The organism is Synechococcus sp. R55.4 (assembly GCF_047461935.1).
Taxonomy (GTDB): domain Bacteria; phylum Cyanobacteriota; class Cyanobacteriia; order Thermostichales; family Thermostichaceae; genus Thermostichus.
On sequence record NZ_JANSIF010000021.1, the window covers coordinates 1 to 44,052 of the forward strand.

The following is a 44,052-nucleotide window of genomic DNA, read 5'->3' on the forward strand; positions in this document are numbered from 1 at the left end:
TCCTGCTCAGAGATAGGCAGGATGCGATCGCTTCTTTCCTGAACCATGTTCAGGAGAGTTCAGCGTGAATGTATCAGCTCCATCAAGACAATCCAGACGAGCAAGACGGGCCTGCACAGAGTACCCTCTGCAGGCTTTTTTGTGGGCCTGGGCCGCGCGGCTGTACGTCCCCAGCAGGGATCCCTCCCCATCACGTAGCTTTTTTTGCTTTTTTGGGCAACTCAGCGGAGGGCAAAGCAGGCTAAAGTGTCGGCATCCTGGCGTCTTGTGGAGAATCCTCGATGTTGTCCACTCAACTCCTCCTCCCCGGAGTGGCAGCTCTGCTCGGCTTCGGGTTTGCTCCAGCCGTCCTAGCTCAGACTTCCCACACCCAGCAGATGGCGATCCTGAACGGCAACGCCACCACCCTGCAAAGCAACGTCCTGCAAAACACCGTCCTGATCCTGCCCAACGTTCCCCCACAACAGTACGCCGACAGTTGGGGCTGGAGGAGCAGCCGCTCTTTGCCTCCCACTCCTGCTCCCATCACCGTCGTCATCCTCAACTCCCAAGTCAACCTAGCTGCCGAGGAAGTCGAGCCGAGGTCTTGCGGCCAGCGCTGTAGGGGATCCCTGCGCCTGCCTTGAGCGGGGGAGGCTGCTTTTTGCACTCCAGACTGCCCAAGTCCGCAATCCGGTTCGCGGCCACGCTCGGATCTGGGTGGATGGGGATTGATATAATCCAGGGCAATTGTCCGCTGCTGGGCGGCAGAGGGTTTTAACGCAAGCTTGGCCCGGCTTTGCAATCTTGCTTTTTGGTGTGCGAGGGATCCCCATGAATCGTTCCAGGCAACTTCGCCCTTGGCTAACTTCAGCGCTCACCCGCGGGATGGTGCTCTGCACCGCTTTTGCGTTTGCTGAAGCGTCCCGTAGCGCTCTGCTGATGGGATCCCCGGCTTGGGCGCAATCGGTTCCTCAGCCCGGCACCCTCGACCTGCGCACCGGTGGCGACACCCCCGCCCAGCCCTCCCCCACCCCACCCCCCACTGCCGGCGAGCCAGAAGTGTTGGTAGCGGAGGTAGTGGTTGAGGGCACTGAAGATCCGGAGCTGATCAACCGGGTTTACAGCGTCATCCGCACCCGCGCCGGCGAGGTTTCCACCCGATCCCAGTTGCGGGAAGACATCAATGCCGTGTTTGCCACCGGATTGTTTGCCGATGTGCGGGCAGTGCCTTCCGATACGCCTTTGGGGGTGCGGGTCACCTTTGAGGTCAAGCCCAACCCAATCCTGAAAGCCGTGCGCACGGAAGGGGCGAAAGTTCTGGATCCGGAAGTGCTGCGGGCCGCCTTTGCCGACCAGGAAGGGCGGGTGCTCAACTTCGGCGAGCTGCAACTGGCTGTGGCCGAGATCGAGCAGTGGTACGCCGATAAGGGTTACGTGCTGGCCAAAGTGACGGATGTGCGCTCCTCTGAAGACGGCACCATCACCCTGGAAATCGCCGAAGGGGTGATCGAGGATATTCGCGTTCAGGGCAACACCAAAACCCGTGACTTCATCATCACCCGCGAGTTGAAGTCCAAGCCGGGGGATGTGTTTAACCGCAACCAAATCCAGGAAGACCTGCAGGCGGTTTTTAATCTCAACCTGTTTCAAGATGTGAATGTGGGGCTCAACCCCGGCCAGGATCCCGACAAGGTGGTGGTGGTGGTGAACGTGGAAGAACGTCGCACCGGCACTTTGGGAGGCACCATCGGCGTCAGCTCCGCCACAGGGGTCTTCGCCGGCCTCAACGTCTCCGAACAAAACTTGGGCGGCAACAACCAAAGTGCCAGCTTCAACGTGCAGGTGGGCACCAACGAAACCCTCTTCGACTTAAACTTCACCGACCCGCGGATTGCCACGCTGGACATTCCCACCTCCTACAACGTCAACATCTCCAACCAGCAGAGCTCCAGCTTTGTCTTTAATGAGGGATTCACCCTGCCCAATGGGGATCCCGTGCGCATCAACCGTCTTGGCGGCGGGGTGACTTTCTCTCGCCCGATTGGGGGCAATTGGCGGGCCAGCTTGGGCACCCGCATCCAATTTGTAGAAGCTCGCAACAGCAACGGGGAGCAGCAGCGCTTCGATGTGCTGGGCAACCCGATTACCTTCAGCGAGAGCGGCCAAGACAGCTACACCACCCTGCGCCTCGGCCTTGTCAACGACGCCCGCGACAACCCCAACAGCCCCAGCCAGGGCTCGGTCTTTCGCATCTCCACAGAACAGTCGGTACGTCTGTTTCAAAATGGCTTGAATGCCAACCGCCTCGAGGCCGGCTACAGCCAGTTCATTCCCGTCAACCTGTTTGAAACCCGCAGCGAGCGACCGCAGGTATTGGCCTTTGATGTGCGAGCAGGCACGACCATCGGCGACTTGGCTCCCTACGATGCTTTTGCCATTGGTGGGGGCAACTCGGTGCGGGGCTTTTTCGAGGGGGGTATCGGTTCCGGTCGCAGCTTTGCCACCGCAACCGCCGAGTTGCGTTTCCCCCTTTTTGACCCGGTGGGAGCCGTGGTTTTCGCCGACTACGGCACTGATCTGGGCAGTGGAGCTGCCGTGGCCGGCAATCCCGCAGCGGTGCGCAACAAGCCGGGCAGTGGTTTGGGGCTGGGGGTCGGCATTCGCATCCAATCTCCCTTGGGGCCGTTGCGCATCGACTACGCGGTTGGGCAAGGCGGAGCCGGCCAAGGTCAACTGCACTTCGGCATTGGCGAGAAGTTCTGACTTGGCCGTGGATTTCCCTGCCGGCTTGCTATCTTGGGAGCAGGTGCTCGTAATGGAAGCAACCCATGAAACAGCGACTCGGCCTACCTTTCCCCAAGGGATCCCTGGTGTTCTTGCTGTGTTTGAGCCTGGCCCTAGCCGGGTGTGGGCCACTGGCGCGTCTGGGCATCGGCACAACTCCCATCGCCACCGTAGAGCAAAATCCCTCCCGCTACACCGATGTGTATGTCCGCGGTCGCGTGGTGAACCAGATAGGGGTGTTCGGCCAGGGTGTGTATGAGCTCCAAGACAACAGCGGTTCCCTTTGGGTCATCACCGACAAGGGGCTGCCGGCCATGAACAGCACAGTGACCGTGCGCGGTAAAGCCCAAGAGGGGATTGTGGTGGGAGGACGCAGCTTCGGGGTCTCGTTGGTGGAAGCAGAGCGCTTCTAGCCTGCCCCCAAAGCCAGCATCGAAACACGGCCTGCCAAGGTTTTGGCAATTTGCCGCAGCGCCTGGGCCGAGGCTGACTCAGGCTGGCTGATGACGATGGGCTGGCCCGCATCCCCCCCTTGGCGCAGGGCAATCTCCAACGGGATCCGCCCCAGCAGCGGGACACCAAGCTCGCGGGCCGTGGTCTCTCCCCCTTCTGAGCCGAAAATATCGTACTGGCGATCCGGCAGGTCGGGCGGGATGAAGTAGCTCATGTTTTCCACAATACCCAGGATGGGCACCCCCAACTGCCGAAACATGTTCAAGCCCTTGCGACTGTCCAGCAGGGCCACCGATTGGGGCGTGGTGACGATCACAGCTCCTGCCAGCGGCACTGCCTGCACTAGGGTCAATTGGGCATCGCCGGTGCCGGGGGGCATATCCACAACCAAGTAGTCCAACTCTCCCCACTGCACCTGATAGAGGAATTGCCGGATCACCCCGTTTAACATTGGCCCCCGCCAGATCACCGGCTGATCCCGTCCCACCAAGAGGCCCATCGACACCATCTTGACGCCGTAATTTTCCAGGGGGAAGATATCCTCGCCGCCGTCCTCCCGTTTTTGCACAACCAGAGACCGATCCTGCAGGCCCAGCATCAGCGGCACATTGGGACCGTAAATATCGGCATCCAGCAGCCCCACCCGCGCTCCACTTTGGGCCAGCGCCACGGCCACATTTACCGACACCGAAGTTTTGCCCACTCCCCCCTTGCCGCTGGAAATGGCGATGATGTTGCGCACACCGGGGATGGACTGGCGATTCGGCAGGGAAGGGGAACGGGGGGTTTCTGCCGTTACCGTAACATCAATGGCTTCGATGGGGGCCAGCTGGCGGATGGCAGCTTTGCACTCCTCGACAATGAATTCTCGCAAAGGGCAGGCCGGCGTGGTCAGCACCAGGGTAAAGGCCACTCGCCCAGGCTCGACGCGAATATCCCGGATCATGTTCAGTTCCACCAGGCTGCGGCGCAGCTCCGGATCTTGAACAGGGCGCAACGCTTCAAGGATGGCAGCAGCATCAAGGGTGGAGGTGGTCATGGAATCGGAAGGCTCAGCGGGTCAGTCCATATTTCACTCTAATCGGTTTTTCTCGGGTTCTTGCCGGCAGGGAAGGACAGCTCCAAAACGGGCTGCCACGCTAGTCCTGGGCAAGCAGGCTGGCCGAGGCTGATTCTGGTTGGAAGACAACGCTGTTGGCCGACGGGGGAGGGCAATTGTGCAAGCGCTGAGTGGGAGTTGGCTTGTGGTTGGGGCTAACGTTCTGGGCTCAGTTGATCCCTCTGCTGGAAAAGAGGGGATCCCGCCGCCTCTCAATCGGGGACGAGCGCCGGGCCATGCCAACTCTCTTTTCTGACTCGGCCTGGGATCCCTTCTGCCGTTACTTTTCTCGGTCACCCTACCTGCCTTGTGCGGTGAGTCCTCTGGGCCCCTGCCGCTGCCCCCACCACGCTGCGCGTCCAAAAGATGCTGCCTGGGCGTTCTGTCCACAACAAGAATAAACTGTGGTCTGTTCTCGTGCCGGTATCTCAGGAAATTCAAGGAATTGGTTGTGAAGCCAGGCAAAAGTATGGAAATCCGTCCTGCCACCGCTTTAGATGTGCCCGTTTTGTTTGACCTCATCTGCGCCTTGGCCGAGTACGAGAAGCTGAGCCACCTGGTAACGGGATCCGCTGATCTGTTGCGCCACTATTTGTTTGGCCCAGAGGCTTTGGCCTCGGCGTTGTTGGCAGAAGTGGAGGGGCAAGCGGTGGGATTTGCCCTCTACTTCCGCAATTTTTCCACGTTCCTGACCCGACCAGGGATTTACCTTGAGGATCTGTTCGTGTTGCCGGAGTTTCGCGGCAGAGGCATTGGCAAAGCGCTCTTGGCGCGGGTGGCTCAGGAGGCGGTGGCCAAAGGATATGGGCGGCTGGAGTGGATGGTTTTGGATTGGAACCAGCCGGCGATTGAGTTCTATCGACGCATGGGTGCCCAGCAACATCCCGAATGGATTCTCAACCGCGTGGTGGGTGCTGATTTGGAAGCTTTGGCTCGGCTGGCTGAGGATCCCTGTCGAGCTTGAGTGTGCCTTCTGTGGGGTAGTCGGCGCGGAAATTTTCTCAGAGCGGGAGAGGGAAGTGAAAACCCGCCGGCTGTCTCACCGCAATTGGGAATGGCCGACGACCAGCCGGAAATCTGGGGGCCGAGACCTCTTGTATACTTTTCTTGCGGCTGAGCTGAGCTCGAGGCCAAGCATGATCCCACCGCAAACTGCTATTCCCCAAGGGGCTGAGATCCTCTGCATCGGCACAGAATTGCTTTTGGGAGAGATCACCAATACCAATGCCCAGTACTTGGCAGCCGAGTTGGCGCAACTGGGGATCCCCCACTATTACCAAACGGTGGTGGGGGATAACGAGGCCCGCATTCACCACGCGCTGGAGGTGGCCTGTGGTCGTTCCAGCTTGATTCTGATCACCGGGGGTTTGGGGCCGACGCCGGACGATCTCACCCATGAGGCGCTGGCTTCCTTTTTTGGGGCGGAGATGGTGGAGCACCCCCAAGTGTGGGAAGAGATCCTGCAAAAGTACGGGCAGCGGGGCCTTGTGCCCTCGCCGAGCAATCGCAAGCAGGCTTTTCTGCCCCGGGGAGCGAGGGTGTTGCCCAACCCGCTTGGCAGCGCCTGTGGCCTCATCTGGCAGCCCCGGCCCGACCTGCACATTCTCACCTTCCCTGGGGTGCCGCGGGAGATGCAACACATGTGGCGGGAGACCGCCGTGCCTTATCTACGCTCCATCGGCTGGGGAAAAGAGGTGTTCTACAGCCGGGTACTGCGCTATTGGGGCATTCCCGAATCGACGCTGGCCGAACGGCTGGGATCCCTGTTGGCGGGGGAAAACCCTACGGTGGCTCCCTACGCCAGCCAGGGGGAGGTACGCCTGCGGGTTACCGGACGTGCTCCCAGTCGTGAAGAGGCCCAAGCCTTGATCGCCCCGGTGGTGGAGCAGATTTTACAGATTTCTGGAGAAGACTACTTCGGCAGCGATGACGCCACCTTGGCCGGTGTGGTGGGGGAGCTGTTGCTGCAACGGGGTCAAACTCTGGCGGTGGCAGAATCCTGCACCGGCGGGCTGCTGGGGCAGTTGGTGACCGGGATCCCGGGCAGCTCCCGCTATTTTGTGGGGGGGATCGTGGCCTACGACAACCGCATCAAGGAGCAGCTTTTACAGGTGAATCCGGAAACCCTGCGACAGCACGGGGCCGTGAGCGAGGCGGTGGCCGCCCAAATGGCGCTGGGGGCCAAGCAAGTCCTGGGCTCCAACTGGGCCTTGAGCATCACCGGCATTGCCGGGCCGGATGGGGGGACACCCACCAAGCCGGTTGGCCTTGTGTATCTGGGTTTGGCGGATCCGCAAGGGAAGGTGGAAGTACACGAGTACCGGTTTGGCAGCCTGCGCGGCAGAGAGGGGGTGCGTTGGTGGAGCGCCCAGACGGCTCTGGATCGCTTGCGGCGGCGCTTGCTCTGCTACCCCCTTTAGGGGGGATCCAGTCTCTCGGGGTTGGATCCCTGAGTAAGCTAGGGGAGCAGATGGATCCAACCGATCTCCAGAAGCAGACCCTACCAGGCAAGGAGCAAGCCGATGATCCCCGATGCCGTCCAGGCGGGCAAGGAAGCCCTGCGGCAGGGCCGCCTTCAAGAGGCCATCCAACTTTTTGAAGGCTACCTGGCCCAATCCCGTCAGCAGGACAAAGCATTAGGGATCCCGGCAGACTCATCTGACGGCGAAGCCCTGGAAGCCCAAATGAACCTGGTGCGGGCCTACCACCAGTTGGGCCAGACGGAGAAGGCACGGTCCCTCTGCCTAGAGCTGCTGCAACACCCCAACCCCCAGGCGCAAGGCTGGGCCAAGAAGATCTTGCTTCGCCTGCCCACTGCAACAGAGTCCCTGGCTGCTCCGTCCGCCAAACCTGTCGAACCGCGTTCTGCTCCCCCAGAGGAGCCGTCTCCTGGAGCGGGATCCCTGTCCACCCGTCAACGGGCCGCCCAACTGGGTATGAAGATCCCCCTGCCGGAGCGGGCCGGCCCCCTGCATTGGGCCAAGTGGGGATCCCTGGGGGTGGGCATTGTCTTCCTTTGGTGGCTGAGCTTTGTGTTGGTAGGCAGCCATCTGGATTTTGGCCGGCTGAGTTTTCCGCGGCAGCTTTGGTTTTTGCAGGGGTTGCTGCCCTGGCTGCGCAATGGCCTGCGGTGGTTGGTGGCCGGCAGCCTGGCGGTCAACTTTGGAGTAGGCCTTCTCTTTTTTGCCCCCTGGCTGATGGATCAGCTCCACCAACGGCTGCACAAGTTGCGTTGGGCCAGGCTTGGCGAAATCGAACGCCACAGCCCCGAAACGGCGCGCCTGCTGCAGCGCATCTGTGCCCAAAACCAGCTAAAACAGCCCCGACTGGGGGTGATCCCGGATGCTGGGCCGCTGGCCTTTGTTTACGGCACTTTTTCTGATGGCTGCCGCATTGTGGTCACCCAAGCCCTGTTGCAGCAGCTTTCTGAGGATGAGATTGCCGCCGTCTACGCCCAGGCCCTGGGGCGAATTGTTAATGGAGATATCCTGGTCATGACCCTGCTGGGATCCCCGATTCAACTGGTTTACCTGGCCCTAGAGCAGGTGAGCCAACTGGGAAGCAAACGGCGGGATCTCATCGGGCATGTGGCCCCGCTGCTCTACCTCATCTACACGGTGCTCTCCTACCCGCTGTTTTTCCTCTCCCGCCTGGGCACCTACCATGCCGACCATTTTGCCGTACAGGCAACCGGCAACCCGAACGGGCTGATCGCTGCTCTGCTCAAATCGGCTGCTGGCCTGCAGGAGGCCCACAAAAACGACCGCCGACCTTCCTCGCTGTTGCACTGCACCCGCCTGTTCAGCTTTTTGGACTTCAAAACCATCGCCGCTGCCAGTGCTGCCGCCCGCCTCCAGGATCCCTCCCAAGCCGGCCAAGTCTTTCTCTGGGATCAGTTCAACCCTTGGGCCCGCTGGATGCAGGTCAATTCCAGCCATCCGTTGCCGGGGCACCGCTTCAAGGTCTTGGCAGGATATGGGGAGCGGCTGCGCCTCGTGCCGGAGCTGAGTCTGGGATCCGGATCCAAGTTGGATGTGGCCCGTCTGCAAAGCCGGTTTTGGCTAGATCTGGCCATCTATGCTGCCGAAGTGGTCGGGATCCTCATTGGCTGGCTGGTGGGGCTGATCCTCTACCTGGTGCTGCAAGATCGCCTCGATCCCAAGGTGATTTGGGCAGCCGCGGTGGTGGGCTACGGGATGGGCCTGTGGGCCAAAGCGGGATTGATGTACGGGGGATCCCTGCCGGCAAGGCCGACGGATGTGCTCAGCTTGCTGGCGGATCCCGACGCGGATCCCCGCCGCGGACAATGGGTGGAGCTGGAGGGGGAGTTGGTGGGACTGGGCCCCTCCGGCTATCAACTGGGGGCAGAGCTGAAGCTGCAAGAGGCCACAGGGCTGATCCCGGTGCGCTTTACTTCCCCTTTGGGGCCGGTGGGCAATGTCTTTTCCGGCCTGAAGCGGATCCGCGCCCTGGTGGGCCGGCGCGTCAAAGTGGTGGGCTGGTTCCGCCGCGGCAATACTGCTTGGGTGGATCTGGCCTACGTCCAGGTGGGATCCAATAAGCTGCACAGCCGACCGCGCCTTTGGCTGGTTGTGTTCGGCTTGGGAGTCATCCTGCTGGGGATTTGGGGGGCGTTCTATTTCCCCAACTTGGCCTCTTACCTGCGGCGGTGGTGAGCCAGGCTCTCTTCCAGTTGGCTGAGAAAACTAGCGGCGAGAGGGCGTTAACTGTGCCTTGCGCAGGCGCACCGACTGGGGCGTGATCTCCACCAGCTCATCCTCGCCGATGTATTCCAAAGCCCGCTCCAGGGTCATCTCCACCGGCGCTTGCAAGTGCACCAGCTCCTCCCCGCCCGCAGCCCGGTGGTTGGTCAGTTGCTTGGTCTTGCAGACGTTCAGCTCCAAGTCTTGGGGACGGTTGTGCTCGCCCACGATCATGCCCTTGTAAACGCGGGTACCTGGCGTAATAAAGAATACACCTCGATCTTCCGCATTCTTGAGGGCATAGGTAGTGGCCACCCCTTCTTCAAAAGCGATCAGCACCCCGTTGCGGCGCATTTCCATCTCAGAGGTCAGGGGACGGTATTCCAGAAAGCTGTGGCTCATGATCCCCTCGCCGCGGGTGATGCGGATAAACTCCCCTCGAAAGCCGATCAGCCCTCGCGCCGGAATGACAAACTCCAGCTGAGCCCGACCATCGGATCCCACCATCATGTTCTGCATTTCTCCCCGCCGTTGCCCCAGCCGCTCGATGCAGGCCCCCACCGTCGCTTCCGGCACATCCAGCACCAAACACTCATAGGGCTCATAGGGCTGGCCGTTGACCTCGCGGAAAATTACCTTCGGTTGCCCCACCTGAAACTCATAGCCTTCCCGCCGCATGGTTTCTAGCAGGATGCCCAGGTGCAGCTCGCCTCGCCCCGACACCAAAAAGCGATCCGGCGAGTCGGTTTCTTCCACCCGCAGCGCCACGTTGGTTTCCAGCTCCCGCATCAGGCGCTCCCGCAACTGTCGCGAGGTAACGAAGGTACCCTCCTGGCCGGCAAAGGGAGAATCGTTGACACCGATCATCACCTGCAGCGTCGGCTCGTCCACTTTGATGAGCGGCAGAGCCTGGGGATTTTCGGGAGAGGTGAGGGTGTGGCCAATGTTGGCCTCGGCAAACCCCGCCACAGCAACAATGTGGCCGGCGGTAGCTTCCGTCAGCTCGATGCGCTGCAGGCCCTGAAAGCCGAACAGCTTGGTTACTTTGCCCTTGGCAATGGATCCATCCTCTTTCACCACTGCCAATGGATCCCCCAGGCGGATGGTGCCGTTGTGGATCTTGCCGATCACAATCCGGCCCAGGTATTCCGAATACTCCAGCGTGGTGACCTGCAGCTGCAGGGGCTTGCCGGGATCCCCAATGGGAGGTGGGACATGCTTGAGAATGGCCTCGAAAAGAGGCTTCATATCCAGGGATCCGCTGTACTTCCCTTCCAGAAAGTCTTTGAGATGGGCTTCTTCCAGGGCAAAGCCGCGCAACCCAGAGGCAAATAGATAGGGGAAGTCGCACTGGTCTTCGTCTGCCCCCAGCTCCAAGAACAAATCCAGCACCTTGTCAATGGCTTTGTAGGGTTCAGCGCGAGGCCGATCGATCTTGTTGACCACTACGATGGGGCGCAGACCCTTCTCCAAAGCCTTGCGCAGCACAAAGCGGGTTTGCGGCATCGGGCCTTCGTTGGCATCCACGATCAACAGGCAGCCCTCCACCATCCCCAGGACCCGCTCCACCTCGCCCCCAAAGTCGGCGTGGCCAGGAGTATCGACGATGTTGATCAAGGTTTCGCCGTAGCGGACGGCTGTGTTTTTGGCCAAGATGGTAATGCCCCGCTCCCGCTCCAGCGTGTTGGAGTCCATCACACAGGTGGGAATGTCTTCCCCCTCCCGAAAGATGCCCGCCTGGCGTAACAGGGCATCCACAAGGGTAGTTTTGCCGTGGTCGACGTGGGCGATGATGGCAACGTTGCGGATGGGGAGTGACATATTAACCATTGACCAGCAGGATGTCGCCCTACAAGCAGGAGTGCCTTAGGGATTTCTTTACAACTCTAACGCAAAGGAGCGTTACGTTGCTAAACACTCCTGGCTTTGGGCTTAGCCCCAGCACTCCCAAAGGGTTATCCCGACTGCCTCAATATCCAGAGGGATCCCCTACATATCGGCGCCGCGCAGATAGAGCAGCAGGATGACCGCCGGGCCTGCCAAGACAATCAAGGCCAGCAGGGCCAACTGCACAAAAACTTCGTATTGTCCGAACATAATCCCAGATCCTGTGGCTTACGCTTTGTATCCTAAGGGGTGCCCCCCACCCCAGATGGGAGAGCTGTTACAATTCTTCAAGTCATGCGCTCTTCGCCAAGGGATCCCTAGCGCTCCTGCTGGGCTTGAAACACCACCGGATCCAGGTTGAACAGTTCCTGCAAGATCCGCATGGCTGCCCGCCGCGCCTCAATATCCCGTTTGGCCCGCAGTTGCACCATCGGGTCGTGCAGGATCTTGTTGACGATGCCGCGGGTCAAGGCGTCGATCACCTCCAGGTGCTTCTCGGCAAAGTCCTTGCCCAGGCGGGAGAGAGCTTTTTCCATCTCCTGCTCGCGGATGGACTCCACCTTGTGGCGCAGGCTGGAAATGGTGGGCACCGTCTCCAGAGAACGCCACCACTCCATGAATTGATCCACCTCTTCTTCCACCAGGGCCTCGGCAGCCAGAGCCAGCTTTTGCCGTTGGGCGCGGTTTTCTTCCACGATGCGGGAGAGGTGATCCACATTGAACACCTGTACCCCCTTCAGCTTTTCCACGTCGGGATCGATGTTGCGGGGCACAGAGATATCCACCAACAACAGCGGCTGATCTGGCTGCAGCACCCCTGCCAGTTGCTGGTAGGTGAGGATCGGCTGGGTGGCACCGGTGCTGGTGAAGACCAAGTTGGACTCGGCCACACTGTTCAGCAGCGACTCCCAAGGCAGCACCTGGATCGGCTGCTCAAATTGCTTGGCCAGGGCTTCGGCTCGCTCCAGGGAGCGGTTCACCACCGTGATATCGACTGCCCCCTTGGCCAACAGGTGCTGCACCAACAGACGGGCCATTCTCCCCGCCCCCACCACGGTAACTTTGCCCTGAGAGAGGGATCCCTGCTCTTGCAGAGCCAACTCCACCGCTGCCGAGCTGATGGACATGGCGCCGGTGCCGATCTCCGTTTCGGTACGGACGCGCTTGCCGGCGGTGATGGCTGCCTTAAAAAGGCGATTGAGGATGCGATCCATGCCGTTGCAGGCTTGGCCCAGTTGCTGGGCTTTTTTCACTTGCGAGAGGATCTGCCCTTCTCCCAGCACCAAGCTGTCCAGACCGGCAGCCACCCGCATCAGGTGGGTTACGGCATCTTGGTAGAGAAGGGTAAACAGGTGCGGACGCAGTTGGGGCAAGGGGATCCCTTTCAGCTCAGCCAAGAACTGCATCGTCTGCCGTACACCACTCTCCATTTCCGAGGTGACGATGTAGACCTCCAGCCGGTTACAGGTGCTGAGGATCGCAGCCTCCTCAATGTGGGGGTGGGTGCGAAGCTGCTGGATCGTCTCTCCCACCTCCGCCTCCGCGATGCTGAGGCGCTCCCGAATCTCTACGGGAGCTGTGCGATGGCTAAGACCGACAACCGCGATAAACATGCCTCTCCGTCGTCTGTACAGCAACAGCAAAAGTTATTAAAAACAAAAACTCTGAACAAAAGCAAATATTGTTTCAGAGAGAAAGCAAGAGCTGTGACCGATACGAGGGGATCCCTTGAGTCGGTTCCAGCAAGCTTAGGTAACTTTTCTCAGCCTACCTAAACCCTAAAACCAGTATCGAACCGGTTTTGCAGGATTTTGCTGAAGAGTTATTACGTTTTTGCGGGTTGGGTCTTGATAGACTTCGTAACTTTCCCAAAAAGGCAAGGGCGACCTCCAGCAGGGGAAAGCCGCCCCGATCTCCGAGGATGTTGGGTAGGGGATCCCTCAGCGCAGTTGCAGGCCGCGGGGCTGTTGGCCGTCTTTCATGTGGATGGTGTCCACAAAGCGCACCGTGCGGGATTGGCTGGAGATCACCAAGGTCTCGGTGCGGGCCCCGCCCCCGAAGAAGCGCACCCCGCGCATCAAGTCGCCATCCGTGATCCCGGTGGCAGCAAAGAGCACTTCCTTGCCACTGGCCAGCTCTTCACACTCCCACACCTTGTCGGGATCCTCGATGCCTTTTTCTTTGAGTTCCCGTCGCGTTTCCTCCACGGGTGGCAAGTAGGTGCCTGCCTGAACCACCTCGGGATCGTAGATCAGCCGACCCTGGAAGTGGGCGCCCAAGCACCGCAGAGCGGCTGCCGAGATCACCCCCTCAGGAGCAGCTCCGATCCCCATCAGAGCATGAATGCCGGTGCCGTTGAAGCCCGCCGAGAGAGCCGCCGAGATGTCGCCATCGGTGATCAGCTTCACCCGTGCCCCCGCCTCTCGAATTTGGCGAATCAGATCGAGGTGGCGCTTGCGATCCATGACCACCACCGTCAGATCGGAGATCTCCCGATCCAGGCTTTCGGCGATGATCTTCAGGTTTTTCTCGGGGGGATAGTCGATGTGCACCTTGCCCTTAGCCTGGGGCGGAGCTGCCAGCTTCTGCATGTAGATGTCCGGGGCATGGAGAAGGCCACCTTTCTCAGAGATGGCCAGCACGGCCATGGAGCCATTTTGGCCTTTGGCCACCAGGTTGGTGCCCTCACAGGGATCCACAGCGATGTCAATCTCCACCAGCTCTTCCACGCGGCAGAACTGCTCAGCATCCGGGCGGGTACAGATGCCCACCTCTTCGCCGATGTAGAGCATTGGGGCCTCATCGCGGGTTCCTTCCCCAATCACAATTCGACCGCGCATGGGGATCTGGTTTAGTTTTTCCCGCATGGCCTCTACAGCCACCTGATCCGCAGTCTTGTTGTCCCCTTTGCCCATCCAGCGGGCGGCGGCAATGGCAGCCTGCTCCACAACTTCGATGATCTCTAGCCCCAACTTGTTGTCCACGGTGTGCCCCCTTGCTGATCTCAGAATGGTGAAGGCCAACTTAAGGATATCTTCAGACTCTTCCTCTCAGTTTACCAGGGCAGGCTTCTCCTCGAGATCCCATTCTCTCAACCCCTATAAGCTGAGAGAACAAATCCCCCAAAGCTAGACAGAAAGAGCGATCCCCGTCTTGGTGGCTCGCTATTGTCGCTTGGGGATCAGGGATGGTAGCCTATTTTAAGGGCAATAAGTTTTTCTTAACGCAATTAAAAAAACGCAATGAAAAGATACGCTTTCGTCAACCGTTCCGGACAGGTTCAGGTGATCCGAACGATCCCCGGCCACTGGGAGCGCACCCTCTTCCCCGGCCAGCAGGCGATCTTTGAGGCGGAGCCGGACGACTATCTGGAAGTTTACAGTTGCTGCTGCTCCACCACCATCCTGGAAGAGCGCCGCCCCTGTCGCCATCTGGTGGATTCTTCCTCGCCTGAGGTTGATCTCTACCTATGGTCATCTTCACACCGGGGAACTCTGGCGGATGCGTTGAACGGTTGACACGCTCCACCGGCTTGCTTCCACGCGGCAGTAGAAGGTGTCTTGGCAAGAGGACTCGGCTTGCCCAAGATAACTAGGTTGGGGATCGCTTCTCCTGAGGCCGATCCCCGAGTTTTTCAGAGGGCGGACGCGGCTCTGGAGAAGGGGCATCGGGGGGACGGGTCAGGCAACTGCCCCGCGCAGCGTCGCGAAAGGTATCGATGCGCTCCACACAATTTTGATGGCCGCAATAGGGGCAATACAGGCGATCCCCAGGTTGCGGCTCCACATCGGCCTGGCTCCACCACCGCCGACAGCGATCACAACAGAAGTGATAGAGGAACTCCAGCGCCACCCTCATGACAACAGGATCCCTTGCAGAGCCGAACCGATCAGCATGGAAAAATGGGGATTATCCGGATCCCAGCAGTTGGGATCCCTCCCTAGCCCTCGGATTAAGACAAACTCATTATGAGTATGGTATGTTAGGTTTAGTTTACGTTTGCACTTTACCGCAAGGAGCGTGGATTGATGTCTCAGGAAGGATGTCTGCGGGTTGGCCAAGCTGCTCCCGATTTTTCCGCCACCGCCGTCTATGACATGGAATTCAAGACGGTGAAGCTCTCCGACTACAGGGGTAAGAAGTATGTGGTGTTGTTTTTCTACCCCTTGGACTTCACCTTTGTCTGCCCAACGGAGATCACGGCCTTCAGCGACCGCTATGACGACTTTGCCAAGCTGGATACCGAGATCCTGGGTGTTTCAGTGGATAGCGAATACTCTCACCTGGCCTGGATCCAGACCGACCGCAAGGCTGGAGGGGTGGGTGAGCTGAGGTATCCTCTGGTCTCTGACCTGAAAAAGGAGATCAGCGCTGCCTACAATGTTCTGGATCCGGAAGCGGGTGTGGCGCTGCGCGGCCTGTTCATCATCGACAAAGAAGGGATCATCCAGCACGCCACCATTAACAACCTGGCCTTTGGCCGTAGTGTGGATGAAACCTTGCGCACCCTGCAAGCCATCCAATACGTGCAATCTCACCCCGACGAAGTTTGCCCGGCCAACTGGCAGCCCGGCCAGAAAACCATGAATCCCGACCCGGTGAAATCCAAGGAGTTCTTCGCGGCGATTGCCAAGTAGGTTGGCCCCTGGGATCCCTGGCTACATATAGGAGATCCCCAGCGCTTCCGGGCGTAGCTTCAGCTCAAGGTGGGCTGGAGCTTTTTTGTCGAAAACAGGCAAGCAAAAGATCCCCCAACCTTGCTAGGGGATCCTGAAACCCAGTAGGGAGCGAAGCTGTGGGGAGTTCAATCCCAGGGTTTCCCGCCGGTGAACTTGTAGGTAATCGGCTCCTTGTTTTTGCCGATGTTGCGATCCACTTTGCCGATGGGCTCGCGGCCTTCGTTGACCTTCTCGGGAAAGACGCCGTCTTTGGGATGCACCAACACAGGCTCCCCCCCCGCGGGAATGCGGAAGATCTGGTAGTCGTTGATCTTGTAGTCGGATCTCAACTGGGCACCCAGCGCCAAACACTGCTCTTTGCGGGCAAAGGTGAGAAAGTTTTTGCCTTCCACCATCTCAGCAGCGCCGCCGGTGGGCATTTCAAACACCTGCCCCGGCTTGCCCGTCCAGGTGATGACGTATTTTTCTTCGGTTTCGGCTGCGCTCAACAGCCCCCCGGTGGATCCCCCAAATAGAGGCAGCTTTGCTCCCTGACGAGGATCGCCTTCCATCACAGCCATAGTCTACCTTTCTCAACTCGTTGTGGTTTGCGGTGGTTTGCCTTGTCCAAACCGCGGTTTGCGGCGCGAAGCACTTTGAATCTACCACTGACTCGATTTTTGGCCCCAGTTCCGCCTGGGAACTGTAATCTTTCGTAGCAGACTGGCTGGCCCTCAGACAGATCCCTGGGCGCCCTGTAGGCCACCATAGAACAAGCCGGAGACCCACAGCTTTCTGGAAAAGGAATAGCGCCCATGGCTCAGTGGTCACTCCATCCCAGCTCGCAATCCAATGCCAGGGTCATTCTCATCCCCACCGCCTTTGGCCACGACACTCAGGCTCCAATGGCCATTCTCAACGCCGGTTCAGAGCTGTGTGCCTTCGAGCCGAGGTTGGGGATCGATGTGGATAAGCTGGCGGTGGCGCAGTTGCCGGGGCTGGTGGATGAGCCTCCCTACGGCATGTGTGAGGCGGCGGTGACTCAAGCTTGGAGACGACAACAATGGCCGGTGCTGTTGCCTTCGGTCTTGGCTGCCAGTTGGGGGGCCATTCGTGCCCTCTGGAAGCACTACCCAACTCTGAGTGTGGTGCATTGCAGCGCTCATGCCAACCTGATGCCGCCCCCAGAGATGACCCAGCCGGATCAAGATACAAGCTATGGCAGTGCTGCCTGGGTGGAGTTGCTCTATCAGCACATGCTGCCGGTGATCCATGTGGGGTTGCGCAGCGGCAGTGCGCGGGCCTACGCATGGCTGAAAGCCCACCACAGCCCAATATTCTGGGCCCAAGATGGCTGGGATCCCCAGCAGGTGGTGGCCTCTTTGCCGGATCAACCGGTGTTTTTGGTGGTGGACTGCAGTGTGTTGGATCCTTCCTTGGCGCCCGCGGTGCATCACCCAGAGCCAGGGGGGGTGAGTTGGCCGCAACTGTTGCAGACCTGTGAGGCCATCTTTGCTGCTCGTCCTGTGGTTGGCCTTTCGCTGGGAGGGGTGGCGGTGGGATCCGCAACACGGCAAACTGCTCGCGTGGTGGCCCGCCTGCTCAATTGGTTGCTGGCCTGCTATGCCCTCCACTCCCTGAAGGTGACCGCTCAACCGCAACCTGCCCAGACGGTTTAAGCTGCTCAAAGATGAATGCCTGAATATCTGGGAATGGTTGCATGAACCTCTATCGCCGAGTGATCTTCCCGCAACTGTTGGATCTGGCCCTCTCGGGAGAACGGATAGAGCGCTATCGGCGGCAGCTTCTGGCCCATGTGCAGGGATCCGTTCTGGAGATTGGTTTTGGCACCGGCCTCAACCTATCCTGCTACCCAGAGCACATTCGAAAGATCACAGGGGTAGATCCCAATCCCGGCATGGGATCCCTGGCTCGTCGGCGCATTGCATCTTCTCCCATCGCCGTTGATTGGCAGGTGGCGGATGCCCAGGAACTGCCTTTTCCAAGCCAGAGTTTTGATAGCGTGGTCAGCACCTGGACATTGTGCAGCATTCCTAATGTGGCCAAGGCTTTAGGGGAAATCCGGCGGGTGTTGCGAGCAGGGGGAAAGCTGTTTTTTCTCGAACACGGCCTCAGCGAGGATCCCCAGGTGCAAAGATGGCAAAATCGTCTCAACCCCCTCCAAAAAGTGATTGCAGATGGCTGCAACCTCAACCGAGATATGGCCCGGTTGATCCGAGAAGCGGGGTTTCGGTTTGAGCAACTGGAGCGGTTTTATATGCCTGACCAGCCGAGATTCATTGGCTACACCTATCAAGGCATAGCGCTTCCCGCCGCGGAAGGAAACTTCCAGTTCTAGAAGACTTGAGCAGCCACCAATTTTCCAACAGCTCTCTACCTGTTCGCCTTTCTAATCACACAGTCTAATCACACAGTTGCAGACGGGATTGCGGCTGCCGCATGGCCGGGTCGATCTCGTAGGTCAGCTCAAAGTTGATCACCCGCCAGCGCTGAGGGGATCCACCCCTATCCTCTGGGATTTGGGAGCTGAAGCTGACGGGCAAACCATAGAGGCGAGGTGGGCCGGGGCGACGGTGGGATCCCTGCTCCAGATAAGGGGTGAGCAGCTGGCGGTAGCGCTCGGCCACGATCACCTGAGTGGCTCGCATCCCTTGCATGCGCAGCCGATCCAACTCTTCATGAATCTCAAAACGGATCCCATCGGCGTGGGTGTGCTGACGAAACCAGCGACCTTCCCAAAAGCGCCAGCGCCGTCCGGATTGCAGGTGTACCAGCTCCTCTTGTTCAGCATCCGCCTCAAACGCACCGTGGCGAGGGCAGAGGTAGGTATCGGTCAGGGTGAGGGCCGCAATCGTTTGCCGACAGTGGGGGCACTGAATGCTGGGGCCGAAGATCGGGTAAGAAAAGGCAACAGTCATAGGAAACCCCACAAAACGCGGCTGGATATCTGGGCAAATCCGCAGTTGTCCACATTATAGATGTTGGCTTTTGGGGATCCCCATGACAAAACCGGAGGAGATCTTCTAAATTAGGAGGTAGGGGGGATGCGCTCGAAGTCTGTACTGATTCTGGGCGAGCCTCAAGGAGCTCCGCGATAGCAACGGGGAGTGGGTGGTACCCACTTCTTTGCTTTTTGAGGGGGCTTACTGTCCCCTTTGCCAGCTCCGGCTCAAAGGGGTTTGGATCTGGCGGCAACACCCGGTTGGTGACGAGTAGGTTATGGTTCACCCTCTTATTCCACAGTTGGAGAGCTTGGCCCGTCCCTTGGCCGCTCAACTGGGATACCAGTTGGTGCAGATGGTTTTCCACACCAACCAGCATCCGCCAGTTCTGCGGGTGGATATCCGCCCACTGGATCCCGACCGAGAAACCAGCCATGCCGATTGCGAAGCCATGAGCCAAGCCTTAGAAGTCGAGCTGGATCGGGTGGATCTGATCCCAGGCCAGTATGTGTTGGAGGTGTCCAGCCCTGGCATCAGCAACCTTCTCACCAGCGATCGCGACTTTGTGGTTTTCAAAGGGTTTGCGGTGGAGGTGACCTTGGATCCACCCTACAAGGGCAAAGCCGTCTGGTCAGGACACCTGCTGGGTCGGGATGAGGAGAGGGTTGCCTTATCCCTCAAGGGGCGGCGAGTTCAGTTGCCCCGCGCTTCGGTGCAGCGGGTTGCCCTCTCATCGGAAACTGACTAGGAGACCGGAGATAGAGAGAGCGTTTGACCGCAGGTGGTGCGGCCCTCCCTTCGCATCAGAGATGCGGGTTCAGTTCCCGCTGTGGAGCAATAGCAACAGCAAGTTTCACGAAGTTTGTGCAGGAGGACAGTGGTTATGGCGATGGTGCCTCTGCCGGGTTTGGCGGAAATGGTGGAGATGATCTCGCGGGAGCGCAACTTGCCCCGCCATGTGGTCACCGATGCCCTGCGAGAGGCGCTGCTCAAGGGCTACGAACGCTACCGCAAAACCATCCAGCGAGATGTGGTCTTTGCAGAAGACCACTTCCGCAATTTCGATGTGGAGTTGGATGTGGAGGCAGGAGGCTTTCGCGTTTTGGCCACCAAAGCCATCGTTGAGCAGGTACAGGATCCGGATCACGAGATCTCTCTGTACGACGTGCAGCAGGATTACCCAGAAGCCGAAGTAGGCTGGGAAGTCACAGATGATGTCACCCCACAACAGGCGGAATTTGGCCGCATGGCGGCCATCCAAACCAAGCAGGTGCTGGCGCAAAAGTTACGGGATCAGCAGCGCCGTCTGATTCAGGAAGAGTTCCGCGATCTGGAAAAAACCGTACTGCAGGCACGGGTGCTGCGCACCGAGCGGCAGACGGTGATCATGTCGGTATCCAGCGGTTTCGGACAACCTGAGGTGGAAGCAGAACTGCCCAAGAAGGAACAGCTGGCCAGCGATCGCTACACTCCCAACGCGGTGATGAAGGTCTATCTCAAGAAAGTCTATGAGGGATCCCGGCGGGGGCCACAGCTTTTGGTTTCCCGGGCCGATGCTGGCTTGGTGGTGAACCTGTTTGCCAACGAGGTGCCAGAAATTGAAGAGGATATCGTGCGGATTGTGGCAGTGGCGCGGGAGGCCAACCCCCCTTCCCGAAATGTGGGGCCACGTACCAAGATTGCGGTCGATACGGTGGAGCGGGACGTGGATCCAGTGGGGGCCTGTATTGGCGCGAGGGGATCCCGGATTCAGGCGGTGGTAGCAGAGCTGCGCAACGAGAAAATCGATGTCATCCGCTGGTCGCCGGATCCTGCCACCTACATTGCCAACGCCCTCAGCCCGGCCAAGGTGGTGGAGGTGCGGCTAGTGGATCCGGAAATCCAGCAGGCCCATGTGTTGGTCAACAGCGACCAGCTCAGTTTGGCCATTGGCAAAGAGGGGCAAAATGTGCGCCTGGCAGCCCGCCTCACCGGTTGGAAAATCGACATCAAGGAAGTGGAGAGCTACCGCGCAGCGCTGGAGGAAGCCCAAGCCCAAGGGCTGCCCTATCCCTTCATCACTCCGGCGGCACTGGAGCGCTTCCGGCGGCGGGCCGAACGGGCTGCTCTGGGCCTAGAGGATGAGGAATACGAAGAAAAGCGCCGCTTGGAGGAAGAGGAGCTGGCGGGAGACGAGAGGCTGGAGGAAGACTGGGCTGACGAGGACGAGGACTTCGACTACGACGCCGAGTTCGACATTGCCCAGCCGAAGGGGTAATGATATACGCTTATACGCTCTACCCTCACTTTGCCCGTACACTTTGCTCGTAGAGGGCGGCTTCTGCCGGAAGTCTGGGCTTTGGAATGAGTTTTGCTGCAGGGGATCGCGGTTGCACCGAGACCGCAATGGCGCATGTGGGGTTTTCCTGCCTGCTTGGGCAGAACTGCCCTGTTCCGGCAATCTGCATTGGTGAAAGATGCTAGCTTTTGTTAGCATGCAGGAGCCAAAAAAGTTCGGCAGGCAAATCAAAACTCTTCCGAGCCAGAACCCAAACCTCAATCCAACACAGCGGGATCCCTTGGCTAGTTCAGAGTTTGCCCTGGAGCAGTTGCTCTTTGCCCCGGCCACGCCTGACCCCGACGCAGTGCGGGTAATCTACGCCTTCCCCAACACCTACGCAGTGGGGATCACCAGCCTGGGCTATCAAGTCATCTGGAGTCTGCTGGCCAGCCGCCGAGATGTGGCCGTCTCCCGCCTCTTTACGGATCTGGCTGAACCCCTGCCCCGGGAGCCGGAGCTGTTCGGCTTTTCCCTATCCTGGGAGCTGGATTATGTCCATATCCTGGCTCTGCTGGAACGGCACGGGATCCCTCCCAGATCTGAGGAGCGGGAAGAAGCCCACCCCTTGGTCTTTGGCGGCGGCCCGGTACTGACAGCCAACCCTGAGCCCTTTGCCGAGTTTTTTGACCTGATCTTGCTGGGGGATGGGGAAGGTCTTCTGGAGAAGATGATTGAGATCTATCGGCAGGTGCGCCAGGGATCCCGGGCTGAGAAATTGCAGGCGCTAGCGCAGGTGCCAGGGATCTATGTGCCCGGCTTGTATGAACCCCAATACCGGGAGCCCGACGGCCCGGTGGAGAAGGTGCTCCCCAAAGTGGCCGGGATCCCTAGCTCCATTCGCAAACACACCTTCCGCGGCAACACCCTCTCGGTTTCCACAGTAGTCACCCCCAAAGCGGCTTGGGAGAGCATCTACATGGTGGAGGTGGTGCGCAGTTGCCCGGAGATGTGTCGGTTTTGCCTGGCCAGCTACCTAACGTTGCCCTTCCGGGTGGCGGATGTGGAGGGGCATTTGATCCCGGCGGTGGAGCGGGGGCTGCAGGTTACCCAGCGGATTGGGTTGCTGGGGGCTTCGGTAACCCAACACCCGCAATTCGAGCAGTTGCTGGAGCACTTGGCCCAGGATCGCTTCGAGCAGGTGCGTCTCAGTTTGGCCTCGGTGCGCACGGCTACCGTAACTCCACGTCTTGCGCAGGTGCTCTCCTGCCGGGGCAGCCAGTCCATTACGGTGGCCATCGAAAGTGGCTCAGAACAACTGCGCCAGATCATCAACAAGAAGTTAAGCAACCCGGAAATCTTGGCAGCAGCAGCCCACGCCCAGGCTGGAGGTCTGAAGGGCATTAAGTTCTACGGCATGGTGGGGATCCCGGCGGAAACCCAGGCGGATTTGGAGGCCACAGTGGATCTTTTCCAAGAGCTCAAAAAAGCGGCTCCCGGCCTGCGCCTGACGCTGGGTTGCAGCACCTTTGTGCCCAAAGCCCACACCCCTTTTCAGTGGCACGGGGTGGATCCCAAAGCCGAGAAAAAACTGCAGTTTTTCCAGAAACATCTGCGTCCCCTGGGGGTGGAGTTGCGCCCGGAAAGCTATAGCTGGTCGGTGATCCAAGCCCTCATCTCGCGAGGGGATCGGCGGGTGGGAAAGGTCTTGCAGTTGGCGCGGGACTTTGGCGAATCTTTGGGGAGCTACCGGCGGGCTTTCAAAGAGCTTAAAGGGCAACTGCCGCCCCTAGACTACTACGTGCACAGCCACTGGGATCCAGCGGATCCCTTGCCTTGGCAACACATCGAAGGGCCCCTCACCCTGGAGCGACTGTTGCAACATCGCCAGGAAGCTCTTTCTGTTCGTATCTCTTGAAAATACCTATTTGGGTTGTTTGCAAGCTGCGATGCTGCTGGCAATAATCGCCTCGGTTTCGGCCAAGCCTTTCCAGCCCAAGATCTGGGTTTCTTTCTTTTCCAGGCGCTTGTAGGTGGCGAAAAACTCCGCGATCTCATCCAGGCGGTGCTGGGCGATGTCTTCCAGCTTGGTCACCGAAGCATAGCGGGGATCCTTAGCAGGCACACACAGCAGCTTCTCATCGGGATCCCCGCCATCGATCATCTGCAACATGCCCAAGGGTCGCACCGTGACCACACACCCTGGGAAAGTGGGCTGATCCATGATCACCAAGCCATCCAAGGGATCCCCATCCCCGGCCAGCGTATTGGGCACAAAGCCGTAGTCGTAAGGGTACTGCACCGAGGAATAGAGCACCCGATCCAGCGCCATCGCTGCCATGTCTTTGTCGAACTCATACTTGTTTTTGCTGCCGCCGGGAATCTCAATCAAGATGTTGAGCAGGCCGGGCTTGGGTTGGGCAGGGATCCGCGACAGGTCGATCACAGCAAGCACCCTCGGATTGGGAATAGACAGCCAGAGGGTATTCTGACATACTCCTTGCCCCAAAGGACAGAGACTCTTGACACTTCGCCGGGAACAGTTCACGTCGGCGGGACGGAATCCTCAGCCAGCTTCCATTCTCTCCACCCACGTCTGGCTCAACGCTGGGAGACGCCCCATCCTCGGCAAGAGACTTGGTTTTTGTCTCCTCCTTTCGCTCAGCATGCTCAGAGCTGTCTTGGAAGGAGAGGATTCCAGATCCGGTTTTTTTGATCGACTTTGATCAGCTTGGACATACTCCCCGGGCAAGATTCGAACTTGCGACCAATCGGTTAACAGCCGACCGCTCTACCGCTGAGCTACCGAGGATCAAGCGTTTCTCATCATAGGGGAAGAAAGGACTGCTAGGCAACTGCCGGCGGGGGGTTCTTGTTGGGCCTTGGGATCCCTGTTCAGTGGAGCGGGCTTGATTTTGCTCAATTGCTCGCCTTTCTCAGGTCTATCTGACGGATCCAGGGGACAAACCCTGAAAACGCCCTCGTCAACCGAACGGAAGCCATTACAATGGTTACGGACATTTGCCAGCGCCCCTCATGGACTTCGGAGTCGGATTTCTCTCCAACAACGTCATGCTGCCGATCCTGGATTTTTTCTATGGGATCGTGCCCAGCTATGGACTGGCCATTATCTTCCTGACGTTGGTGATCCGCTTTGCCCTCTACCCGCTCAATGTGGGATCCATCCGCAACATGCGGCGCATGAAGGTGATCAGCCCGGTGATGCAGCGGCGGATGCGAGAACTCCAGGAGAAATACCGAGACGACCCGCAGAAGCTTCGGGAAGCCCAGGCCAAGCTTTACAGCGAGCTGGGGGCCAATCCCTTGGGGGGCTGCCTGCCACTGCTCATTCAAATGCCAGTGCTGTTTGCCCTGTTTGCCACCCTGCGGGGCTCCCCCTTTGCAGCGGTGACCTACGATGTCAACTTGCAGATCCTGCCGGCGGAAATGGCGGCTGAGGTGGTGCCCGCCCCCTACGTCAGCCCCAGCAAGAACATTTTTGTCACCGACTCTCTTCACAAGCCGGTGGTGCTGGTGGAACCCAAAGGCACCAAAGTTGCCGTTGGGGAGGAGGTGCAATTTCTGCTTCAAGGGCCGGGGGGCAAACCTTTTGAGCAGTTGGTGGCCGAAGCGGGTGGGGATCCCAGTCTGTTACAGCCCACCTGGAAGATCACCAAAGGAGAAGATCGTGCCCAGATAAAGCCGGATGGCACCTTGCTGGCTCTGCAGCCGGGGGATGTGACCGTGCAGGTGTCCATTCCCGGTTTGGCCTCTGACACCGGCTTTCTGTTCATCGACAAGTTGGGCCGTGTGGGAGCCTTCGACGAGGATGGCACCATCCACTGGGATATCATCGCCATGATCGTCATCTTTGGGGTGTCCATTTACCTGAACCAGTACCTAACCAATGCCGGACAGGATACCGGCAAAGAGGATCCCAGCCAAAGTTCCATGGCTCGGATCACCCCTGTGCTGTTCTCGGCGATGTTCCTGTTCTTCCCTCTGCCGGCAGGGGTTTTGCTCTACATCCTTGTCTCTAATATCTTCCAAACGGTGCAGACTTTCCTGCTCTCGCGGGAGCCGTTGCCGGAGAACTTACAGCAGTTGGTGGAAGAGGAGCGCCGTCGGGCCGCCCAGGCGATCACTGTGGAGGCCAAGGAAGTGGAAAAATCGACCAAGCCCAGAGCAGCCAAGGAGGGACGGGAATCCTTGCCCTTTGAGCCCTAGGGGATCCTCGCTGTTGGGGTGGACTTGTGGTGGAGTGTTGATACCTCTTCAAAGTTGGAAGCTGCCCAGGATGAGCCGTCCTAAGTCTTCTACGGGATCTGCTGCTAAGAAATCTGAGGGAACCGTTGCCCCTTCGCCAAACAAGTCCACCTTTGCGGCCAATCAAGAGCGAGCCAGGCAGTGGTTACAGCAGGTGCTGGCGGCTATGGGGATCCCAGCGGTGGTGCGGGTGGTGGGGGAGGTGCTGGAAATTGAGGCGGACTCTTTGACCCCAGCTCAGAAGCGGCTGCTGTTGGCGAAAGCCCCCCCCTTGCCCTCTCCATCTTCCAGAGATTCCCCTCAAGAGGAGGATCGCTCCCCCGTGGTGCTGGATGCGTTGCAGTACCTGGCCAACACCCTTCTCAACCTGAACCAGCCGGAAGACCAGCAGCAGCCCTACATTTTGGATTTGGACGGCTATCGGCAGCGGCGTTTGCAGGAGCTGAAGGTTTTGGTTGCCGCTGCTGTGGAAAAGGTGAGGGCCACTGGCCGGGAATACGAGTTTCCCGATCTCTCGGCTGCCGAGCGTCGGCAAATTCATACTCTCTTGAATGACCCTGCCTATGCCGATCTGGAAACCTTTAGCCGTGGCAAAGAGCCTGACCGGCGTCTGGTCATTCGTCGGGTGTCTTCCCCATCTTAAGAAGTTTGGACGAGCAACTTGGCTCTCTGGCTACGGTGACGACAGGGATCCCTGCTACCCAAAACGCGTGAAGGGGGGCGCAATGTTAAGGCCAATTCGTCTATCCGATCTGCGGCAGATGCCGGATCAAACCCAAGAATTGCAGTTCAGGCAGTTTTTTTCGGGCTTTGAGAGCTTGACCCCTGTCGAGGGATCCCTGGAAGTCAGCCATCGGGGCCACTTTCTTGAGGTGAGTGCTGAAGCTCGTACCATTGTCACCCTCACCTGCCACCGCTGCCTACAGCAGTTCAACCACCGGCTGCACCTGGAAGTTGAGGAGATCATTTTGATTCGGGATCCCGAACCTCTCCCCTTGGAGCTGGAATTGCAAGACGAAGAAGATCTGCTGGAGAGCCTGCCCCCCAATGGTGAGCTGGATGTCGAAGACTGGATGTACCAGCACCTGCATTTGGAGATGCCCCGCCAGTTGCCCTGCCGTCCCGACTGTCCGGGTATTGCGGTGGAATCTCCCGCACCGGAGGTGGATCCCCGCTGGGCAGCCCTAGCTTCTCTCCTGGAAGACTCTCCCTAGCTTTTTTGATGTTGCGCCCACAAGTTCTCTGGCGTTTTGCTCGACCCCACACCGTCTACGGCACCAGCGCCAGCGTGGTGGGCCTCTACCTGTTGGCGGGGTTTGTGGCTGCCGGATCCCTGCAACCGGTTCTCTCGGCGCTGCCCCAGTTGGTCTGGGCTTGGGCGGCCTGTCTGGCGGCCAATGTCTACATCGTCGGCTTGAATCAACTGACGGATATTGAAATCGACCGCATCAACAAACCCCATTTGCCCTTGGCTGCTGGATCCCTGAGTTGGCGACAGGGGGTGGGGATCGTCGTGGGTTGTGGGGTGGCGTCCGTCCTACTGGCCATGGCCGGGATCCCTTATCTGCTGCTGACGGTGCTTTTGAGCAATGGGATCGGCACGGCCTATTCGTTGCCCCCCTTGCGGTTGAAGCGTTTTCCGCTGGCGGCCTCGGCTTGCATCTACAGCGTGCGCGGCTTGATCGTCAATTTGGGCCTTTACAGCCATTTTCAGCAGGTGATGCAGGGAAGGGTCGAGCTTTCAGCCCCGATTGTTTGGCTGACGGGGTTTATGTCGATTTTTGGGCTGGTGATCGCCCTTTTCAAAGATATTCCCGACATGGAGGGGGATCGCCAGTTTGCCATTGCCACCTTCTCGCTGCGCTTTGGGCCAGGGCGGATCTCAAGGTTTTGCATTAGCATTTTGGCCTTGTGCTATCTGGGATTTATCGGGGTGGGGATCTCTTTTCTCCTTGCGGGCAACGGCCTCTGGCTGTTGGTGAGCCATGTGTTGGGGCTGGGGATCCTCTTGGGCTATGGTGTTCATCTGGATCTCAACCGCCGAGATGCGATCGTTGGCTATTATCAACTGATCTGGAAGTTGTTTTACTTGGAGTATTTGCTTTATCCCTGGGCCTTTTTCTCTTTTTTCTAGAGCATTTCTTGAAGCTGCAGTCGCTTCAAATTAGGGTGGACACCTGAGCTACTGATCGCGCCAGCGGGACGGAGTCCTTGAAAAGACTTCTGGCCCTATGCATTATTGCTCTACAACACTGACGCGACCAACGTTTCGGGTGTGGGCACAGTATCCTAGTTTGAACCAAAATGAGCATAACGATCTCCCAAAACTCAGGCAAGAAAAACCTAGAGATACCGCGTCATTTGCACTCGAAAGCGGCCTTTTTTCGTTTCGGCTACCTCTTCGATTTGCAGCCGACCACGACCGCGAATGGCAATCCAATCCTGAGGGCCAACGGTGTAGCTGGCTTGGGTAATGGGCTTCCAATTGACCCGCACTTCCCCCCGTTGGATTTCTTCCACCATCTTGCTGCGGGAGATGCCAAACCCGGCTGAGGCTACCGCATCCAGGCGCAAAGAGGCTTCCACGCTGGTGATGGATTTGACGCGGGGGGGCTGAATGTTCAACTGGCTCAGGGGGATCCGACCTACTTTGACAGGCACTGTGCGCACCTGCGTCAGGTTTAGGGCGAGGTAGTCCACCATTTCGGGCACAACGATGGCCTGGGCGCCTGAGTCTCCCAACACAAGGATGTCTCCCACTTTCTCGCGGGCGATGCCGGACGCCAACAGGGCTCCCAGAAAATCGCGGTGGGTAGCCGGGTCGAAGAGAAAGTTGCCTTGAATCTGAATGGCGGCCAATGGGATCCCTTCTTGGTCGGGCTTGGGATCCCGGACATCTAGGCCCACCTCAGAGCGAGCTAGGGCCAAGCGCTGGCGCTCTGCTTGAGGGTACCCTCCCCAAGCCCACACTTGCAGTTCGGTCAAGTTGCGCAGCCGAGCTTGCACCTCCGCTATTTCGGGTGGGGAAAGGAAGTCGCTCCAGACCACTTGCCAGGTCTTGAGGGCTTGCTCTCCCAAATCCAAGACCCGTGCCAAGGTTTCTCGATACTCTGCCCCTTGCAACAAATCGGCTCTGGGTAGCATTTGGGGTGCTTCGACCTCTGTGGTTCAGTCCCGTTTTTCCCATGCTAAGCTAGATAGCCGGAATCGCGGCGGGCGTAGCCAAGCGGTTAAGGCAGAGGATTGTGGATCCTCCATTCGTGGGTTCGAGTCCCATCGTCCGCCCTTGAGGGAAATCGCGAAAATCCAGTCAGGGCAAGGGCTGCAGAGGCCAGTCCATCTATCTAGACCCTGCCCAATGAAAACAAGCAACACCCCATCTGGACGCAAAAATCGTGAAGGTATTCGTCAAGGTGATCTGGAGCACCTGCCTCTCCCTCTCAAAACAAGCTCTGCTGTGGTCTTTCAGGTTAGGGTGAGCTTCTGGCCCCCTGCATTATTGCTCCGCAACGCCGACGCGAGCAACGTTTTGGGTGTGGGCACAGTATCCTAGTTTGAATCGAAATGACCATGACGCTCTGCTTGCGGATGGACTCACCAGGACTTTGTCCCGCTATCGCGAACACAGCTCAAGATTAGGGTTCCCACTTCGTCAATGACACCTGTCCAACCGGCTTCGATCACCGCCGTTGCCTCCGGCATCTCGACAATTGCCGGCCCGCGCAGTTGAAACCCCACATCCATGCGCTGCCGATCGTAGACCGGCACCAGGCGCATCCTGCCCCCAAACCATGCCTCTCGCCGACCCTTGAGGGGATCCCCTGGCAAAGGGTGGGGTGCAGTCAAAGGCACGGTGGGTAGGGCCTGCACCGCCTGTAGACGCAACTGAATCACCTCCACCGGCTGGGCCAAATCCTGCCATCCATAGCGTTGTCGGTGGGCCTGGTGAAACTGCTGTTCCAGATGAGCAATCGGATCCGACAACCGCACTGGGATCCCCAACTCAAAAGACTGGCCGCGATAGCGCAAGTCCAAGCTGAAGTGCAACGCCGGCTCCTGCAGATCGGCTCTCGCCTGGCGGATCAGGGGTTCTGCCCATTGAGCCAGCAGGGATCCCCCTGAAGCGGACGTGAGCTGCCGCAGAGGTTGGAGGATGGCCCGCCGATAGTCTCGCCGCAGATCTGCCAAAGCCATTCCCAGCGCCGAGAGCACCCCACAGGCAGCCGGGATCAAGATCGTGCGGATGCCCAGCTCTTCCGCCAGGGCGCAGGCATGCATGGGCCCGGCTCCGCCGAAGGCCAACAGGGCAAAATCGGCGGGATCCAAACCCCGCTCCACGCTGATCACCCGCAAGGCCCGCGACATGGCGACATTCGCCAAGGTGCGAATGCCAACGGCAGTTTCCTGCAAGCTCAAACCCAAGGGATCCGCCAGCGTGGCAATAGCCTGTTCCGCCAGCTCCCGCCGTAGCTGCACCGAGTCGCCCAGCCGCCCGCCATCCGGCAGGTACCCCAGCCAGAGGTTGGCATCAGTAACCGTCGGAGCTGTTCCCCCCCGACCGTAGCAGGCCGGCCCAGGGTTGGATCCGGCACTCTCTGGCCCCACCTGGAGCCCACCGCCGGGCAGCAAATAGGCCAGGGATCCGCCGCCGGCACTGACAGTGTGGATGTCAATTTGGGGCTGTTGCACGGGCAAGCCGCACACCACCGCTGCGGGAGTAACCTGGGGGATCCCATCTTGGATCAAGGCCACATCTGTGCTGGTTCCCCCCATATCGAAGCTGAGCAAGTGGGGGTAGCCACTCAGCCGACCCAGATAGGCCGCCCCGTAAACTCCGCCTGCCGGCCCTGAGAGCAAAGCCAGCGAAGCATGGGCCGCCGCCTGAGGGATGGAGGTCACCCCGCCGGAAGACTGCATGATCAACGGTTGGGGGATCCCTCGCTCCCGACATCCTTGGGCCAAGCGGTGCAGGTAGCCCGCCAATGCCGGGCTGAGGTAGGCATCGATGGCGGTGGTGCTGAAGCGCTCGTATTCTCGGAACTCCGGCGCCACCTCGCAAGACAGGGAAAGATGTAGCTCCGGGAAAGCCTGTCGCAAGGCCATTCCCAGCCGCTGTTCGTGCTCCGGGTAGAGAAAAGAAAACAAAAACCCCACCCCAATAGCGCGGATCCCATCCCGCTGCACCCGTTCCCCCACCTCCTGCACCACCCGCCGGATTTCGGCATCGGTGAGCGGCTCCAACACTCCGCCCGCGCTGCAGCGCTCCTTCACCTCCAGGCAATGGTGGCGGGGCACCACTGGCTCCGGCTTGGGCTGTGTCAGGTCATACAGAGAGGGGCGGTTTTGACGGGCAATGGCCAGCACATCCCGAAAGCCCGCCGTGGTCAAAAACAGGGTGGGGGATCCCTTGCGCTCCAGCAGCGCGTTGGTGGCTACCGTCATGCCATGACAGAAGAGGTCAACCCAGAGCACCCCCAGCTTGTCCAGCGCCGCAAAGACCCCCTCCTCAGGGCTGGGGGTAGACAGCACCTTCGCCGTCTGCATCTGGCCGTCGCGCAGGAGCACCAGATCGGTAAAGGTGCCCCCCACATCGATCCCCAGGCGGGCCAAGCTGCGGCTTGCTTCCGTCTGATCCAGATTGGCCGGATCGAGGTTGCTACCCAACGCTGATGCGACCATGGCTTCTATCGCTTCTATAGTCCATCGCTGTCCTTCACCAGCCCTGCCCGAACTGCATCCAAAAACTGACGGGCAGTGCGACCGGAAAAGCCGTTTTGCTGTTGGGCCCAGATTAAGGCCTGGCGGCGCAGGACATCCAAAGATTGGGTGAAACCTAGCCGCTGGGCCAAGTGTTCTACGGTTGCCAGGTAATCGCCTTGGGTGAAGGGAGTGAAGGTGAGGGTGAGGCCGAAGCGATCCCGCAGCGACAGCTTTTCCTGGACCGTATCCCAGGCGTGGACTTCTTGATCTTGGGGATTGGGACGGTCGCCGAAAAACTCGCGGATGAGATGGCGGCGGTTGCTGGTGGCATAAAGGCGCACGTTGGGGGGCGGCGCAACGAGATCCCCCTCCAGGAGCACCTTGAGCTGCTTGAACTCGGTTTCCTCTGCCTCAAAGGAGAGATCGTCCACAAACAAGATGAAAGGCAACACCTGCGCCCGCAGCTCTGCCAAAATTTCCGGCAACTGAATCAAGTCTGTTCGCCTCAGCTCCAATAGGCGCAGCCCCTGCAGGCCGTAGCGGCGCAACAAGGCCTTCACCAGGGAAGACTTGCCCGTACCCCGCGCCCCGTAGAGCAACACATGCAAAGCCGGATCCCCCCGCAGCAGGGCTTCGGTGTTGGCCGCCAACTGCTGTTTCTGCCGTTCGTAGCCGTAGATCTCCTCCCAGTCAGACAGATCGGGAGCAGGGATCCCTTCTAGCCCTGCTGGCCCCCAGCGAAAGGCCCAGTAGCGAGCACAGATTCCCACCCCTTCTCGGCGATAGTGGGCAATCAAGTCCTCCAGGCTCAGGCCCCAATCGGCAAAAGAGCGGGGATCCCAGCCAGCGCTATCGGTTTCCCCATCGGGCCAGGGGATCCCCAACCCCAACGCCTGCATCTGCTCGGCAATGGTCTCCTGACTATCCGCCAAGGTTTGCAGACAGCGGAGATCGTGGCGGGCCGCCTGCATCAGAGGCCCTGGGATCTCTTGGGATCGCAGCGCCGCGCGGGAAAAGGGGTTATCTGCCCAGCCAATCTCCCGGATCAGCCACTCCCGCCAGCTCAGGCCCTGCCGGGCCAAAAGCTCAAACCAGCGCCCGTAGGCCCTCCAGCACGGCAGGGGATCCCCACTCATCAACTGCTGGATTAGCTCCTGCCAGGCTAGGGCTAGGGGGTGGGTGCAGATGTCCCGGAATACCAGCAGCTTGGCCGCTGCTTCTGCTGCTTCTTGGAGGGGGGTCATCGCTTGAAGCCGCTCTAACTTGGCGTTGCTTATCCGCTCCCTAGGGGAGGAGACTGGGGGTAGTTGCGTTAACAACACGGAGCGCTTGAGTTACCTGGCATTGTCCCGCCGGCCCAGTTCATAGAGGCCTCCGCCGACGCAGGCGATCAGGCCGCAGGAGACGGCCCAGCTTTTGCCCAAGGAGATCTCCGTCAGGGCTACCACCAAGCCTGCTGCCAGCAAAAAGGGAAGGGTGCTCAGCAAGGAAGCCAAAGCTCCACTGGGATCCCATAGCAATTGCTTTTCCCAGCTCTCCTGCAGCTTTTGATGCAGCGGCGAAAACCCCCACATTAGCCCTAAGCCCCACAGAGCCGTGGCGGCCCATAAAGAGGGGCGAAGCATCTCCCAGCCCACAAGTCCAACCCCAACGGGATCCACCGGTCAACTCCCAACCCTGCCTTTCTAGGCTAGCGGGATTGGGCCCAATCGGTGGCGGTAATGGTGGTGCCAGGAAATTGAATGGGGTTGCCCAAGCTCTGGATTTGGGCCTGGAGAGCCGGCAACAGCCGCAAATCCAAAAGCGGCTCCTCCACGATCGCCGCCGGGATCAGATCCCGCTCCAGGGCAAAGTGGGCCGTGTGACCGGCGGCGGTGCCAATGGCCCATTCCACCGGATGCACCCGGTAGGAGGCACTGGCAATGCGGCTGGTGGCGATATTTTTGTTGCCGGCTAGCAGATTGTCAATGCGCTGGGGGATCAGAGCCCGCAGGGGGATCTGGTAAGGGTAGCTGGGGGCCTGCGCGTCTTTGTTGTTGCTGGGGGGCAGGGAAAAACCCGGCAGCAGGCAATCGTGAAAGTCGATGGGGTACTGGCCCACCCCCACCGAGTCGTAGAAGATGAAGGGCCGCCCGCGGTTTAGCTCCGATTCCCGTGTGGTGATGTCCGACTCGTAGATGGTAAATCCTTCTGGGTAGGAGAGGCTGGGCCGACCAATGATGCGCCGCGACTCGCGGATATAAGGGTACTTGGAGAGGCCGCTGGCAGTTCCCATGGGGGTATTGGGCCCCCGTAGGTAGGCATAGCGCAAGTAGAAGTCTTTTTGAAAGTTGGGATCCTCCTGTTGCAGGAGAAAATCCGTCCTTCCCGCCACCAGCCAGTAGAAAAAGCCCTTAGCATGCTGCTCAGCTCGCCGCAGGGCTTCCACCCGCAGGCCCCCCATCCAGCCGCCCGGCTGCAGTTGGCCTGAGGCCTGCAGTTGCTCGTGGGTAAGGATGAGGTTCATCTCCGGGCCGGTGATGCGCCAGTCGTTGCCCCAGGTCCAGTTCTGCATGGATTGATCCCCCACCCGGATGGCCTCTTCCCCAAAGCCGAACACCTGCCCCCGGATGCGGCGGTAGGTGAAGATCAGCGCAAAGTTGAAGCGAGGGTGTTCGTAACTGTAGTAGGGGCCGTGCAGGGGATCGTTGTAGAACTCGGGCTTGATGGGGACTTGGGGCACAGCAGAGCGCTCCAGGACAAAGGTGTAGGTGAAGCCCTGGGTACAGTAGGGATCCACATAGGGCTTGGAGCTGGGTTCCCAGCGGCTTTGGCCATCGGTTCCCAGGCGGTAGGGCACCCGCGCCAGGGGCAGCAGCTCGCCGGTTTCGGTGGCATCGATCACCACCCAGGGCAGGGTTTTCCCCTGGCGTTCTGGCGGCGGCTCAAAGCGCAGGATCTCCTTGTCCCAGTCCTCGGTGGGTTCTAGACGATAAAAATCGAGAAAGTAGCTGGAGAGATCCCCTCGATTCTCTGGCTGGACGGCGGCGTGTTTGGGGATGTTGCGGATGGCCTGCACACTGCGGATCTGAGAGTCTTTGATCTCCAAATCCTTCACTACCGTCTCGGTGAACAGCCGCAACTGCCCCGACTGCAGATAGGGATCCAACATCTCCCGAATCACCTGGTGGCCCACCTGAGGGGAAAAGCAGAGCACGCTCACCCAGCATTTGCCCGGATTGGGATCCCCGCCGTATTTTTCCCGTACCCGCCGGCGAAACTCGCTGTAGCCCCTGGGGAAGATGTCGTTTTCTCGCTGCAGGGGTCGCTCGTCCAAAGCCGAGACCCCCTGGGCGCTCACCTGCCCCCCAATCCAATCGCTGATCTCCGTCATGCACACCTGCCGGCCCAGTTGCAGCGCGTCATAGGCTGCCGCCACCCCCCCCAGCCCGCCCCCGGCAATGAAGATCTCACAGGGGATGCGGGTTTCCGGCAAGGGCTGGGCCAGAGCCGCTCCGGCGCCCAGGATCCCTGCTCCCAACGCCACACCGCTCCACCCCAGAAGGTTGACCTGAAGTTTCATCGAATGACCTCTCCACACCCACGCTACAGCTTGGCCTTTTGGACTTTCCCGCAACCTCTATCATGGGAGAAAGCCTTGGGGATGCTCATGCCGGATTCCACCTTTGTCATCACCACCCCCATCTACTACGTCAACGCCGCTCCCCACATCGGCAGCGCCTACACCACCCTGGTGGCGGATGCCATTGCCCGTTACCATCGCCTGCGGGGCAAGGATGTGCTGATGGTGACGGGAACCGACGAGCACGGCCAGAAGATCCAGCGCACCGCCGAAGAACGGGGCGTTCCGCCGCAGCAGCACTGTGATGAGTTTTCCGCCGAGTTTGCGAAACTGTGGCACCTACTCCACATCCGCCACGACCGCTTTATCCGCACCACCAACCCTCGCCACAAGGCCATTGTGCGGGAGTTTTTTCAGCGGGTCTGGGATCAGGGAGATATTTTCATTGGCCGGCAGCAGGGTTGGTACTGTGTGGCCTGCGAAGAGTTTAAAGACGAGGCGGAGCTGCTGGAGGGAGGATTTTGCTCCCTGCACCCCACCAAGAAAGTGGAGTGGAAAGATGAAGAAAACTACTTTTTTCGCCTCTCCCGCTACCAGGAAAAGCTGGAAGCCCTCTATGCCGAGCAGCCGGAGTTTATCCAGCCGGAAAGCCGCCGCAATGAGGTGATCAACTTTGTCAAGCAGGGCCTGCGGGATTTTTCCATTTCTCGCCCCAGCGTCTCCTGGGGGATCCCTTTTCCGGCGGATCCCGGCCAAACCCTTTATGTTTGGTTTGATGCCCTCATCAACTACATCAGTGCCGCTCTGGATCCTGACGACGAGCCCACCTTGGCAAATGCCCTACGCCGCTACTGGCCTGCGGATGTGCACCTAGTGGGCAAGGACATCGTCCGCTTTCATGCCATCTACTGGCCGGCTATGCTCATGTCGGCCGGTCTGCCTCTGCCCAAACAAATCTTTGGCCACGGCTTTCTCACCAAAGATGGCCTCAAGATGAGCAAAAGCTTGGGGAACACGGTGGATCCCTTTGAGCTGGTGCAGCAATACGGCGCCGATGCCGTGCGCTACTACTTTCTGACGGAAATCGAGCTGGGCAAGGATGGCGATTTCAGCGAGGGCCGCTTTATTGACGTGCTCAACGCCGATCTGGCCAACGATCTGGGCAATCTGCTCAACCGCACCCTCACCATGCTCAAGAAATATCAACCGGACTACCGCATTCCCGCCGTCGGGATCCCTGCAGATCACCCCCTCAAAACCCTGGCCGAGCGCCTTGCCCCGGCAGTGGCCGACGCCTACGAGCGGCTGGATCCCAGCTCTGCTGCCCGCAAAGCCCTCAGCTTAGCCCAGGCCAGCAACAAATACCTTGATGAGCAGGCTCCTTGGACGCTGCACAAGCAAGGGCAAAACGAACGGGTGGCCCAGATTCTCTACGCCGTTTTGGAAAGTGTGCGCTGGGTGGCAGTCCTGCTCTCCCCCCTCATTCCCGCTCTCAGCCTCAAGATCCTGCAGCAGCTGGGGTTCTCCCTCGCCGACACCCTGCAACTGCGCTGGGATCCGGATGCTACCTGGGGCCAGCTTCCCCCCGGGCAAGAGCCCCAGCCTCCTACGCCTGTCTTTCAGAAGATCCTGAGGAACGCCTAGGGATTGGCGATGTCCGGTCGGGAAGATTGGGCAGCGGCTTGGGATCCCTCTGGTGTGGCTCCGCCGGCAAAAGGGCGGTCACCTCCCAGGGGAAGTGTTGATGAAGCAGCGGAGAAAGAACGGTTGGATGGGTCGGATGGGCGCAGCCGCGGGTTGTGAATCGCGCCAGTGGTGGGGGGCACTTCACCGGACAGCGTCTGCCAGGCTGCCCGTACCCCTGCCCAAAAGCTGCGGATATTGACCTGGGCGCCACGGGCTTGGGTGCGTGCTCCTTCGATGGAGCGGTTGACCTGCTTCACCACTTGCCCAGCCCCTTTCACCCCTTCGTCGAGGCTGTCGGCAATCTCGCTCACTTCCAGGCTGGTCAGGCGCAGGGCCTCCAGCGTGGGCGGCAATTCCCGCAGCAGCGTGTCGAAAAAGCGCTCCACGCTCTGGGCAGCTCGACCCAGTTGAATGACGGCAGGTAGTAGGGTCAGGATCACTGCCAAAATGCCCACTGCTACCAGGCCTACCGAGAGGCCGAGCCAAAAGACCGGGTCGTTCATCCCGCCGCCTCCTCCCCATCCCGAGCTTCTAGGTCAGCTTCTTCCCCGCCAAAGGGACGCGAGTTCTGGGCTTGGAGCAGCTCCCTTCGCTTCTGCAACATGGCTTCTTTGCCCACCGCCACTGCCTGCTGCAGCCGCAGCAGAGCCTCATCCAAACTGCGTTGGGCAGCGTCGAACAACTTTTCCGATTGATATTGCAGACTGCTGGTCACATCTTCTGCCACCTCTGGCAGGGCCTCTGCCGATTTCTTCAGCAGTCGCCGCGTTTCCCGTCCGCTGCGGGGAGCCAAGAGCAGGCCGATGGCGGTGCCCACAGCAGTTCCCAGCAACAGCCCACCGATAAACGCACCAGTCCGGTTTTCAGCCATGCTTTGCCAGAGTTGAGTTGGATACGGGTGGCCCCGAAACCAGACTACCTTAAGATCTCGCGGGAAGATCTCGCGGGATCGGCGGGCTTGCCGCGCGCCGGGTCAACTGTTCCTAGAGAATCCGCAGGGGATCCACATCCAGGCTGACGCGGATCCCTTGGGGGGGATGGCCAATTGCGGCCTGGATCTGCGCAGCCAGCTTCGGGCGATCCCAACCTTGGTCGGGAAGCTGCTTCAACAGGATCTGCCAGCGGTAGCGTCCGGCAACCCGCTCCACCTGGGCCGGCCCCGGCCCCAACACCTCTGCTGGGATCCCCTGTAGGCGTTCGGCCACCCGATGGCAGTAGCGCTCCAGGGCTTCCAGGCGGGTGCTGCTCAAGCGGATCAAAATCAAAGCTCGGTGGGGAGGATAGCCCCCCTCTTGCCGTTGTTGCAGTTCTGCCTGCAAGAAGCCCTCGTAATTTTGGGCCAGTACCGCCCTCAAAATCGGGTGCTCCGGCAGATAGGTCTGGATAATCGCCTGTCCTGGCAGGGATCCCCGGCCCGAGCGCCCTGCCACCTGGGTGAGCAGTTGAAAGCTGCGCTCGCCGGCGCGATAGTCGGCTTGGTGCAACAGCCCATCGGCGGCCATCACGCCCACCAAGGTTACCTGGGGTATGTCCAGCCCTTTGGTGAGCATTTGCGTGCCCACCAGCACCTGGGCCTTGCCGCTGCGAAACTGCTCCAGCAAATCGCGATGGGATCCTTTGCGGCGGGTGGCGTCGCTGTCGTAGCGCAAAATCGAGAGCTGGGGCCAATGCTGGTGCAGCACTTCCACCACTTTTTGGGTGCCGGTGCCGAAGTGCTTCAGGTAGGGGGATCCACAGGCGGGGCAGCGCTGCGGATGGGGTTGGCGGGCGCCGCAGTAGTGGCAGCGCAGTTCCTGCCCGCCGAGATGGGCCAGATGAAAGGTGAGAGAAACATCACAATGCTCGCAGGTGAGGACAAACCCGCAGCTCCGGCACAAGACGAAGGTGCTGTGGCCGCGGCGGGGGACAAAGAGAATGGCCTGTTCCCCTCTGTCCAGCGTCTGCTGCAGGGCCTGGTGTAGACGGCGGCTGAGGATGCTGCGGTTGCCGGCTTGGAGCTCCTGGCGCATGTCCACCAGCTCCAGTTGGGGCAGGGTGGCCGGGATCCCAGCTTGGGGGATGCGCTGCGGCAGGCCCAGCCGGATCCACCGCTGCGGATCCTGCAGATGGGCGGCATAGGTTTCCACCGCTGGGGTTGCACTGCCCAGGACCAGGGGACAACCGGCCAGCTCGGCCCGCCACTCGGCCACCTGACGGGCGTGGTAGCAGGGCTGGGGCTGATCCTGCTTGAAGCTGTCGTCGTGCTCTTCGTCCAAGACGATCAGGCCCAGCTTGGACAAGGGGGCAAACACCGCCGAGCGGGTGCCGATCACCACTTGGGGGGTGGAGGACAGCATCTGCCGCCAGGTGTCGTAGCGCTCGCCTTCCGAGAGGCCGCTGTGGTAGGCCCACACCTGGGATCCCAGCCGCGCCCGAAACCGATCCATCAGTTGCGGGGTAAGGCCGATCTCGGGCACCAGCACCAGCGCCGACCGTCCTTGCTGCAGCACCTGGGCGATCACCTGCAGGTACACTTCCGTTTTCCCAGAACCGGTGACCCCGTGCAGTAAAAACCGCTGGAACCGGCCCAAAGCTTGCCGGATCGCCTCTACCGCCTGGGCCTGGGCGGCCGTCAAGGGCCTGGGCGGATCCCGCCACCCCGGCAGGCTGGCATCTCCCAGCCGCAGCAGTGGGCGCTCGTAGAGGTGGACACGGCCTTTGCGGGCCAACCCCTGCAGAACCGCTCGGCTCACTCCTGCCAGGCGCTCCCACTCGGCGAGCAGCAGCTCTCCCCCCTTCTGCTTGAGGATCTGCAGCGCCTTCTGCTGAGGGAGGCTCAGCCCCTCTGGGGAGTCGTCGGCCAGACTGGCGGCCAGCTGGGTTTTCACCCTGCCCCCCTGTTGCTCCTGCCAAAAGCTCTCCACCCAACCCCGTCGCTGCAGTTCCCGCAGGGCGAGGGCGGCAGTGGGCACCTGCTGTTGCACATAGCGCCAAGACAGCTCCCCCCCTTTGGCCTGAAGCAGCTGCAGCAGGGTTTGGGCAGCCGGCGAACATTCCTCCCCTTCGGCAGGGAGCCTGAGCAAGCGGACACGCCGCTGAGAACGGCTGAGCAAGCCGGGGGGCAATACCGTGCGCACCACCTGGGCCAGAGGGGTGAGGTAATAGTCGGCCACCCGCTGCAGCAGGGGCCAGAATTCTTTGGGCAGAATCCCTTTGGCCACCACCGCCTCGATCTCCCGCACCGACTGCGGATCCACCCCTGCCGGCAGCTCGGAGCGCCAACCCAAGGCCACTGCCCCCGCCATTTGCTGACCAAAGGGTACGCTGAGCAGGTCGCCCGCTTCTGGCGCGGATCCCTCTGGCACACGATAGGTAAAGCAACCCCCCAAATGGGGATGATCCACCCACACTTCCAGCCAGCGGGGAGGAACAGGCTGCAACACGGGATCCCTCACGGACGGGGCAGAAACCTCGGCAGATCGACCGCCCGCTTGCTTGCCCGAGACGGTAGAGGTTGGGCCAGGGGCTGAATTGTGGGCTTGGCAGCAGGGGTTGGAGACAGAGCCTGGCCAAGGGACTCTGTTCGCGTGAGGGCGCTGGAGGTATCGGCCCGAGGTGGGACATCCAAGCCTTTGCGTTCCAAAGCCGCCTTCAAGCTCAGCACATGCATCTGCTGCTGCTCGTATTTTTCTCGGAGAGAGCGGTTTTCTTCCCACAGGGCAGCACGCTCCCCTTGCAGGGCTTTGATCTGCTCTGCTTGCTTCTCCAGTTGCGTGGACAAGGTTGCAATTTCTTCTTGCAGATGGAGAATGGTTGCCTGCGCAGAGCGCAACTGTGGCTGCCAGTCGGGTTGGGCGGCCAACTGCTCCAAGGCAGCCTGCAACTGCCGCTCCATGGCGGAGAGATGCTGCTGGGCTTGGGCGTACTGTTCCTGCAGATGGCGGTGCTCTTGCTGCCAACGGGTAACTTCCGCCTGGGCTTGAGAGAGGGCCACTTGCAGCGCTTCGGCCTGGGCCTGCCACTGCTGTTGAAGCTGTTGCTGCGCCAGGGATCCCTGGCGCAGATGCTCCTGCTGAGCTTGCAAAGCCGCCAATTGAGCTTGGGCTTCGGCCAGGGCTGCTTCTAGCTCTTGCCGTTGTTCCCGCCAGCGCTGCTCGGCCTCGGCTTCCGTCTCGGCATAGCCCGCCAAACGGGCCTCGAGGTGTTCCCGTTGCTCCTGCCAGGCTGCCTGTTGGTCGCTGTACAAAGCCCGCAGGCTGCTCAGCTCCGCCTGAGTTTCGGCAATTTGAGTGCGGGCCAGAGAAAGCTCTGCCTTAAAGCGTTGCAGCATTTCCACCCGCTTTTCCGCCACATCCTGGGCTTCCAGCAGAGAGGCCTGCAGCTCCTGCTGGCGCTGTTCCCATTGACGGCGCTCCTGAGCGTGGGCCAAGCGTAGCTGCTCAATCTGCTCCTGCAGGGCCTCGATATCTTGCCGCTGCCGTTCATTTAGGCGTTGCCGAGCCGCCAGTTGAGCTTCCTGCTCCGAGATCTGCACTTTCTGATCCGCCAAAGCCTGCTGCAACTGTTGCAAGAGGTGCTCCCGCTCCTGCAGCGCCTTTTCTTGTTCGGCCACCTTCTGGCGCAAAGCGCGACATTCCGCTTCCAGGCCAGCATCGGCAGGGGGTTGGGCCTTCCGTTGCAAAAGCTCTGTTTGCTGCTGCTGGCAGGACTGCAATTCCGCCTGAGCCAGTTGACTGCGCAGAGCTTGAACCTCGGCTTCGGCTTTGAGCAGACGGTTCTCCAATTCCTGGCGCTGCCTCAGGGCCAAATGGTGCTCCGTGTTGGGATCCGGTTCCGTTCGCGCAAGTGGGACAGAGTCCTTGGCTGACCAGCCCGCTTGGGCCTCTGGAAGGATGGGATCCGAGTCACCTGAAGAGGGAGCACGCATAGATTGAAGGAGAGATGAAGAAGCGGGAGCAAATGATAAAGTTCCCTGCAGTATAGAGAGATTTTTGGGCGGGTTCAAGCCAGAAGGGTGATCTTGTAAAATCTCCTGCTGCTCCGCACGGCGCGGAGTGCTATCGGCCTGTTTTGGCCGCGCTCTTGCTTCTGAGGTTCCCAAATCCCCGGACTGGGCAGAAGGGCTTGGCTTACTTTTTTTCGGCCGCGAGGCCCGATCCCGACCGGAAGAGGTCTCCCCTTGCTTGGGCGTGCTCTGAGAGTCTGCCACCTTGCCCCCTTTCATCGCCCACAACACCCACCCCCGCCATCACGGACAGATGGCCCCACCATTCTAAACTGAGTCTAAATCTAAATCGACTCGGTCTCAATCCAAGCGTCTCTGCTGAGTGTAGAGGAGTCCCGCCCGTGCTCGGAGCTCCTGGCAGACGCAGGTCGGCCTCATCGTTGCAGGGGCAAATGCGAGGACTCGCTTCCACTGGCCCGAACAGGGCGGCCAGAGAGCCTGTGGAAAACCGTCTTATCTTTGTCCTTTCTTTTGCGATACTGCTAGGGGTGATGTTGAGAATGACAGCACGATGGCGATGCAAAATGGAGCCAGGGATCCGCTTCAACTTCCTCAACGGCAGACAAACTCGGCGGGATCCCAGTTGTGCCTTGCCTGTTCTGCTCCCTGTGGCCTACTGTTGAGCCTGCTCTGGGTTGTCCCTGCTCTTGCTCAGCCGGAATCTCCCAGCTCTGCTGCCTTTGCTCTGCCCAACAGCCGCGAAATCCTCACCCCCCCCGGGCGGGGGGGGGGGGGGCGGGGGGGGCGGCCCGGGGCCCCCCCCCCCGGCGGCAAACGGCGGCTCCGGCGGTGGGAGCAGTTTCGCAGCTGTACTCGTGGGTAATGGCGCAGGCAGCGCATGGATACAGTGCTATCTCTCGGCAGGCCAGGCGGGTACTGGCGGTCCCGGCGGTCCCGGCGGACAAGGGGGCGCAGGGGGACTCGGCGCCGGCCCCTGTGTCGCCTTCGATGGCGGATGCAATGCCGGCACCGGCGGCAAAGGCGGAAAAGGCGCCCGGGGCGGTAACGGCGGCCAAGGCGGCAACGGTCTCCCCGGCCAGGCCCAACCCCTCCTGCAAACCGGTACACCACCCATCCTCACCGAGGTTACCTTTAACCTTAGCGCGCAACCTACCATCGAAGTCGGTACCGCACACTGTACCGGCGTGGACATCAACTTCTCTGGCGCCGCCCCCGGAAGCTTCACCAGCCTCGGAGCAGATGCCTCTCCCACCAGCCTCCCCACTAACACCGGCACAGCCCAGTACACTGCACCCGGCGCCAAAGACCTGACCTTCGCTGGGCAGAACTACCCCCGCTTCTGGACTATACTGATCAGCCCAGACCAGATCAGCCTGCAAATCTTGCCGCGGGAAGACACTTTTTGCGCAGGGACCGTCACGCTCTTCAGTTCTGAGGCTTTCGCCCTGGCGTATGAGTGGACTGTCACGCAGAATGGGCAGCCCGTTCCCTTCCAGACGAACCGCGATACAGTGCGGTTTATCGCGCAGGTGGGGCGCTATACGATTCGCCTAAGAGTCCAAACACTATGTTGTGGGTGGGTCGGCCCCGTGGAGAAGGAAATCACGGTGATAGAGGCGCCGGTGATTCGGGCCACAGGGGCAGCTGGCTGTTTCCCGCTCTTACTACAGGCGGAGCTGGTAAGTGGGGGGGCAGGAGGCACTTTCGTCTGGTACGATTCCCGGGGTGACTCCGTGGGGGCGGGGGCGCAGTTAATACTGCCGGGGCCGGTGGCCGACTCCACGTACTCGGTAGAATACCGAGTGGGCTCATGTGGGTCGAGTCGGGTTTCGGTGTCTGTCCAGGGGGTGCCTACGCCTGTGCTAACGGGAGTCTCCGCTACGCCACCGCTGCAGCCAGCCCCAGAAGGGCCAGTCAATATAGACTTCACGGCACTTTATCAGGCGCCGGCAAACAGCCCGGTAAACTTTACCTGGTTTTTTGGCGATGGCGGCCAGTATAGTAGCGCCCAGCCGCAAGCCGCACACTTGTACAGCCCCGGCGTTTATACGCTGACTCTGATTGCCGCGATAGGAGATTGCCGAGATACACTAACCGTCACGGTGGAGGTGCTCGGGAGTCGCCAGCTTATCATCCCGAATGTATTTACCCCCAACGGAGATGGTATCAACGACGTCTGGACTCCTGTTGGCGCCGGCATCCGACGCATGGACATTCGGATTTACGACCGGTGGGGCAAGATTTTGTACCAGGGGGCGGGGCCTTGGCGGGGCGAGGAAGCGATTGAGGGTGTCTACACGTATGTGGTGGATGTGGAGTTCCTCGATGGCTCTCGGGTGAATCGGGCTGGTACGGTTACGCTTTTGCGGTAGGGATTCTGCGGCATAAGTATCCCGGGCTTACCCTTGGCGACGGAGAGGAAGGAACGGCAGGGGGGCTCTTCACGCTTCCCGTCTGCCTGAGGAGCACCAAGAGCCTTTTACGCAGGACCAGGGTCATAGCCAGTACCGCCGAGCAGCTTTTTCTGCCCTCTCCTGATAGGGTAGAAGTCCGGGAAGGGGGGCAAAGATGCCGCAGCTTAGCAGGGACGCGAAGAGCCCTGGATGTGAATGGAATTTCCTACCTTTGCCCCCGCTGTGAAGAGCCTACCATTTTACAAAACCCCGATGACTCCGCCGCAGGGGCGGGTGCGGGAGTGGCTTCTCGTGGATGCAACTGGGCAGCCGCTGGGACGTCTGGCCAGTCGGATAGCTTCCTATCTGCGTGGCAAGCACAAACCTAACTTCGCGCCGCATTGGAACCTCGGGGCCGCCGTCGTCGTCGTCAATGCCGAAAACGTCGTCCTCACCGGTAAAAAGGCTACACAAAAAGTCTACATTCGCCATACGGGCTACCCGGGCGGGCAGCGGCACATTCCGATTACCCGGATGCAGCCCGAAGCGGTCATCCGCCACGCCGTCAAGGGCATGCTCCCAAAAAACAAGCTCCAAGAGCGCATGCTCCGCAATCTGTACATTTATGTAGGGCCGTCGCATCCGCACCAGGCCCAGAACCCTAAACCCGTTGTGCTATGAATCCGACCTTGGCCGGATACACACATACCATAG

Annotated in this window: 40 protein-coding genes and 2 tRNA genes; 23 read left to right on the top strand and 19 right to left on the bottom strand. The window is 60.0% G+C overall.

The window, feature by feature from the left end; genetic code table 11:
* The first annotated feature begins 281 nt into the window (after positions 1–281).
* The 3 genes from NW842_RS06550 (at position 282) to NW842_RS06560 (ending at position 3,179) form a co-directional block, all read left to right on the top strand.
* On the top strand, positions 282–626 hold the full coding sequence (locus NW842_RS06550) for a hypothetical protein (RefSeq protein ID WP_011432412.1): 345 nt from the start codon (positions 282–284) through the stop codon (positions 624–626).
* 187 nt (positions 627–813) lie between these two features.
* Entirely contained in the window at positions 814–2,745 is a 1,932-nt protein-coding gene (locus NW842_RS06555) for a BamA/TamA family outer membrane protein (protein WP_414417708.1), read from the top strand.
* A gap of 65 nt (positions 2,746–2,810) precedes the next feature.
* Positions 2,811–3,179: a hypothetical protein gene (locus NW842_RS06560; protein WP_414373839.1), complete on the top strand. Its 369-nt coding sequence runs from the start codon at positions 2,811–2,813 to the stop codon at positions 3,177–3,179.
* Here NW842_RS06560 and NW842_RS06565 read toward each other — a convergent pair.
* Complete coding sequence (locus tag NW842_RS06565; RefSeq protein WP_414373840.1) at positions 3,176–4,258, bottom strand: Mrp/NBP35 family ATP-binding protein; 1,083 nt, start codon at positions 4,256–4,258, stop codon at positions 3,176–3,178. The two genes, NW842_RS06560 and NW842_RS06565, sit on opposite strands and share 4 nt — an antisense overlap.
* Positions 4,259–4,554: 296 nt before the next feature.
* Here NW842_RS06565 and NW842_RS06570 point away from each other — a divergent pair, with 296 nt between their 5' ends.
* The 4 genes from NW842_RS06570 (at position 4,555) to NW842_RS06585 (ending at position 8,994) form a co-directional block, all read left to right on the top strand.
* Positions 4,555–4,719, top strand: a complete 165-nt coding sequence (locus NW842_RS06570) for a DUF6464 family protein (protein ID WP_238376969.1) — start codon at positions 4,555–4,557, stop codon at positions 4,717–4,719.
* Positions 4,720–4,787: 68 nt separating this feature from the next.
* On the top strand, positions 4,788–5,282 hold the full coding sequence (locus NW842_RS06575) for an N-acetyltransferase family protein (protein ID WP_414373841.1): 495 nt from the start codon (positions 4,788–4,790) through the stop codon (positions 5,280–5,282).
* Between the two features lie 172 nt (positions 5,283–5,454).
* Positions 5,455–6,738 (top strand): competence/damage-inducible protein A, encoded by a 1,284-nt coding sequence (locus tag NW842_RS06580; protein ID WP_414373842.1) that lies wholly within the window; start codon positions 5,455–5,457, stop codon positions 6,736–6,738.
* A 102-nt stretch (positions 6,739–6,840) separates the two neighbouring features.
* Positions 6,841–8,994: a M48 family metalloprotease gene (locus NW842_RS06585; RefSeq protein WP_414373844.1), complete on the top strand. Its 2,154-nt coding sequence runs from the start codon at positions 6,841–6,843 to the stop codon at positions 8,992–8,994.
* Between the two features lie 30 nt (positions 8,995–9,024).
* Here NW842_RS06585 and typA read toward each other — a convergent pair whose 3' ends face one another.
* From typA to glpX, 4 genes are all read right to left on the bottom strand, one after another.
* Positions 9,025–10,842, bottom strand: a complete 1,818-nt coding sequence (typA, locus tag NW842_RS06590; protein ID WP_414373846.1) for a translational GTPase TypA — start codon at positions 10,840–10,842, stop codon at positions 9,025–9,027.
* Positions 10,843–11,010: 168 nt separating this feature from the next.
* Positions 11,011–11,118 (bottom strand): photosystem II reaction center protein Ycf12/Psb30, encoded by a 108-nt coding sequence (psb30, locus tag NW842_RS06595; RefSeq protein WP_011433833.1) that lies wholly within the window; start codon positions 11,116–11,118, stop codon positions 11,011–11,013.
* Positions 11,119–11,225: 107 nt separating this feature from the next.
* The gene (locus NW842_RS06600) at positions 11,226–12,521 is read right to left on the bottom strand and encodes a glutamyl-tRNA reductase (protein WP_414417709.1); all 1,296 of its coding nucleotides are present in this window, start codon (positions 12,519–12,521) and stop codon (positions 11,226–11,228) included.
* Between the two features lie 327 nt (positions 12,522–12,848).
* Entirely contained in the window at positions 12,849–13,892 is a 1,044-nt protein-coding gene (gene glpX, locus NW842_RS06605) for a class II fructose-bisphosphatase (RefSeq protein WP_011433831.1), read from the bottom strand.
* Between the two features lie 258 nt (positions 13,893–14,150).
* Here glpX and NW842_RS06610 point away from each other — a divergent pair, with 258 nt between their 5' ends.
* On the top strand, positions 14,151–14,426 hold the full coding sequence (locus NW842_RS06610; RefSeq protein WP_414417710.1) for a DUF1830 domain-containing protein: 276 nt from the start codon (positions 14,151–14,153) through the stop codon (positions 14,424–14,426).
* Between the two features lie 73 nt (positions 14,427–14,499).
* Here NW842_RS06610 and NW842_RS06615 read toward each other — a convergent pair whose 3' ends face one another.
* Positions 14,500–14,766 carry a hypothetical protein gene (locus tag NW842_RS06615; RefSeq protein ID WP_414357470.1) on the bottom strand — a complete coding sequence of 89 codons (267 nt, stop codon included), beginning with the start codon at positions 14,764–14,766 and terminating at the stop codon, positions 14,500–14,502.
* 170 nt (positions 14,767–14,936) lie between these two features.
* On the opposite strand from NW842_RS06615, the gene NW842_RS06620 reads away from it, so the two are divergent.
* Positions 14,937–15,545 carry a peroxiredoxin gene (locus tag NW842_RS06620; RefSeq protein WP_414357471.1) on the top strand — a complete coding sequence of 203 codons (609 nt, stop codon included), beginning with the start codon at positions 14,937–14,939 and terminating at the stop codon, positions 15,543–15,545.
* 167 nt (positions 15,546–15,712) lie between these two features.
* Here NW842_RS06620 and NW842_RS06625 read toward each other — a convergent pair whose 3' ends face one another.
* Positions 15,713–16,147: a photosystem I reaction center subunit II PsaD gene (locus NW842_RS06625; RefSeq protein WP_414342164.1), complete on the bottom strand. Its 435-nt coding sequence runs from the start codon at positions 16,145–16,147 to the stop codon at positions 15,713–15,715.
* A gap of 234 nt (positions 16,148–16,381) precedes the next feature.
* On the opposite strand from NW842_RS06625, the gene NW842_RS06630 reads away from it, so the two are divergent.
* Both NW842_RS06630 and NW842_RS06635 read left to right on the top strand, forming a co-directional pair.
* Complete coding sequence (locus NW842_RS06630) at positions 16,382–17,245, top strand: arginase family protein (RefSeq protein ID WP_414373853.1); 864 nt, start codon at positions 16,382–16,384, stop codon at positions 17,243–17,245.
* A 41-nt stretch (positions 17,246–17,286) separates the two neighbouring features.
* The gene (locus NW842_RS06635) at positions 17,287–17,925 is read left to right on the top strand and encodes a class I SAM-dependent methyltransferase (RefSeq protein ID WP_414417711.1); all 639 of its coding nucleotides are present in this window, start codon (positions 17,287–17,289) and stop codon (positions 17,923–17,925) included.
* A 64-nt stretch (positions 17,926–17,989) separates the two neighbouring features.
* On the opposite strand, the gene NW842_RS06640 is transcribed toward NW842_RS06635, so the two are convergent.
* Entirely contained in the window at positions 17,990–18,505 is a 516-nt protein-coding gene (locus NW842_RS06640; protein ID WP_011433824.1) for a TIGR02652 family protein, read from the bottom strand.
* Between the two features lie 301 nt (positions 18,506–18,806).
* On the opposite strand from NW842_RS06640, the gene rimP reads away from it, so the two are divergent.
* The 3 genes from rimP (at position 18,807) to NW842_RS06655 (ending at position 22,704) form a co-directional block, all read left to right on the top strand.
* The gene (rimP, locus tag NW842_RS06645; RefSeq protein WP_011433822.1) at positions 18,807–19,277 is read left to right on the top strand and encodes a ribosome maturation factor RimP; all 471 of its coding nucleotides are present in this window, start codon (positions 18,807–18,809) and stop codon (positions 19,275–19,277) included.
* A 135-nt stretch (positions 19,278–19,412) separates the two neighbouring features.
* On the top strand, positions 19,413–20,786 hold the full coding sequence (gene nusA, locus NW842_RS06650) for a transcription termination factor NusA (RefSeq protein WP_414373857.1): 1,374 nt from the start codon (positions 19,413–19,415) through the stop codon (positions 20,784–20,786).
* 301 nt (positions 20,787–21,087) lie between these two features.
* On the top strand, positions 21,088–22,704 hold the full coding sequence (locus tag NW842_RS06655) for a B12-binding domain-containing radical SAM protein (protein ID WP_414357476.1): 1,617 nt from the start codon (positions 21,088–21,090) through the stop codon (positions 22,702–22,704).
* A gap of 6 nt (positions 22,705–22,710) precedes the next feature.
* On the opposite strand, the gene NW842_RS06660 is transcribed toward NW842_RS06655, so the two are convergent.
* Entirely contained in the window at positions 22,711–23,229 is a 519-nt protein-coding gene (locus NW842_RS06660) for an inorganic diphosphatase (RefSeq protein WP_414357478.1), read from the bottom strand.
* 297 nt (positions 23,230–23,526) lie between these two features.
* Positions 23,527–23,598, bottom strand: a tRNA-Asn gene (locus NW842_RS06665).
* A 224-nt stretch (positions 23,599–23,822) separates the two neighbouring features.
* Here NW842_RS06665 and yidC point away from each other — a divergent pair.
* From yidC to NW842_RS06685, 4 genes are all read left to right on the top strand, one after another.
* Positions 23,823–25,013, top strand: coding sequence for a membrane protein insertase YidC (gene yidC / locus NW842_RS06670; RefSeq protein WP_414357477.1), 1,191 nt, complete (start codon positions 23,823–23,825; stop codon positions 25,011–25,013).
* A gap of 70 nt (positions 25,014–25,083) precedes the next feature.
* Positions 25,084–25,695 (top strand): protein jag, encoded by a 612-nt coding sequence (locus NW842_RS06675; RefSeq protein WP_414357370.1) that lies wholly within the window; start codon positions 25,084–25,086, stop codon positions 25,693–25,695.
* A gap of 82 nt (positions 25,696–25,777) precedes the next feature.
* Positions 25,778–26,266, top strand: coding sequence for a YceD family protein (locus NW842_RS06680; protein WP_414357369.1), 489 nt, complete (start codon positions 25,778–25,780; stop codon positions 26,264–26,266).
* Positions 26,267–26,274: 8 nt separating this feature from the next.
* Positions 26,275–27,186, top strand: coding sequence for a homogentisate phytyltransferase (locus tag NW842_RS06685; RefSeq protein WP_414357368.1), 912 nt, complete (start codon positions 26,275–26,277; stop codon positions 27,184–27,186).
* Positions 27,187–27,395: 209 nt separating this feature from the next.
* Here the strand turns inward: NW842_RS06685 and NW842_RS06690 are convergent, their stop codons facing one another.
* Positions 27,396–28,196 carry a photosystem II S4 domain protein gene (locus tag NW842_RS06690; protein ID WP_414357367.1) on the bottom strand — a complete coding sequence of 267 codons (801 nt, stop codon included), beginning with the start codon at positions 28,194–28,196 and terminating at the stop codon, positions 27,396–27,398.
* Between the two features lie 68 nt (positions 28,197–28,264).
* Here NW842_RS06690 and NW842_RS06695 point away from each other — a divergent pair.
* A tRNA-His gene (locus NW842_RS06695) sits at positions 28,265–28,337 on the top strand.
* A 309-nt stretch (positions 28,338–28,646) separates the two neighbouring features.
* On the opposite strand, the gene NW842_RS06700 is transcribed toward NW842_RS06695, so the two are convergent.
* The 4 genes from NW842_RS06700 to NW842_RS06715 form a co-directional block, all read right to left on the bottom strand.
* Complete coding sequence (locus tag NW842_RS06700) at positions 28,647–30,731, bottom strand: hydantoinase/oxoprolinase family protein (RefSeq protein ID WP_414417712.1); 2,085 nt, start codon at positions 30,729–30,731, stop codon at positions 28,647–28,649.
* Positions 30,732–30,745: 14 nt separating this feature from the next.
* Positions 30,746–31,996, bottom strand: coding sequence for an ATP-binding protein (locus NW842_RS06705; RefSeq protein WP_414417713.1), 1,251 nt, complete (start codon positions 31,994–31,996; stop codon positions 30,746–30,748).
* 90 nt (positions 31,997–32,086) lie between these two features.
* Positions 32,087–32,377: a hypothetical protein gene (locus NW842_RS06710; protein ID WP_011433810.1), complete on the bottom strand. Its 291-nt coding sequence runs from the start codon at positions 32,375–32,377 to the stop codon at positions 32,087–32,089.
* 65 nt (positions 32,378–32,442) lie between these two features.
* Positions 32,443–34,314: an FAD-dependent oxidoreductase gene (locus NW842_RS06715; protein ID WP_414417714.1), complete on the bottom strand. Its 1,872-nt coding sequence runs from the start codon at positions 34,312–34,314 to the stop codon at positions 32,443–32,445.
* An 87-nt stretch (positions 34,315–34,401) separates the two neighbouring features.
* Here NW842_RS06715 and metG point away from each other — a divergent pair, with 87 nt between their 5' ends.
* Positions 34,402–35,958, top strand: a complete 1,557-nt coding sequence (gene metG / locus NW842_RS06720; RefSeq protein ID WP_414417720.1) for a methionine--tRNA ligase — start codon at positions 34,402–34,404, stop codon at positions 35,956–35,958.
* Here metG and NW842_RS06725 read toward each other — a convergent pair.
* From NW842_RS06725 to NW842_RS06740, 4 genes are all read right to left on the bottom strand, one after another.
* Positions 35,955–36,503, bottom strand: a complete 549-nt coding sequence (locus NW842_RS06725; RefSeq protein ID WP_414417715.1) for a hypothetical protein — start codon at positions 36,501–36,503, stop codon at positions 35,955–35,957. The two genes, metG and NW842_RS06725, sit on opposite strands and share 4 nt — an antisense overlap.
* Entirely contained in the window at positions 36,500–36,871 is a 372-nt protein-coding gene (locus NW842_RS06730) for a YtxH domain-containing protein (RefSeq protein ID WP_011433806.1), read from the bottom strand. Before NW842_RS06730 ends, NW842_RS06725 begins: the two co-directional genes overlap by 4 nt.
* A gap of 112 nt (positions 36,872–36,983) precedes the next feature.
* On the bottom strand, positions 36,984–39,422 hold the full coding sequence (gene priA, locus NW842_RS06735; protein WP_414417716.1) for a primosomal protein N': 2,439 nt from the start codon (positions 39,420–39,422) through the stop codon (positions 36,984–36,986).
* 8 nt (positions 39,423–39,430) lie between these two features.
* Positions 39,431–40,906: a hypothetical protein gene (locus tag NW842_RS06740; RefSeq protein WP_414417717.1), complete on the bottom strand. Its 1,476-nt coding sequence runs from the start codon at positions 40,904–40,906 to the stop codon at positions 39,431–39,433.
* Between the two features lie 578 nt (positions 40,907–41,484).
* On the opposite strand from NW842_RS06740, the gene NW842_RS06745 reads away from it, so the two are divergent.
* From NW842_RS06745 to rplM, 3 genes are all read left to right on the top strand, one after another.
* Entirely contained in the window at positions 41,485–41,607 is a 123-nt protein-coding gene (locus NW842_RS06745) for a hypothetical protein (protein ID WP_414413383.1), read from the top strand.
* Between the two features lie 927 nt (positions 41,608–42,534).
* Positions 42,535–43,317, top strand: a complete 783-nt coding sequence (locus tag NW842_RS06750; RefSeq protein WP_414417718.1) for a gliding motility-associated C-terminal domain-containing protein — start codon at positions 42,535–42,537, stop codon at positions 43,315–43,317.
* Positions 43,318–43,554: 237 nt separating this feature from the next.
* The gene (rplM, locus tag NW842_RS06755) at positions 43,555–44,019 is read left to right on the top strand and encodes a 50S ribosomal protein L13 (RefSeq protein WP_414417719.1); all 465 of its coding nucleotides are present in this window, start codon (positions 43,555–43,557) and stop codon (positions 44,017–44,019) included.
* The last annotated feature ends 33 nt before the right edge of the window (positions 44,020–44,052 follow it).

Excerpts from the sequence above, each read along its gene's own strand:
- NW842_RS06550 (WP_011432412.1), top strand. The coding sequence starts at position 282 with ATGTTGTCCACTCAACTCCTCCTCCCCGGAGTGGCAGCTCTGCTCGGC.
- NW842_RS06555 (WP_414417708.1), top strand. The coding sequence starts at position 814 with ATGAATCGTTCCAGGCAACTTCGCCCTTGGCTAACTTCAGCGCTCACC.
- NW842_RS06560 (WP_414373839.1), top strand. The coding sequence starts at position 2,811 with ATGAAACAGCGACTCGGCCTACCTTTCCCCAAGGGATCCCTGGTGTTC.
- NW842_RS06565 (WP_414373840.1), bottom strand. The coding sequence starts at position 4,258 with ATGACCACCTCCACCCTTGATGCTGCTGCCATCCTTGAAGCGTTGCGC.
- NW842_RS06570 (WP_238376969.1), top strand. The coding sequence starts at position 4,555 with ATGCCAACTCTCTTTTCTGACTCGGCCTGGGATCCCTTCTGCCGTTAC.
- NW842_RS06575 (WP_414373841.1), top strand. The coding sequence starts at position 4,788 with ATGGAAATCCGTCCTGCCACCGCTTTAGATGTGCCCGTTTTGTTTGAC.
- NW842_RS06580 (WP_414373842.1), top strand. The coding sequence starts at position 5,455 with ATGATCCCACCGCAAACTGCTATTCCCCAAGGGGCTGAGATCCTCTGC.
- NW842_RS06585 (WP_414373844.1), top strand. The coding sequence starts at position 6,841 with ATGATCCCCGATGCCGTCCAGGCGGGCAAGGAAGCCCTGCGGCAGGGC.
- typA (WP_414373846.1), bottom strand. The coding sequence starts at position 10,842 with ATGTCACTCCCCATCCGCAACGTTGCCATCATCGCCCACGTCGACCAC.
- psb30 (WP_011433833.1), bottom strand. The coding sequence starts at position 11,118 with ATGTTCGGACAATACGAAGTTTTTGTGCAGTTGGCCCTGCTGGCCTTG.
- NW842_RS06600 (WP_414417709.1), bottom strand. The coding sequence starts at position 12,521 with ATGTTTATCGCGGTTGTCGGTCTTAGCCATCGCACAGCTCCCGTAGAG.
- NW842_RS06610 (WP_414417710.1), top strand. The coding sequence starts at position 14,151 with ATGAAAAGATACGCTTTCGTCAACCGTTCCGGACAGGTTCAGGTGATC.
- NW842_RS06615 (WP_414357470.1), bottom strand. The coding sequence starts at position 14,766 with ATGAGGGTGGCGCTGGAGTTCCTCTATCACTTCTGTTGTGATCGCTGT.
- NW842_RS06620 (WP_414357471.1), top strand. The coding sequence starts at position 14,937 with ATGTCTCAGGAAGGATGTCTGCGGGTTGGCCAAGCTGCTCCCGATTTT.
- NW842_RS06625 (WP_414342164.1), bottom strand. The coding sequence starts at position 16,147 with ATGGCTGTGATGGAAGGCGATCCTCGTCAGGGAGCAAAGCTGCCTCTA.
- NW842_RS06630 (WP_414373853.1), top strand. The coding sequence starts at position 16,382 with ATGGCTCAGTGGTCACTCCATCCCAGCTCGCAATCCAATGCCAGGGTC.
- NW842_RS06635 (WP_414417711.1), top strand. The coding sequence starts at position 17,287 with ATGAACCTCTATCGCCGAGTGATCTTCCCGCAACTGTTGGATCTGGCC.
- NW842_RS06640 (WP_011433824.1), bottom strand. The coding sequence starts at position 18,505 with ATGACTGTTGCCTTTTCTTACCCGATCTTCGGCCCCAGCATTCAGTGC.
- rimP (WP_011433822.1), top strand. The coding sequence starts at position 18,807 with ATGGTTCACCCTCTTATTCCACAGTTGGAGAGCTTGGCCCGTCCCTTG.
- nusA (WP_414373857.1), top strand. The coding sequence starts at position 19,413 with ATGGCGATGGTGCCTCTGCCGGGTTTGGCGGAAATGGTGGAGATGATC.
- yidC (WP_414357477.1), top strand. The coding sequence starts at position 23,823 with ATGGACTTCGGAGTCGGATTTCTCTCCAACAACGTCATGCTGCCGATC.
- NW842_RS06675 (WP_414357370.1), top strand. The coding sequence starts at position 25,084 with ATGAGCCGTCCTAAGTCTTCTACGGGATCTGCTGCTAAGAAATCTGAG.
- NW842_RS06680 (WP_414357369.1), top strand. The coding sequence starts at position 25,778 with ATGTTAAGGCCAATTCGTCTATCCGATCTGCGGCAGATGCCGGATCAA.
- NW842_RS06685 (WP_414357368.1), top strand. The coding sequence starts at position 26,275 with ATGTTGCGCCCACAAGTTCTCTGGCGTTTTGCTCGACCCCACACCGTC.
- NW842_RS06690 (WP_414357367.1), bottom strand. The coding sequence starts at position 28,196 with ATGCTACCCAGAGCCGATTTGTTGCAAGGGGCAGAGTATCGAGAAACC.
- NW842_RS06700 (WP_414417712.1), bottom strand. The coding sequence starts at position 30,731 with ATGGTCGCATCAGCGTTGGGTAGCAACCTCGATCCGGCCAATCTGGAT.
- NW842_RS06705 (WP_414417713.1), bottom strand. The coding sequence starts at position 31,996 with ATGACCCCCCTCCAAGAAGCAGCAGAAGCAGCGGCCAAGCTGCTGGTA.
- NW842_RS06710 (WP_011433810.1), bottom strand. The coding sequence starts at position 32,377 with ATGCTTCGCCCCTCTTTATGGGCCGCCACGGCTCTGTGGGGCTTAGGG.
- NW842_RS06715 (WP_414417714.1), bottom strand. The coding sequence starts at position 34,314 with ATGAAACTTCAGGTCAACCTTCTGGGGTGGAGCGGTGTGGCGTTGGGA.
- metG (WP_414417720.1), top strand. The coding sequence starts at position 34,402 with ATGCCGGATTCCACCTTTGTCATCACCACCCCCATCTACTACGTCAAC.
- NW842_RS06725 (WP_414417715.1), bottom strand. The coding sequence starts at position 36,503 with ATGAACGACCCGGTCTTTTGGCTCGGCCTCTCGGTAGGCCTGGTAGCA.
- NW842_RS06730 (WP_011433806.1), bottom strand. The coding sequence starts at position 36,871 with ATGGCTGAAAACCGGACTGGTGCGTTTATCGGTGGGCTGTTGCTGGGA.
- NW842_RS06740 (WP_414417717.1), bottom strand. The coding sequence starts at position 40,906 with ATGCGTGCTCCCTCTTCAGGTGACTCGGATCCCATCCTTCCAGAGGCC.
- NW842_RS06745 (WP_414413383.1), top strand. The coding sequence starts at position 41,485 with ATGACAGCACGATGGCGATGCAAAATGGAGCCAGGGATCCGCTTCAAC.
- rplM (WP_414417719.1), top strand. The coding sequence starts at position 43,555 with ATGGAATTTCCTACCTTTGCCCCCGCTGTGAAGAGCCTACCATTTTAC.